The sequence below is a fragment of the Nocardioides terrae genome (assembly GCF_900112345.1).
In the GTDB taxonomy this organism is placed as follows: domain Bacteria; phylum Actinomycetota; class Actinomycetes; order Propionibacteriales; family Nocardioidaceae; genus Nocardioides; species Nocardioides terrae.
In genome coordinates, this window is the sequence record NZ_FOLB01000001.1 from 339,550 (window position 1) to 396,042 (window position 56,493).

The 56,493-nt window shown below is 71.7% G+C and carries 52 protein-coding genes and 2 pseudogenes (2 of these 54 cut by a window edge); 21 read left to right on the forward strand and 33 right to left on the reverse strand.

Translation table 11 applies throughout. The features are described 5' to 3' along the window. The 3 genes in view from cofD to BM236_RS01625 are tightly spaced (at most 50 nt apart) and all read left to right on the forward strand, a layout consistent with a single transcriptional unit that may run on beyond the window. On the forward strand, positions 1–543 hold the 3' portion of the coding sequence (cofD, locus tag BM236_RS01615) for a 2-phospho-L-lactate transferase (protein ID WP_091119407.1). 474 nt of this gene lie to the left of the window's left edge; 543 of the gene's 1,017 nt are visible here — the last part of the coding sequence; its start codon lies beyond the left edge, outside the window; it ends in the stop codon at positions 541–543. Further along, the gene (gene cofE, locus BM236_RS01620) at positions 540–1,493 is read left to right on the forward strand and encodes a coenzyme F420-0:L-glutamate ligase (protein ID WP_091119410.1); all 954 of its coding nucleotides are present in this window, start codon (positions 540–542) and stop codon (positions 1,491–1,493) included. The genes cofD and cofE overlap by 4 nt, the downstream gene beginning before the upstream one ends. Before the next feature lie 50 nt (positions 1,494–1,543). Further along, complete coding sequence (locus tag BM236_RS01625; protein WP_091119412.1) at positions 1,544–2,305, forward strand: DUF3105 domain-containing protein; 762 nt, start codon at positions 1,544–1,546, stop codon at positions 2,303–2,305. A 20-nt stretch (positions 2,306–2,325) separates the two neighbouring features. Here the strand turns inward: BM236_RS01625 and BM236_RS01630 are convergent, their stop codons facing one another. Beyond that, positions 2,326–3,426 (reverse strand): mannose-1-phosphate guanylyltransferase, encoded by a 1,101-nt coding sequence (locus BM236_RS01630; RefSeq protein ID WP_091119414.1) that lies wholly within the window; start codon positions 3,424–3,426, stop codon positions 2,326–2,328. 50 nt (positions 3,427–3,476) lie between these two features. Between BM236_RS01630 and BM236_RS01635 the strand changes: the two genes are divergently transcribed. Next, entirely contained in the window at positions 3,477–4,241 is a 765-nt protein-coding gene (locus BM236_RS01635; protein WP_091119416.1) for a TIGR03089 family protein, read from the forward strand. Here BM236_RS01635 and BM236_RS01640 read toward each other — a convergent pair whose 3' ends face one another. From BM236_RS01640 to BM236_RS01675, 8 genes are all read right to left on the reverse strand, one after another. Next, positions 4,242–7,262: an FG-GAP-like repeat-containing protein gene (locus BM236_RS01640; protein WP_091119419.1), complete on the reverse strand. Its 3,021-nt coding sequence runs from the start codon at positions 7,260–7,262 to the stop codon at positions 4,242–4,244. Between the two features lie 238 nt (positions 7,263–7,500). Further along, on the reverse strand, positions 7,501–8,307 hold the full coding sequence (locus BM236_RS01645; RefSeq protein ID WP_091119421.1) for an ABC transporter ATP-binding protein: 807 nt from the start codon (positions 8,305–8,307) through the stop codon (positions 7,501–7,503). Then, positions 8,307–9,227: an ABC transporter permease gene (locus BM236_RS01650; RefSeq protein ID WP_091119423.1), complete on the reverse strand. Its 921-nt coding sequence runs from the start codon at positions 9,225–9,227 to the stop codon at positions 8,307–8,309. Before BM236_RS01650 ends, BM236_RS01645 begins: the two co-directional genes overlap by 1 nt. Continuing rightward, positions 9,224–11,275, reverse strand: coding sequence for a glycosyltransferase (locus tag BM236_RS01655; RefSeq protein WP_245750074.1), 2,052 nt, complete (start codon positions 11,273–11,275; stop codon positions 9,224–9,226). The genes BM236_RS01650 and BM236_RS01655 overlap by 4 nt, the downstream gene beginning before the upstream one ends. Positions 11,276–11,277: 2 nt before the next feature. Continuing rightward, positions 11,278–12,477, reverse strand: a complete 1,200-nt coding sequence (glf, locus tag BM236_RS01660; protein WP_091119425.1) for a UDP-galactopyranose mutase — start codon at positions 12,475–12,477, stop codon at positions 11,278–11,280. Positions 12,478–12,483: 6 nt separating this feature from the next. Next, a complete protein-coding gene (locus BM236_RS01665; RefSeq protein ID WP_091119427.1) occupies positions 12,484–13,464 on the reverse strand; it encodes a glycosyltransferase family 2 protein in 981 nt (326 codons plus the stop codon). Next, positions 13,461–14,432, reverse strand: a complete 972-nt coding sequence (locus BM236_RS01670; RefSeq protein ID WP_091119429.1) for a glycosyltransferase family 2 protein — start codon at positions 14,430–14,432, stop codon at positions 13,461–13,463. Before BM236_RS01670 ends, BM236_RS01665 begins: the two co-directional genes overlap by 4 nt. Positions 14,433–14,498: 66 nt before the next feature. Then, positions 14,499–15,983, reverse strand: coding sequence for an LCP family protein (locus BM236_RS01675; RefSeq protein WP_091119432.1), 1,485 nt, complete (start codon positions 15,981–15,983; stop codon positions 14,499–14,501). A gap of 188 nt (positions 15,984–16,171) precedes the next feature. On the opposite strand from BM236_RS01675, the gene BM236_RS01680 reads away from it, so the two are divergent. The 3 genes from BM236_RS01680 (at position 16,172) to BM236_RS01690 (ending at position 18,590) form a co-directional block, all read left to right on the forward strand. After that, positions 16,172–17,422 carry an LCP family protein gene (locus BM236_RS01680; RefSeq protein ID WP_091119434.1) on the forward strand — a complete coding sequence of 417 codons (1,251 nt, stop codon included), beginning with the start codon at positions 16,172–16,174 and terminating at the stop codon, positions 17,420–17,422. 91 nt (positions 17,423–17,513) lie between these two features. Next, positions 17,514–18,383, forward strand: a complete 870-nt coding sequence (locus BM236_RS01685) for a crotonase/enoyl-CoA hydratase family protein (protein ID WP_091119437.1) — start codon at positions 17,514–17,516, stop codon at positions 18,381–18,383. An 18-nt stretch (positions 18,384–18,401) separates the two neighbouring features. Then, positions 18,402–18,590, forward strand: coding sequence for a hypothetical protein (locus BM236_RS01690; protein ID WP_091119440.1), 189 nt, complete (start codon positions 18,402–18,404; stop codon positions 18,588–18,590). A gap of 18 nt (positions 18,591–18,608) precedes the next feature. On the opposite strand, the gene BM236_RS01695 is transcribed toward BM236_RS01690, so the two are convergent. The 4 genes and pseudogenes from BM236_RS01695 to BM236_RS01710 all read right to left on the reverse strand — a co-directional run bounded on the left by BM236_RS01695 (position 18,609) and on the right by BM236_RS01710 (position 22,514). Then, positions 18,609–19,340 (reverse strand): dienelactone hydrolase family protein, encoded by a 732-nt coding sequence (locus tag BM236_RS01695; RefSeq protein WP_091119442.1) that lies wholly within the window; start codon positions 19,338–19,340, stop codon positions 18,609–18,611. A 9-nt stretch (positions 19,341–19,349) separates the two neighbouring features. After that, complete coding sequence (locus tag BM236_RS01700; RefSeq protein WP_091119445.1) at positions 19,350–20,570, reverse strand: mechanosensitive ion channel family protein; 1,221 nt, start codon at positions 20,568–20,570, stop codon at positions 19,350–19,352. Positions 20,571–20,638: 68 nt separating this feature from the next. Then, positions 20,639–21,853: pseudogene (locus BM236_RS19290) on the reverse strand (arginine deiminase). 76 nt (positions 21,854–21,929) lie between these two features. Continuing rightward, positions 21,930–22,514, reverse strand: coding sequence for a TetR/AcrR family transcriptional regulator (locus tag BM236_RS01710; protein WP_091119447.1), 585 nt, complete (start codon positions 22,512–22,514; stop codon positions 21,930–21,932). Between the two features lie 96 nt (positions 22,515–22,610). On the opposite strand from BM236_RS01710, the gene mddA reads away from it, so the two are divergent. The 3 genes from mddA to BM236_RS01725 are packed head-to-tail and all read left to right on the forward strand — an operon-like array spanning position 22,611 to position 25,596. Further along, positions 22,611–23,375 (forward strand): methanethiol S-methyltransferase, encoded by a 765-nt coding sequence (gene mddA / locus BM236_RS01715; protein WP_091119449.1) that lies wholly within the window; start codon positions 22,611–22,613, stop codon positions 23,373–23,375. Between the two features lie 14 nt (positions 23,376–23,389). Then, positions 23,390–24,361 carry an alpha/beta fold hydrolase gene (locus BM236_RS01720; RefSeq protein WP_091119451.1) on the forward strand — a complete coding sequence of 324 codons (972 nt, stop codon included), beginning with the start codon at positions 23,390–23,392 and terminating at the stop codon, positions 24,359–24,361. Further along, a complete protein-coding gene (locus BM236_RS01725) occupies positions 24,358–25,596 on the forward strand; it encodes a glycosyltransferase (protein WP_091119454.1) in 1,239 nt (412 codons plus the stop codon). The genes BM236_RS01720 and BM236_RS01725 overlap by 4 nt, the downstream gene beginning before the upstream one ends. A 120-nt stretch (positions 25,597–25,716) precedes the next feature. Here BM236_RS01725 and BM236_RS19295 read toward each other — a convergent pair. Then, positions 25,717–25,851 (reverse strand): annotated as a pseudogene (locus BM236_RS19295) (NADH:flavin oxidoreductase/NADH oxidase); the annotation flags it as partial. Between the two features lie 149 nt (positions 25,852–26,000). Here BM236_RS19295 and BM236_RS01730 point away from each other — a divergent pair. Further along, a complete protein-coding gene (locus BM236_RS01730; RefSeq protein ID WP_139229993.1) occupies positions 26,001–28,166 on the forward strand; it encodes an SCO7613 C-terminal domain-containing membrane protein in 2,166 nt (721 codons plus the stop codon). A gap of 317 nt (positions 28,167–28,483) precedes the next feature. On the opposite strand, the gene BM236_RS01735 is transcribed toward BM236_RS01730, so the two are convergent. Further along, complete coding sequence (locus BM236_RS01735; protein WP_091119458.1) at positions 28,484–29,050, reverse strand: hypothetical protein; 567 nt, start codon at positions 29,048–29,050, stop codon at positions 28,484–28,486. A gap of 210 nt (positions 29,051–29,260) precedes the next feature. Between BM236_RS01735 and BM236_RS01740 the strand changes: the two genes are divergently transcribed. Next, positions 29,261–29,863, forward strand: coding sequence for a TetR/AcrR family transcriptional regulator (locus tag BM236_RS01740; protein WP_091119956.1), 603 nt, complete (start codon positions 29,261–29,263; stop codon positions 29,861–29,863). 18 nt (positions 29,864–29,881) lie between these two features. On the opposite strand, the gene BM236_RS01745 is transcribed toward BM236_RS01740, so the two are convergent. Continuing rightward, a complete protein-coding gene (locus BM236_RS01745; RefSeq protein ID WP_091119461.1) occupies positions 29,882–31,066 on the reverse strand; it encodes an acyl-CoA dehydrogenase family protein in 1,185 nt (394 codons plus the stop codon). A gap of 60 nt (positions 31,067–31,126) precedes the next feature. Here BM236_RS01745 and BM236_RS01750 point away from each other — a divergent pair, with 60 nt between their 5' ends. The 4 genes from BM236_RS01750 to BM236_RS01765 all read left to right on the forward strand — a co-directional run bounded on the left by BM236_RS01750 (position 31,127) and on the right by BM236_RS01765 (position 35,446). Next, positions 31,127–31,663 carry a CoA-binding protein gene (locus BM236_RS01750; protein ID WP_091119463.1) on the forward strand — a complete coding sequence of 179 codons (537 nt, stop codon included), beginning with the start codon at positions 31,127–31,129 and terminating at the stop codon, positions 31,661–31,663. A gap of 173 nt (positions 31,664–31,836) precedes the next feature. Further along, complete coding sequence (locus BM236_RS01755; protein ID WP_091119465.1) at positions 31,837–32,349, forward strand: 2Fe-2S iron-sulfur cluster-binding protein; 513 nt, start codon at positions 31,837–31,839, stop codon at positions 32,347–32,349. Further along, a complete protein-coding gene (locus BM236_RS01760) occupies positions 32,346–33,347 on the forward strand; it encodes an FAD binding domain-containing protein (protein WP_091119467.1) in 1,002 nt (333 codons plus the stop codon). The genes BM236_RS01755 and BM236_RS01760 overlap by 4 nt, the downstream gene beginning before the upstream one ends. Further along, on the forward strand, positions 33,344–35,446 hold the full coding sequence (locus tag BM236_RS01765; RefSeq protein ID WP_091119470.1) for a xanthine dehydrogenase family protein molybdopterin-binding subunit: 2,103 nt from the start codon (positions 33,344–33,346) through the stop codon (positions 35,444–35,446). Before BM236_RS01760 ends, BM236_RS01765 begins: the two co-directional genes overlap by 4 nt. Before the next feature lie 3 nt (positions 35,447–35,449). Here BM236_RS01765 and purE read toward each other — a convergent pair whose 3' ends face one another. From purE to BM236_RS01795, 6 genes are all read right to left on the reverse strand, one after another. After that, positions 35,450–35,983 carry a 5-(carboxyamino)imidazole ribonucleotide mutase gene (gene purE / locus BM236_RS01770; protein WP_091119959.1) on the reverse strand — a complete coding sequence of 178 codons (534 nt, stop codon included), beginning with the start codon at positions 35,981–35,983 and terminating at the stop codon, positions 35,450–35,452. A gap of 5 nt (positions 35,984–35,988) precedes the next feature. Continuing rightward, positions 35,989–37,155, reverse strand: coding sequence for a 5-(carboxyamino)imidazole ribonucleotide synthase (locus BM236_RS01775; protein ID WP_091119472.1), 1,167 nt, complete (start codon positions 37,153–37,155; stop codon positions 35,989–35,991). Positions 37,156–37,178: 23 nt separating this feature from the next. Beyond that, complete coding sequence (locus BM236_RS01780; RefSeq protein WP_091119474.1) at positions 37,179–37,493, reverse strand: winged helix-turn-helix domain-containing protein; 315 nt, start codon at positions 37,491–37,493, stop codon at positions 37,179–37,181. A gap of 108 nt (positions 37,494–37,601) precedes the next feature. Then, on the reverse strand, positions 37,602–38,540 hold the full coding sequence (locus tag BM236_RS01785) for an adenylate/guanylate cyclase domain-containing protein (RefSeq protein ID WP_091119476.1): 939 nt from the start codon (positions 38,538–38,540) through the stop codon (positions 37,602–37,604). A gap of 3 nt (positions 38,541–38,543) precedes the next feature. After that, positions 38,544–39,041, reverse strand: a complete 498-nt coding sequence (locus BM236_RS01790; protein ID WP_091119478.1) for a PH domain-containing protein — start codon at positions 39,039–39,041, stop codon at positions 38,544–38,546. Between the two features lie 15 nt (positions 39,042–39,056). Further along, positions 39,057–39,887, reverse strand: coding sequence for a biotin--[acetyl-CoA-carboxylase] ligase (locus BM236_RS01795; RefSeq protein ID WP_245750075.1), 831 nt, complete (start codon positions 39,885–39,887; stop codon positions 39,057–39,059). Between the two features lie 19 nt (positions 39,888–39,906). Between BM236_RS01795 and BM236_RS01800 the strand changes: the two genes are divergently transcribed. The 3 genes from BM236_RS01800 to BM236_RS01810 all read left to right on the forward strand — a co-directional run bounded on the left by BM236_RS01800 (position 39,907) and on the right by BM236_RS01810 (position 43,233). Beyond that, positions 39,907–41,526: an acyl-CoA carboxylase subunit beta gene (locus BM236_RS01800; protein ID WP_091119962.1), complete on the forward strand. Its 1,620-nt coding sequence runs from the start codon at positions 39,907–39,909 to the stop codon at positions 41,524–41,526. Continuing rightward, positions 41,523–41,765 (forward strand): acyl-CoA carboxylase subunit epsilon, encoded by a 243-nt coding sequence (locus BM236_RS01805; protein ID WP_091119483.1) that lies wholly within the window; start codon positions 41,523–41,525, stop codon positions 41,763–41,765. The genes BM236_RS01800 and BM236_RS01805 overlap by 4 nt, the downstream gene beginning before the upstream one ends. Positions 41,766–41,946: 181 nt before the next feature. Then, positions 41,947–43,233: an HNH endonuclease signature motif containing protein gene (locus tag BM236_RS01810; protein ID WP_091119485.1), complete on the forward strand. Its 1,287-nt coding sequence runs from the start codon at positions 41,947–41,949 to the stop codon at positions 43,231–43,233. A gap of 56 nt (positions 43,234–43,289) precedes the next feature. Here BM236_RS01810 and BM236_RS18615 read toward each other — a convergent pair whose 3' ends face one another. The 6 genes from BM236_RS18615 to BM236_RS01830 form a co-directional block, all read right to left on the reverse strand. After that, positions 43,290–43,517: a hypothetical protein gene (locus BM236_RS18615; RefSeq protein ID WP_139229994.1), complete on the reverse strand. Its 228-nt coding sequence runs from the start codon at positions 43,515–43,517 to the stop codon at positions 43,290–43,292. Between the two features lie 222 nt (positions 43,518–43,739). Continuing rightward, positions 43,740–43,994 carry a hypothetical protein gene (locus BM236_RS19300; RefSeq protein ID WP_245750076.1) on the reverse strand — a complete coding sequence of 85 codons (255 nt, stop codon included), beginning with the start codon at positions 43,992–43,994 and terminating at the stop codon, positions 43,740–43,742. 99 nt (positions 43,995–44,093) lie between these two features. Continuing rightward, positions 44,094–45,359, reverse strand: a complete 1,266-nt coding sequence (locus tag BM236_RS01815) for an FMN-binding glutamate synthase family protein (RefSeq protein WP_245750077.1) — start codon at positions 45,357–45,359, stop codon at positions 44,094–44,096. A gap of 79 nt (positions 45,360–45,438) precedes the next feature. Further along, positions 45,439–45,837 carry a nuclear transport factor 2 family protein gene (locus BM236_RS01820; RefSeq protein ID WP_091119487.1) on the reverse strand — a complete coding sequence of 133 codons (399 nt, stop codon included), beginning with the start codon at positions 45,835–45,837 and terminating at the stop codon, positions 45,439–45,441. Positions 45,838–45,882: 45 nt separating this feature from the next. Then, the gene (locus BM236_RS01825) at positions 45,883–46,224 is read right to left on the reverse strand and encodes a LapA family protein (protein ID WP_217645182.1); all 342 of its coding nucleotides are present in this window, start codon (positions 46,222–46,224) and stop codon (positions 45,883–45,885) included. Positions 46,225–46,253: 29 nt separating this feature from the next. After that, complete coding sequence (locus BM236_RS01830) at positions 46,254–47,822, reverse strand: FAD-dependent monooxygenase (protein ID WP_091119489.1); 1,569 nt, start codon at positions 47,820–47,822, stop codon at positions 46,254–46,256. A gap of 159 nt (positions 47,823–47,981) precedes the next feature. Between BM236_RS01830 and BM236_RS01835 the strand changes: the two genes are divergently transcribed. Both BM236_RS01835 and BM236_RS01840 read left to right on the forward strand, forming a co-directional pair. After that, positions 47,982–49,661 (forward strand): DUF885 domain-containing protein, encoded by a 1,680-nt coding sequence (locus tag BM236_RS01835; RefSeq protein WP_245750078.1) that lies wholly within the window; start codon positions 47,982–47,984, stop codon positions 49,659–49,661. Then, entirely contained in the window at positions 49,658–50,746 is a 1,089-nt protein-coding gene (locus tag BM236_RS01840; RefSeq protein ID WP_091119494.1) for a DNA glycosylase AlkZ-like family protein, read from the forward strand. The genes BM236_RS01835 and BM236_RS01840 overlap by 4 nt, the downstream gene beginning before the upstream one ends. Before the next feature lie 25 nt (positions 50,747–50,771). On the opposite strand, the gene metG is transcribed toward BM236_RS01840, so the two are convergent. From metG to BM236_RS01865, 5 genes are all read right to left on the reverse strand, one after another. Further along, positions 50,772–52,559: a methionine--tRNA ligase gene (gene metG / locus BM236_RS01845; RefSeq protein ID WP_091119496.1), complete on the reverse strand. Its 1,788-nt coding sequence runs from the start codon at positions 52,557–52,559 to the stop codon at positions 50,772–50,774. 38 nt (positions 52,560–52,597) lie between these two features. Further along, positions 52,598–53,758: a peptidoglycan recognition protein family protein gene (locus BM236_RS01850; protein ID WP_175507497.1), complete on the reverse strand. Its 1,161-nt coding sequence runs from the start codon at positions 53,756–53,758 to the stop codon at positions 52,598–52,600. Positions 53,759–53,872: 114 nt separating this feature from the next. Next, a complete protein-coding gene (locus BM236_RS01855; RefSeq protein WP_245750079.1) occupies positions 53,873–54,421 on the reverse strand; it encodes a maleylpyruvate isomerase family mycothiol-dependent enzyme in 549 nt (182 codons plus the stop codon). Positions 54,422–54,433: 12 nt separating this feature from the next. Then, entirely contained in the window at positions 54,434–55,033 is a 600-nt protein-coding gene (locus tag BM236_RS01860) for a mycothiol-dependent nitroreductase Rv2466c family protein (protein ID WP_091119501.1), read from the reverse strand. Positions 55,034–55,092: 59 nt separating this feature from the next. Next, positions 55,093–56,493, reverse strand: partial view of a CHAP domain-containing protein gene (locus BM236_RS01865; RefSeq protein WP_139229995.1) — the 3' portion only. It continues 273 nt past the right edge of the window; the window shows 1,401 of its 1,674 coding nt (coding positions 274–1,674); its start codon lies beyond the right edge, outside the window; the stop codon is at positions 55,093–55,095.

Consider the following 56,493-nt stretch of genomic DNA (forward strand, 5'->3'; position numbering starts at 1 on the left):
GCCGACCCGGACTCGCCGAGCGGCCGCCGGGTCGTGCACTTCCAGGAGTACTGGGTCCGGCTCCGCGCCTCGGTCCCCGCCGAGCTCCTCGTCTTCGTGGGCCTTGAGGAGTCGACGCCCGCACGCGGCGTGCTCGACGCCATCACCGGCGCCGACCTCGTGATCCTGCCCCCGTCCAACCCGGTCGTCTCGGTCGGCACCATCCTCGGCGTCCCGGGGGTGCGGGAGGCGCTGGTCCGGACGTCCGCGCGCGTCGTGGGGATCTCCCCCATCATCGGCGGCCAGCACGTGCGCGGCATGGCCGAGCAGATGCTGACGTCCATCGGCGTCGAGGTCAGTGCCGCCGGGGTCGGCCTGCACTACGGCGCCCGCACGAGCGGCGGCGTCCTGGACGGCTGGCTCGTCGACAGCTCCGACTCCGGCTCGGTCGGGCGTCTGGCCGAGGCGGGGATCCCCACCGCGGCCGTGCCGCTGTGGATGAGCGACCCGCAGACGACCGCCCGGATGGCGGCCGCCGCCATCGACCTGGTCCGAGCGCCGTGATCACCGTCTGGGCCCCCGACGGCGTCGGCGAGGTCCGCGGGGGCGACGACCTCGCCGACCTGGTCCTCACCGCGCTCGAGGCCCCGCTCGTCGACGGCGACGTCGTGGTCGTCACCAGCAAGGCGGTCAGCAAGGCCGAGGGCCGGGCCCGGGCCTCGACCCGCGAGGCCGAGCTGCCCGGCCAGACGCTCCGCGTCGTCGCCCGACGGGGACCGACCACCATCGTCCGCAACCTGCTCGGCCTGACCATGGCCGCCGCGGGCATCGACGCCTCCAACGTCGCGGCGGGCACCGTCCTGCTCCTGCCGGTCGACCCGGACGCGACCGCCCGTCGGATCCGGGCGGCGATCGGTGAGCGCACCGGCACCAACGTCGGGGTGGTCGTCACCGACACCGCCGGACGGGCCTGGCGCGACGGTCAGACCGACCTCGCGATCGGCGCGGCCGGCCTGACCGTGCTGCAGTCCTTCGCGGGCCGCACCGACGCGCACGGGAACCCGCTCGTCGTGACCGCGCCCGCGGTCGCCGACGAGATCGCCTCCGCCGCCGAGCTGGCCCAGGGCAAGCTGGCCGGTCGGCCGTTCGCCGTCGTCCGCGGGCGCGCCGACCTGGTGCTGCCGGCCGGGGAGGACGGACCCGGCGCGGCGACGCTCGTGCGCCCGGAGGGGGCCGACCTCTTCGGGTACGGCGCCCGCGAGGCCGTCGTACGCGCCCTGGCCGGACGGCCCGAGGACCGAACCCCGTTCGGTGCTGCGGGCAGCCGGGACGAGCTCGCGGAGGCGGTGCTGACGGTGACCGGACAGGCGCCGTCTCCCGACGGCGCCGCCCTCGTCGTCACCGGCGCCGAGCCGGCGACACTGGCGGCGCTGGCCTTCGCGTTCGGCTGGACTCTCGAGACGACACCGACCGAGTTGGCCGGTCATGCACGTCTACTGCCACCGACTCCGTAGACTCTGCGCGACCCGCACCACCCGACACCTGATCGAGGAACGCCGAGACCGTGGCCAAGAAGACCGCCGCCCAGAACAACCGACGGGCGGTCATCGACGACATCCGCAAGAAGCAGAAGGGCGCCGACCGCCGGCGTGGCTTCGCGATCGTCGGCGTGTGCGCCGTCGTCGCCATCCTGATCGTGGGCGCCGCCGCGTTCCGTCCGGTCAAGGACTGGTGGGACGAGCGGAAGTTCAACGACGTCAACCTCGCCGAGGTCGGCGCGCCGGCGTCGGCGTGCGACAAGATCACCACCAAGAAGGCCGACGGCAACCAGCAGCACGTGCCGTCGGGGACGCCGGTGGACTACACCACCACTCCCCCCGCCTTCGGCCCGCACTGGAACGAGGCCGGCCTCGCGCCGGTCCCCATGGAGAAGAAGTTCTACGCCTGGGGCGAGCGCCCCGAGCTCGAGGCGCTGGTGCACAACCTCGAGCACGGATACACGATCGTCTGGTACGACAAGACCGCGAACGACGACGGGAGCGAGATCGCCGCCCTGCGCGCCATCGGCTCGAAGTTCCCCGGTGACTCCAACATGCGCTACAAGCTGAAGATCGTGCCGTGGCTCCCCTCGGACGAGGGCGGCAAGAAGTTCCCCGAGGGCAAGCACATCGCGATCACGCACTGGTCGGCCGGCGGTGACGGCCAGACCGACGCCACCAAGCAGGTCGGCGTCTTCCAGTACTGCAGCAGCGTGTCCGGTACGGCGCTCAAGGACTTCATGACGAAGTACCCCTACACCGACTCCCCCGAGCCGCTGGCCATGTGACGCACCCCGTCGGCCTCCCCTCAGGTGAGGTCGACGGCGCCGTCCTTCTGGAGGCCGACGACCAGCTGCTTCACCTGCTGGGCGCGCTCGCGGGTCGTGACCAGGACGGCATCGGGCGTGTCCACGACCACGATGTCCTCGAGGCCGATGACGGCGATGACCCGGCCGCTGTTCGGGACGACGAGGCCGCTGCTCTCCACGGCCTTGACCAGGTGCCGGTCGCCCAGGACGGTCGGTCCCTCGCTGTCGACGGTCAGGGCGGCGTCGAGCAGGGTGGCGAGGGAGTCGAAGTCCCCGACGTCGTCCCAGCCGAACTCGGCGGGCACGACGGCGACCTTGCCGGCCGCGGCGGCCGGCTCGGCCACCGCGTTGTCGAGGGCGATCTTCGGCAGCGTCGGCCACACCTCGGCGATGGTCTCCGGCTCGGCGGCGATCGAGCGCAGCCGGGCGGCGAACCCGGGATCGGCGTCCGCCAGCAGGTCGAGCAGCACCGTCGGCCGTACGACGAACATGCCGGCGTTCCACCGATAGCCGCCGGAGGCCAGGTATCCCTGCGCCACCTCGGCGGACGGCTTCTCGACGAAGCTGTCGACCAAGCCGACGCCCTGGTGGCCCTCCAGCGGTCCGGCCTGGTGGATGTAGCCGTAGGCCGACGAGGCGAAGGTCGGCTGGATGCCGATGGTCACGAGCCAGCCCTCGCGCGCGACGGCGGCCGCGGTGTGCACCGCCTCGGTGAACTTCTTGGCCCGGGTGATGACGTGGTCGGCCGCGAAGGATCCCATCACGGCGTCCGGGTCGCGCCGCTCGAGGACGGCGGCCGCGAGCCCGATGGCGGCCATCGAGTCGCGAGGCGTCGGCTCGGCGAGCACTCCTCCACCGGCCAGGCCGGGCAGCTGCTCCAGGACCGCCTCCTCGTGGGCAGCGCCGGTGACGACGAGGAACCGGTCGTCGACCAGGGGGGTGAGCCGGTCGTAGGTCTCCTGGAGCAGGGAGCGACCGCTGCCGGTGAGATCGCGGAGGAACTTCGGCGCCGTCGAGCGCGACAGTGGCCACAGACGGGTGCCCGACCCCCCGGCAGGGATCACCGCCCAGAAGCTGTCGATGTTGAGTCTGCCGATCACGCCGTCAGGGTAGGCGATCCTCGCCCAGGCGGTGCCCGTATCGTCAGGACGTGACCGTCTTCACCGAGGTGCTGACCCGCCTGCTGCGACAGGACTCGGGACGTCCGCTCGTGACGTTCTACGACGACGCCACCGGCGAGCGGACCGAGCTGTCGGTCGCCACCTACGCCAACTGGGTGGCGAAGGCCGGCTCCCTCCTCGTCGACGAGATCGACCTCGAGCGCGGCATGCGGATCCGGGTGGACCTGCCGCCCCACTGGCTGACCACCGTCTTCCTCGGCGCGGCCTGGAGCACCGGGCTCGTCGTCACCGACGACTCCGGTGACGGCGGTGAGCCGGAGGCCGTCGTCACCGGGCCGGACGGGCTCGACCGATGGTCGGCACAGGCCTCGGAGCGGGCCGTGCTGGCCTGCTCGCTGCGGCCGCTCGGTGTCCGGTTCGCCGAGCCACTGCCGCCCGGCGTGCACGACGTCGGGGTGGAGATCTGGTCGCAGCCCGACTCGTTCGTGCCCTGGGACCCCCCGTCGGGCGCCGACCCCGCCGTTGCGCTGGCCGGCGCGACGATCAGCCAGGACGAGCTGTGGGAGGCGGCCGCTGCCGGGACCTCGATCGGGTCCACTGGCGGCGACCGCCTCCTCTCGGAGGTGAACCCGGCTTCCCCACCGGGGATCCCCTCCTTCACCGGGCCGCTCAGGACGGGCGGCTCGGTGGTCCTGGCCGTCCACGCCGGCCCGGACCGGCTCGAGGCGATCGCTGTCGCCGAGCGGGTCACGGGCCGCTTCCCACGTGTGGCGGCCACGGACGTCCAGAACTGATCAGCCGGCCAGGTCGTAGCCTCCGAACCCGCTCCCCAGCAGTTTCGGCTTGGCGAGGCTGCCGTCGGCGTTGCCCTGCAGCGCGTAGAGCGCGCCGGCTCCCGTGCGCACGATCAGGTCGGGGTGACCGGTGACCTCGAGCGCGCCGACGCCGATCACCCAGTCGTAGCCGGCCAGGCTCACCGGCAGGGTGCGCGGTGCCCCCAGTCCGGCAGGGCCGTTGCCCGGGTAGAGCTGGAGGGCGTTGCCGTTGCGGACCAGCAGGTCGGGCGTGCTGTCGGCGTCCCATGCTCCGGCCGAGATCTGCGTCTGACCGGCCATGCCGCCGTACGCGGTGACGTAGCCGGTGACACCGGTGGAGCCGTTGCCGGGGTAGAACCGGGTGGTGCCGCTGAGCGCCGCCATCAGGTCCATCCGGCCGTCGCCGTCGACGTCGCCGGGCGCGGTGATCATCGTGGCCGAGCGGAAGTTGCCGATCGAATAGCGACCGCTGAAGCTGCCCGCGCCGTTGCCGAGCGTCAAGTAGAGGGTGCCGTCGGTCTCCCGGTAGAAGACGTCCCCGTGGCCGTCCCGGTTCCAGTCCCCCGCATTGAGCACGAGGTTGGCCCGCGACAGGTCCAGGTTGGTGACGATGGGCTGGCCCAGGTCCGTGCCGCTGCCGCGGTTGAGGACGTCGACGCGGCGACCGGTCAGCGCCAGGACGTCGGGTGCGACGTCGCCCATCACGTTCGTGGCGCTCAGGACGCGACCGACCGCGTGCAGCGGCCTGTACGGCCCGATCTGGGCGCCGAAGATGCCGCGACCGAGGTTGGGCCGGACGTAGCCGAGCCGGCGGTGGGCGGTGCGGACGAGGAGGTCGGCCTGGCCGTCCTTGGTGAAGTCGGCCGCCACGATGGAGTCGTAGGCCTGCCAGCCTCCGCCGAGCGATCGACGGTGCGGGAAGCCGCCGTTGCCCTTGCCGTGGTAGAGCCACAGCACGCCGTTGCGGGCCCGGGCGAGCAGGTCCACCCGGTGGTCGCCGTCGACGTCGCCGGCCGTGATCATGTTGTAGGCGCGGAAGCTGGACTTCAGCGTCTGCCTGCGGAACGTGCCGTTGCCTCGGCCCAGCCACACGGTGACCTTGCCGCTGTGCCTGTTCCGCGAGAGCAGGTCGTTGCGCCGGTCGCCGTTGACGTCACCCAGCGCGGTGATGAGGTCGCGGTTGCGCTGCTGCATCGAGGGGGCCCGCCCCTTGCCGAAGCCGCCGGCGCCGTTGCCCGGCCGGACCACCGACTTGCCGGCGCGCGTCACGAGCACGAGGTCGGCGCGGCCGTCGCCGGTCAGGTCCGGCGAGAGGACCGGGGTGTATCCGGACCGGACCGTGAAGCTCGTGTGGCCGGAGAAGCTGCTGAAGCCGGCGGTCGGAAGGATGACGCCGCGCTTGTCGCTCGCCCGCCGGGCGATGATGTCCGGGTAGGCGGATCCGGCCAGGTTGGCGTTGCGGCCGGCGTAGCTCAGCGGGCGCTGCGCCACGGCGGCGATCTTGCGGATGTCCGGGATCCGGGCGTAGAGGTACCGGCCCGGGCAGGCGGTCGACTTCGTGTCGCGGTGACCCATGATCGAGGAGGCGAACACGCGCCGGCCGATCTTCACGTTCGTCGCCGCCGCGGACACGCCGTTGATCGCCAGCTTCCAACCCATCAGGGAGCCGAACGCCCCGACGACCGCCTGCGGCGGCGCGACGATGTCGAAGTTGCCGATCGCGGAGGCCCCGAAGGAGTCGCCGTTGTAGTTCTCGGTGTGGGCGCCGACCACGTTGCGGTCCACGCCGCCGTAGCGCCCCTCCCAGATCCGGCCGAACCGGTCGATGAGGTAGTTGTAGCCGATGTCGCGCCAGCCGCGGCTGCGCACGTGGTAGGCGTAGATGCTCCGGATGATCGCGGGCACCTCGGCGGCGCTGTAGTCGTTGGCGTTGACGGTGTGGTGGACGAAGCCGCCGTGCACCGATCCGTACGACGGGGCCGTCTGCTCACGGATCCGCTCGTCGGCGCCCCACTGCGCGCGGCTGTAGATCAGCGGCTTGGTCGCCACGATCGGTGCGGCGGCCAGGGCGAGCCCGTCCTGCTGCTCGTCGGCGACGTCCGCGGTGTCGGCCGCAGGGGCGGCGGCACGGTCAGTGGCCGGGTCGGCCGGGGCCACCGAGCCGTCGCCGGCGGGGTCGGCCGGGGCCTCGACCAGGCCGCCGTCTCCGTCGGGAGCCGCGTCCGGGATGACGGGAAGCTCGCTGGTGTCGATGTCGGGGGTCTCCGCCTTGGTCGCGGTGACCTTGCCGGGGTCGATCACGGCGAGCTTGAGGTCGGCCGGGACGTCCTCCGACTTCATCTCCGCGCGGACCTGGACCTGGTCGACGTGCCCGACCAGCGCCTCGTCGGTGCCGGGGCGCTCGTGGCGCGCCTCCTCGGTCCCGGCGTCGGGGCCGTGCTCGTCGTGGTAGTCGAGCTCCTGCCACCCGCTCCACGCGCCGTCGGTCTGCGTGCGGAGCGTGAAGCTGATGTCACCCTCGCCGATGTCCTGCCCGTGCTCCCAGGTCACGCCGACCGTTCCGTAGCCGCTGACGTCCTGCGGGTCGCTCGTGATCGTCGTGGTGTCGGTGGCGGTGTCGGCCACCGTGGTCGCGTGCAGCCCGGCCGAGCCGGCCGAGCCGGCCGTGCTGGTCGCCACCGCCGGCACGACGCGGGCGGCGCCGTGGTGGGCGGGGGCGAGAGTGCCGCCGACCGCACCGGCCGGCGCGGTCAGCGCGACCTCGTGCAGGTCGGGGTCGGCCGCCGAGGAGGCGACCGGGGTGGCCTGCTCGGCGACAGCGGCGTACGCCGCCATCGCGGCCTGGCCGTCGTCGACAGCGGACGCCGGGCCGGTGGAGGGGTGGTCGCGGACGACGTCGAGGTTGACGACGTTCGCGGCGGGGACAAGGGCGGCGAAGACGGCGCCGAGGACCAGCGTCTGCTGGCACAGGGCGACGAAACGCGACTTCTGCGGATGCATTAAGGGCTCCAGGTGTGCGGGGAAGAGTCACACGAGGGCTCAACTTTCACATCAGTCACAGCATTCTGGGAAGGGAATGCGAGTAACTACAATCGTGTAATTTCTACTCGACACGCCGATCACTTGGAGATTAACGTAAAATTACAACCGTGTCATTCGCGAAATGACGACGGCCCCGCCCTCCCCGAGGGGTGAGCGGGGCCGTCAGGCCGGGCGGTCGGTGCCGCCGGAGCTGCTCTCAGATCTCGGCCCCGAGCTCGGAGTCGGTGACGGACATGGAGGCGGCTGCCGATGAAGAGCCACGGTCCTCGGGCGACAGCTCGTCGTCGTACTTGACGTAGCGGATTCCGTCGAGGGCGGGGCCGTCGAAGCCCAGCTTGCCCTTCTCCAAGACAATCACCCGCTCGCACATCTTGGCGACCGAGCCGGCCGCGTGGCTGACGTAGACCAGGGTGACGCCGCTGTCGCGGACCTCCTGCATCTTCTGCATGCACTTCTTCTTGAAGGGCTTGTCGCCCACCGCGAGAACCTCGTCGGCCAGGAAGATGTCGGAGTCGACGTGGACGGCGACCGCGAAGCCCAGTCGGGAGTACATCCCGCTGGAGTAAGTCCCGACCGGGGTGTCCAGGAAGTCGCCGATGTCGGCGAAGTCGACGATCTCGTCGAACTTGCGCGCCGTCTCCCGCTCGGTCATGCCGAGGATGGCGGCGTTGAGGTAGACGTTCTCCCGACCGGTCAGCTGCGGGTGGAAGCCCGCGCCCGTGGCGATCAGCCCGGCGATCCGGCCGCGGGTCAGCACGCTGCCCATGTCCGGCCGCATGGTGCCGTTGATGAGCTTGAGCAGCGTCGACTTGCCCGAGCCGTTGAGGCCCATCAGGCCGACCGACTCGCCCTGCTGGATCTCGAAGGTCACGTCGTCGACCGCGTTGAACGTGTCGGAGATCTTGTTGCCGCGCAGCTTGGCGACGGTCATCTGCTTGAACGTCTTGTGGTAGCGCTTCGTGAACACCTTGGTCGCGTTCTCGACCTTGATCGACGTCACCATCAGAGCCGCTCCGGGACCTTGTTCTCGAACTTCTGGAAGACCCGCTGGGCGACCACGAGGATCAGCACCGCTGCGATCAGGTTGCCGAGCGTCCACAGCCCGAGGTGGTCGGGCAGCGTCTCCGCCGCCGACCTCGTCGGGTCGGCCGTCGTACCGACCCAGAACGCACGCTGGAACAGCAGGCACGCGATCGCGACCGGGTCGCACAGGTAGAGGTGGGTCACCCAGGTCGGAAGGTTGTCGCGCACCAGCGAGAACGGGTAGAGCATCGGCACGGCGAACCGCACGTAGTTGTTGATGATGCCGACGAAGCTGCCGAAGTCGCGGAAGAAGACGTTGGCGGTGCTGAACAGCAGGGCGAGCGCCGTGCCGAGGATCATCGCGATCAGGACCGCTACGACGGCGCACATCATGCCGACCATGTCGGGCTGCCAGCCCTCCATGATCCCGACGCCGATCAGGATGAGGATCTGCGGGGCGACGTGCCACAGGGAGACGAGCATCGTCGCCACGGGGAACATCTCGCGCGGCACCGACATCTTCGCGATCAGGCCCTTGTTGCCCACCAGCGAGCGCGTGCCCGCCCCGAAGGTCTCGGTGAAGAAGTGGACGATGATCAGGCCGGCGAACATGTGCACGGGATAGTTCTCGAAGCCATGGCTGGCGCCGAGGATCTTGCCCATGAAGAACCAGTAGATGAAGAACTGGGACAACGGGTTGATGTAGGACCACAGGAAGCCGAGGAACGAGCCCTCGTACCGGCCCTGGACCTCGCGCTTGACCAGCAGGCGCAGGACGTAGCGCCGGCGGAAGACCTCGAGCAGGCCCTGGTGCGCCGACGGAGACGCCAGCGGCACGTCGGCGAGCCTGTGGCGGTCGACCAGCGCCTGGGTGCCGGTCGAGCCGGTCGTCTCGGTCATGAACCCGACTCCTGATCGGTCTCCGTCCAGGGGCGGAAGGTCTGCTCCCACGACTCCGGCGAGGTGATGTCGCCCAGGGCGGCGCGGTAGCGCTGGGCCAGCGCCGGCCACTCGCGCCGGTAGCGCTCGTGGAGGGCGAGGGTGCGCTTCATCAGGTCGCGGAACGCGCCGAGGTCACGCTTGTAGAGCGCCGTCGAGGATCCGTCGTTCATGGACACGACGGCCGAGTCGTACGACGCCAGCTTCCACCACTTGGCGTCCATCGCGCGGATCTCGGCCTCGGGGTAGTCACGGGAGAGGTCGCGCGGCGGCTTGACCGCGTGGCGGATGGGGGCAACGCCGGCGCTGATCAGGCTGGAGAGCCGACCGGGCACCTCGACGACGTCCTTGCCCTTGCGCGGCGGCTTGGTCCGCTTGACCGGCGGCAGGTCGTCGCGGTCGGTGTGCAGCTGCGCGTCGGTGAACTGCTTGCGGAAGGTGTTGATCTCCGTGAGCTTGCCGGCCAGCATGCCGTGCAGCGCCTCCGGGCCGGCGAGGACGTCCTCGAGGGCGCGCAGGCGCAGCTCGGCCGTGGAGTACTGCATGGAGACCAGGTGGGCGATCTGGTGGTTGAGGCTCTCCCGGATCAGCCGGCCGCCCTTGGGGTAGGGCGAGTGCAGCAGCGCCGCGATGAAGCGGTTGCGCAGGTGGAAGTAGGCCTGCCAGTCGACGGCGTCGTTCTTGTCGCCCCACGGGATGTGCCACACCGCGGCACCCGGGAAGGTCACCGTCGGGTAGCCGGCCTCCTTGGCGCGCAGCCCGTACTCGGAGTCGTCCCACTTGATGAAGAGCGGCAGCGAGAGGCCGATCTCCTCGATCACCTGGCGCGGGATCAGGCACATGTACCAGCCGTTGAAGTCCACGTCGACCCGCTTGTGCAGCCAGCGCGAGGAGCGGATGTTGCGGGCGGAGAGGTCCCAGTCGCTGTAGCCGTCGAGCGGCGTCTGCCACCAGAAGCGCCACGGCTGGACGATCTCACCGAAGCTGTGCAGCCGGCTCTTGGCGTAGAGGCTGAACATGTGGCCGCCCACGAGGGTGGGGCGACGGCACAGGTCGCCGAAGGTGACCGCCCGGATGATGCCCTCGGGCTCACACTCGACGTCGTCGTCCATGAGCAGGGTGTACGTCGCCGTGCCCTTGCGCACCGACTCGAGCTGACCGCGCGCGTAGCCGCCGGAGCCACCCAGGTTGCCCTGCTCGATGACACGGAGCCGGCCCTGCAGGCCCTTCTCGGCGTCGGGGAAGAACTCGCTGTCGCGGACGAGCTGGGTCTTGCTGCCCTGCTCCATCACGAAGACGGTGTCGAGGTAGGGCAGCACCTCCTCGGTGCCGAGCTGGCCCAGGAGCTTGGCGCAGAAGTCGGGGCGGTTCATGGTCGTGATGGCCATGTCGATGGTGCCGTGCTCGGCCCGGTCGGCCGGGACCTCCGCGGTCCACTCGGCGGACTCGACGACCGCGTCGGTCGTGCCGGCCGCGACGTCGTACCAGTACCAGCCGCCGTCGACGAAGGGCTTGAGCGAGAGGTCGAACGTGAGGGTCTGCGAGTCGCCCTCGACGGTCGCGGCGTCGACCTTCTGCGAGCGGCCGTCCGACGTCGACTTGTTGACGACGACGGTCGCGCCGGACCCCTTGACGACGAGCGTCAGGGTGACGTCGGAGACGACCGTCCAGCGGCGCCAGTAGCTCGCCGGGAACGCGTTGAAGTAGGACCCGAACGACACCCGCTCCCCCGCCGGAATGCGGAAGGCGGTGCGGGACAGCAGCTGGTCGGGGTGGACGGCGCGGCCGGTCGAGGTGGACTGCCGGATCGCGGCGTTGTTGAGGTCCTTCGCGGACCGGTTGCCGCCGACCTCGTACTTGCTCGCGTCGAGCTTGATCTCCTCGAGGTCGACGTAGAGCGCGATCGCGTCGAGCTCCCGGTCGACCGGCATGATCTGGCGCTGCAGCAGACGGGTCACCGTCGAGGCCTCGGCGCTCGCCTTGGCCTTCTTCGAGCTGGTCTTCGTCACGGTCACTCGTCCACTCCACCACTCTTGAGCTCGGCGCCGTCCACGAAGTGGGGGCGGAGCTTGTTCTCGAACATCGACAGCGCCGAGGCGATCGCCATGTGCATGTCGAGGTACTTGTAGGTCCCGAGGCGGCCGCCGAACAGCACCATCGGCTCGGCCTTCGCGAGGTCGCGGTACTTGAGCAGCTTCTCGCGGTTGTCGGCCGTGTTGATCGGGTAGTAGGGCTCGTCACCCTCCTCCGCAAAGCGACTGTACTCACGCACGACGAACGTCTTGCCGGGCGTGTAGCGGTCGGCCCGCTCGGGGTGGAGGTGCTTGAACTCCAGCTCGCGGGTGAACGGCACCTCGGGGTCGTTGGCGTTCACCACGCCGGTGCCCTGGTAGTCCTCCACGTCGAGGACCTCGGACTTCAGGTCGACCGTGCGCCAGGAGAGCCGGCCCTCGGCGTACTCGAAGTACTCGTCGACCGGGCCGGTGTAGACGATCGGCACCTTGCCCTTGAACTCCTCGGCCACGTCGAAGAAGTCGACGCCGACGCGCACCTCGATGTTGGGGTGCTCGGCCATCCGGGTCAGCCACGCGGTGTAGCCGTCGACCGGGAGGCCCTCGTACTTGTCGTTGAAGTAGCGGTTGTCGAAGGTGTAGCGGACGGGGAGCCGGGTGATGATGTCCGGGCTGAGGTCCTTGGGGTCCTTCTCCCACTGCTTCGCGGTGTAGCCCTTGATGAAGGCCTCGTAGAGCGGGCGTCCGATCAGGGAGATCGCCTTCTCCTCGAGGTTCGTGGCGTCCTCGGTCTTGAACTCCGACGCCAGCTGCGCGATCAGCGCGCGGGCCTCGTCGGGCGTGTGGGACTTGCCGAAGAACTGGTTGATCAGCGCCAGGTTCATCGGCAGGGAGTAGACCTGCCCCTGGTACTTGCCGAAGACCCGGTGCTGGTAGTTCGTGAAGTCGGTGAACCGGTTGACGTACTCCCACACCTTCTCGTTGGAGGTGTGGAACAGGTGCGTGCCGTACTTGTGCACCTCGATGCCCGTCTCGGCGTCGAACTCGGAGTAGGCGTTGCCCCCGAGGTGGGGCCGGCGCTCGATGATGAGCACCTTCTTGTCCAGCTCGGCGGCCATGCGCTCGGCGATGGTAAGGCCGAAGAAGCCGGAGCCGACGACCAGGAGATCGGGAGCGTGGTCTGGGAGTTCGGTTGACACGGTGGGTCAGTCTACGGAGGTCGCGGGGAGGGTCCGCATTCCCCGCGCCGCGCGTAGGGCACGGATCACGTTCGACGCCTCGCCTCGGCGGCCGCGCAGGAGCGCGACGAGCGTCACCGCCAGCGTGATCGCCCAGGGCTTGGCGCGGACGAGCGCGTTCTCGCCGTAGCGCAGGTGGACGACGAAGAGGTTGCGATACATGTAGAACCCCTTCCAGCTGCTGAGGTCGTGCTGCTGGCTGAAGTCGAGCTGGCGGACGAGCCGAGCGTCACGCACGGCCCAGATGCGCCAGCCGGCGCGGCGGGCGCGGAGGGCGTAGTCGACGTCGTCGTAGAAGATGAAGAACGTCGGGTCGGGCAGGCCGATCCGCTCCACGACGCGGCGGTGCACCATGAAGCCCTCGAACGCCACGTTCGCCAGCTCCACCCGTTCGGGCATGCTCGCGCGGTCCGGATAGGAGGTCATCACGCTGGCGGTCTTCGGCTTGATCGCCAGTGGGTTGCGCAGGTCGAAGCGGGTGGCGGCGAGCTCGATGAGGCTGCCGTCGGTGTTCTCGCGCACCGACATCAGGCAGTCGGAGCTGTCGGGGTCCTGCGCCAGTAGGACGGTGAGGCAGTCCGGGGCGGGGACGACGTCGTCGTCCATGAGCCAGATGCGGTCGAACCCCTCGTCGTACGCCGCCTTCACGCCGGCGTGGAAGCCGCCCGCTCCCCCGAGGTTGTCCGGGCTGGTGATCACCTGCCGCCGCGTCCCACCGGCCGGGGCCGTCGAGACCCAGGTCGCGAGGACCTCGGCGGTGTGGTCGGTGCTCGCGTTGTCGACGACGATCACCGCGTCGGCGGGGCGCTCGAGCCTCGCCAGACCGGCGAGGAGGTTGGCGAGCAGGTCGGCGCGGTTGTAGGTGACGACGACGATCGCCACAGTCTCGACACCTCCGCTGGTCGAGTAGCCCGAGCCGCCAGGCGAGGGCGTATCGAGACCACTCATGCCAGGAACCTCTCGTGCCCGGTGAAGTCCCCGCGCAGCCCGGCCCACATCGCCCGTGCGCTGAGCAGGAGCCGCCTGGGCGAGGGGCGCGTGAAGGTGTAGAACCACCCCGTCTTGACGACGAACGCCAGCGCGTGCGGCCAACCGTTGTAGTCGCGCTGGTTGACCAGGTTGTTGCGAGCCATGCAGTAGTGCTTGAGGTCGCTCGGGCTGTGGTTGTAGGTCGTCCGGCCGAACATCATCGGCGTGCCGAGGCTGCCGACCGACGGGTGCAGGAAGCGCGCGCTCGCGACGGTGGCGATGCCGGCGCCCGCCGCCTCGGCCCGCAGCCGGTACTCGTGGTCGTCGCCCCAGATGAAGAAGTCGGCCCGCGGGACGCCGATCCGCTCCACGAGCGCGCGGGTCACCAGGACGCCGTTGAAGGGGATGACGATGCCCTCGAGGATCCCGGGAGGCCTGGCGGCCCGCTCGACCGCGGCGACGTCGTGCACCACCCGGGTGCCGCCCGGCAGTCGGACGGGGAAGACCAGCCGGTCGGGCGCATCCTCGTCGACGACCACGGGGCCCCAGAACTCATAGCCGTACTCCTCCAGCGGGAGCAGGCGCTCCAGGCAGTCGGGAGCAGGTACGCCGTCGTCGTCCATCAGCCAGACGAGGTCGGCGCCGCGCTCCACCGCCCACGCGAGTCCCTCGGCGAAGCCGCCGGCGCCGCCGGTGTTGGTGGCCAGCGTCCGCGCGACGACCCGCCGCTCGGCGTGTCCGTCGGCCCCCTCGGCACCGGGCTCGAGGGACGCCAGCCACTCCGACGTACCGTCCGTCGAGGCGTTGTCGACGACGAGGACCTCGTCCAGGCCGGGCACCGCGTCGAGCCGCTCGAGCAGGCGCTGCAGCAGGGCGAGCCGGTTGAAGGTGACGACGACGGCGGCGATGCGCCGTCGCCCGACGGCACCGTCCCCCTGCTCGCTCACGCCGGCAACCCTATGGTCTCGACGGGCTCGACCGGCGACGCGGGTCGGCTCGATCGGCGAGGCGGGTCAGCAGGCCGAGGCGAGGTCGTCGGACTGGTTCGCGGCGTAGCCGGTCTGGAGCGAGCCGATCGACCCGCCGGTGACCACGGCGTTCCCCTCAGGCTGCTCGGCCGGAGCGGTGGAGCCGCCCGACGGGGCGCCCGACGTCGGGGTCCGGGTCTTCTTCGGCACCTTCTTGCCCTCCGCACGGTCGATGGCGGTGGTGATCATCGAGCGGACCTTGGCGATGTCCGGGTGCGCGGTGACGATCGCGGGCGGGACGAGCGAGACGGTCGCCACCTTCTGGCTCTTGGCCTTCAGCGCGAGGGACACGAAGCGGCCCACCTGGCTGGCCGGGATGCTGGTGGAGACCATGTTGGAGCCGGCCTTGGCGATCTCGTCGAAGTTGGTGAGCACCTTCTGCGGGCTGACCTGCTGGAGCATGGCGGCCATCACGCACTTCTGCCGCGCCATCCGCGAGTAGTCGTCGGAGTCGTGGCGGGCCCGGGCGTACCAGAGCGTCTCCCAGCCGTTCAGCTTGCGCGTGCCCGTCTTGAGGTGGGTGTAGAACTTGTCGCCCGGGATGCCGACCGGGATCGGCGTACGGACGTTGAGGGTGACGCCACCGACGGCGTCGACGAGGCCCTGGAAGCCGGACAGGTTGACCAGCGCCCAGTAGTTGATGTCGAGGCCGGTGATCCCCTCGATGCCCTCGATCGTGGCCGCGATGCCGGGGTTGTCCTCGCCCGCGAACACGTCGCGGTGGTCGGCCGCCCAGGTGCTCAGCGAGTTGAGGTAGCACTCGTCGCAGTCGTAGCCGTGCGGGAACCGCTTCGCCAGGACCGAGCCCTTCTTGAAGGGGAAGTCCGACATGTTGCGCGGCAGGCCGATGAGCACCGTCTTGCCGGTGCTGGCGTCGATGGAGGCGACGGTCATCGAGTCGGTGCGCAGGCCCCAGCGGGTCTTGCCGCCGTCGCTGTCGCCGCCGATCAGGAGCACGTTGAAGCGGCCGTCGTGGGCACCGACGACCTCGTTGCCGGCGAAGGTCGCCATGACGGTGCTGCGCATGACGCCGACCGTGTGCGAGCCGAAGAGGAGCACCCCGCCGACGACGAGGCACATGACGCCGTTGACGCCCAGCAGGACCCGTCGGTGGGTGAGCATGAGGGAGAGCGGCTGGCTGATGCGCCAGGCGTCGACCAGCAGCGCCGCCCAGGCGACCGCGATGGCCATCAGCCCGAGCCGGAGCAGCTGCAGCACGGAGGGGTTGGTGAAGAGCGTGAGCGCGCGCCCGCGGTCGAGCACGGCGAGCACCAGCGTTCCGAGGCCGAGCAGGAGTAGGCCGGCCCAGACCCGCATCGCGATCCGACCGACCCGGGCGTTGCCGGCCACGACCTGGGCCGACCCGGGGACGACGAGCGTCATGACGAGCAGCGAGAACGCTCGTCGGTAGCGGACGCGGGCCGCACGCTCGGCGCACGAGGTGCGGACGGAGGGCCGGGGCTGCGACATGTGACACTCTCTGTTGCGAGCTCGTCGTGGGGCGAGACGCAGGTCAAAGGCGGGGGAAGATCGGGCGTCGCCGACCGCTCGAGCCGGCCCCGCCAGTATCACCAGTCACAACCGTCACAGGTCGGAGCGACACGCGTCACGGTTCGCCGACACCCGGGTGCTGGCTCGGGCCGGGTACCTTCGTCGCCATGGCAGATCGACCCAACAGCTCAGGAGAGGGCCCGGAGTTCGACTGGCTCTACGGCGCGCGCGGTCGCAACGGCGACCGGTCGGCCGAGAAGCCGGAGGCGACCCGCGCCATCCCCGTGCAGCCGCGCACGCAGCGCGTCCAGGGTCGTGACCAGCAGGCGCCCTCGGCACAGCCGCAGCCAGCACAGCCGCAGCGCACCCAGGACCGGCGGGCCGCCCGTCCGCCGGCCGCTCCCCCGCTCGCCCCGACGCCTCGCGAGGCGGGCTCCGGCGGCGGACGCGGCCGCTTCGTCAGCTTCAAGACCGTGCGCCGCATCGTCTACGTCCTGGTCCTGGCCTGGATCGTCAGCCTGGTGTGGGTCGGCCTCTCCTTCCCCGGCGCCATGTCCCGCATCGCCTGGGAACCGTCCGGCGCCCGCCCGGCCGACCAGCCGGGGACCAACTACCTGGTCGTCGCGAGCGACTCGCGCAAGGGCCTCTCGGCCGCGCAGCGCAAGCGGCTGCACACCGGCAACGACGTGGGACAGCGCACCGACACGATCAAGGTGCTGCACACCGGCAGCGGCCCCAACCTGCTGATGACGATCCCGCGCGACTCCTACGTTCCCATCCCCGGCCACGGCAGCACCAAGATCAACGCGGCCTTCGCCTACGGCGGCGCGAAGCTGCTGGTGAAGACCGTCGAGCAGAACACCGGCCTCCACATCGACGGCTACGTCGAGATCGGCATGGGTGGCCTCGTCAACCTGGTCAACGGCGTCGGCGGCATCACCATCTGCCCGAAGACCGACATGAAGGACCCGCTGGCCGGCCTCGACGTCAAGAAGGGCTGCCAGCACGTGAAGGGCGTCAAGGCGCTCGCCTACTCGCGCTCGCGGCACGCCCAGCAGCTGGGCGACCTGGGCCGCGGCGAGGCGCAGTCGGAGGTCATCGGCCAGATCGGCAAGCGTGCAGCGACCCCCGGCACCCTGCTCAACCCCTTCAAGCTCAACGGCCTCAAGGACGCCGCCTCCGGCATCGGCGTCGGCAAGGGCATGAGCACCCTGGACATCGCGCGGTTCGCCTGGGCGTTCAGGTCGGTCTCGAACGGCTCGGCCCTCACCTGCGGCGTCCCGATCTCCGACATGTACATCCACTGGGACGACGCCCGCTCCAAGAAGATGTTCGACTACCTCAAGGCCGACCGGACCGAGGACATCCCGCAGAACCTGTGCACGCCGTCGGGCCTGCCCAAGTCGGTCACCGGCTGACGCTCCGCCTCACATCGTGTGGCCGGATGCGCAGCCGGTGCGCCTCCGGCCACACGATCAGCGGAGCGGGGCCCGCCGATAGGTTCGGTCCATGACCTACCAGACCCTCAGCGTCGAGGTCGACGGCGACGGCATCGCGACGCTCACCCTCGACCGGCCCGACGCGCTCAACGCGTTCGACGTGACGATGGCGCGCGAGCTCGAGCGGTTCTTCCTCACCGACGCCCGCTCCGACGACGTGCGCGCGGTCGTCGTGACGGGGTCGGGCCGGGCGTTCTGTGCCGGGATGGACCTGTCGGCCGAGGGCAACGTCTTCGGGCTCGACGAGTCGCAGCAGCCGACGCCGGAGACGCTGCGCGAGCGGTTCGACGACCCGGCGTACGCCGACGGCATCCGTGACACGGGCGGGCGAGTGACGCTCGCGATCCACGCGCTCCCGAAGCCGGTCATTGCCGCCCTCAACGGCCCCGCTGTCGGGATCGGCGCCACGATGACGCTGGCGATGGACATCCGGCTGGCCTCGACGCGCGCCCGGATCGGCTTCGTCTTCGGCCGCCTCGGCATCGTGCCCGAGGCCTGCTCGAGCTGGTTCCTCCCGCGCATCGTCGGCATCCAGCAGGCCCTGGAGTGGGTCTACGCCGCCGAGGTCCTCACCGCTCAGGAGGCGTACGACGGCCGGCTGGTCCGCTCGCTGCACGAGCCCGACGACCTGCTGCCGGCCGCCCTCGAGCTGGCCCGGTCCTTCGTCGTCGGCCGCTCCCCCGTGGCCCTCGGCCTGGCCAAGCAGCTGCTCTACCGCAACAGCGCCGCCGCGGACCCGCTCGAGGCGCACCTCTCGGACTCGCTCGCGATGTTCTACACCTCGATCGGGGACGGCAAGGAGGGCGTCGCGGCGTTCCTCGAGAAGCGGCCGCCGAGCTTCACCGGGACCGCCTCGGAGCTGCCTCGGGTGTTTCCGTAGCGGGTAGTTTCTTCAGGTATGACCAGCCAGACCGAAGAGCCTGACGAGTTCGAGCCCGAGACCAAGGTCGACCCGGCGGACGGGATCTGGGAGGGCGACGCCATCGACGTGGTGGAGTCCGAGGAGACCGACGACCGGGAGATCTACGTCGACGCCGAACGCCTCGAGGAGCCCGTCGACCCCGACGAGGAGGACGAGGAGCTCTGAGGCTCCCGCCGTGATCGGTCAGCCGAGCGCGCGGTCCAGGAGCGCCCGGAGCTCCGCGGACGCGCGCCGCGCACCCTCCTCGTGCCACGAGGACGTGTCGCTCATCGTGTAGCCGTGCGGGGCGCCCGGCACGATCTCGTTGACGTGCGGTCGGCCCGCCTCGGTGAGGGTGTCCTCGAGCACCGTGACGTGTTCGGGGGTCAGGCTCTTGTCGTCGTCCGCGTGCAGCAGCGCGTACGACGCCGTCGTGCCTGCGATCGCGAGGTGCGGGCTGTCCGGCCGGTCGGTGACCAGTCCGCCACCGTGGAACCCGCCCACGGCCTTGACCCGGTCGGCGTGCCAGCCGGCCGTGCGCAGCGCCAGGCGTGCACCCATGCAGTAGCCGACGGTGCCCATCGGGCCGGCGGCCGCGTGCTCGGCGAGCGTCGCGATCCAGGCCGCGGCGTCGCGCTCGGCCTTGTCCGGGGTCAGCGCGTTGACGCGGGCCATCACGCCGGACCGGAAGAACGCCGCCCGGTTCTCGGCGACCCGGAGGTCGGCGGTGGGCGAGAGGTCGGCCGCTGAGCCGTGGCGGTAGAACACGTGGGGCGCGAGGACCGTGTAGCCCCACGACGCGATCTCGTCGACCATCTCGGCGATCCTCGGGCGCAGTCCGATCGCGTCCATGTAGAACAGCACGCCCGGGCCGGACCCGGCGAGGTAGGCCTCGGCGGTACCGTCCGGCGTGGGGATCTGGATCGTCTCGACCATGCCCGGACGCTAGCCGTCGTCCCCGGCGCGTCCGTCCTCGGGGTGCTCGGAGCGCTCGGGGTCCGCATCCTGCTCGCCGCGCTCGCGTTGTTCAGGGTGCTCACCGCCTCCGCCGGCGCGCGCGGCCCGGTCCTCGGCCTCCGGGTCGCCCGTGAACAGGCCGACCCCGCTGGCGCGGCGCAGCAGGTAGGGGTGCGCGTTTGACTCGACCAGCTCGGTGCGCTGGCGCGGTAGGCCGTCCTCGTCGTGGCGCTGCATCCAGGCGATCAGCTGCTCGCGCACGTGGCAGCGCAGGTCGAACAGGGTGGGCGCGTCGCGGGCGGTGACCAGCACCCGGACCCGCACGTAGCCGGCCAGCGCGTCGGTCACCTGCAGCACCTTGACCCGGCCGTCCCACAGGTCGGTGTCGGCGAGGATGCGGTCGAGCGCTTGCCGCATCGCCTGGGTGTCGACCCGCCAGTCGACATCGAGCTCGACGGCGCCGAGCAGCTCCGAGGCGTGCCGCGTCCAGTTCTGATAAGGGTTCTGGGTGAAGTACGTCGACGGAAGGATCAGCCGCCGGTCGTCCCACAGCCGGACGACGACGTACGTCAGGGTGATCTCCTCGACCCAGCCCCACTCCTCCTCGACGATGACGGCGTCGTCGATGCGGAGCATGTCGCTGAACGCGATGGTCATCCCCGCGAAGACGTTGGCGAGCGAGGATTGCGCTGCGATGCCGACGATGACCGAGATGACCCCGGCGGACGCGAGCAGGCTGGCGCCGACGGCCCGGACGTCTGGGAAGGTGAACAGCGCGACACCGACGGCGACCACCGCGACCGCGACCACGGTCAGCCGGCGCAGCAGCAGCACCTGCGTCCGCACCCGGCGGGCCATCAGGTTGTCCGGCACGTCGGTGCGGTGCCGCCGGAGGCTGACGTCCTCGGCATAGATGATGAGCGCGCCCACCAGCCACGCGCAGGCACCGACCAGCCCGATCCGCAGGGTGTGCTGCACGGTCGGCCACCAGTCCCACGTGCCGTACGGCGTCCGGGTGACGGCGACGTAGAGCGCCAGCACCACCGCGAAGGTGCGGAACGGGGCCCGCAGGCTGCGGCGGAGCGTGCGGCCGCGCGACCAGTACCGGCCCACCAGGTGGAAGGCGAGCGCGCCCAGGACGATGACGGCGAGCGCGGTGACGCACGCCGTCGCCAGGAACGCGAAGAAGTCGGGCCAGGAAACGGTCACCGCCTCCCAGTGCGCCGCGAGACGGCCACCGAAACACCCGCCCGCGGCTGCGTGCGATCAGGTGAGCGTCACGCCGAGGCGCGCTGCACGGGGCAGCTCATGCACCGCGGGCCGCCCCTGCCCCGGCCGAGCTCGCTGCCCGGGATCGTGAGGACCTCGACGCCGTGGCCCTCGAGCATCGCGTTGGTGGCCACGTTCCGCTCGTAGGCGACGACGACACCGGGTCGGAGGGCCAGCACGTTGCAGCCGTCGTCCCACTGCTCCCGCTGGGCCACGTGGTCGTGGGCGGCGGTGAGGACGCGGATCTCGTCGACGCCGATCGCGTCGGCCAGCACCCGGTGCATGTCCTCAGCCGGATGCGCGGTGACCTTGAGCTCCTTCGCACTGTCGCCCGGCTCGATCGTGTACGACGGCAGCAGCCCGAGGCCGGCGTACGCCACGAACGTGTGGGGGTCGACCATGGTCATCACGGTGTCGACGTGCATGAACGCCCGCTGCCGGGGCAGCACCAGCGCGACGATCCGCTCGGCACCGCCCTCGTCGAAGAGCCGCAGCGCCATCCGCTCGATCCCCTGGGGCGTGGTCCGCTCGCTCATGCCGACGAGCAGCGCGCCGCCGCCGAGGACGAGCACGTCGCCGCCCTCGATGCTCGCGGGCGCCTCCTCGCGGCCCTCGCTCCAGCGCGGGACCGGCGTCCCGGCGAAGCGGGGGTGCCATCGGTAGATCGCCTCGTAGTGCAGCGTCTCCCGCATCCGGGCCTGCTTCTGCATCGCGTGGACGCTCAGCCCGTCCTAGATCCACGCCGAGGGGTCGCGGGTGAAGAGGTGGTTCGGCAGTGGCGGCAGGAGCAGGTCGTCCGGCAGCGCCGAGTGGACGACCACGGACGACGGCGCCTCGACGTGCTCGAGCAGCTCCCGCTTGGTCATCCCGCCGATCAGGTGACGGGCCAGCAGGCCCGGCTCGAGCCGAGCGAAGAGGTTGTAGAGCGCGTCGACCGCCAGCGGCCCCTGCACCCGCTCGTCGAACGTGCCGTCCAGCACGTGTTTGCGCGCCTCGGGCAGCGCCATCGTCTCGGCGAGCAGGTCCCCGAGCAGGTGCACGCGGACGCCTTGGTCACGCAGCAGCACCGCGAAGGCGTCGTGCTCGTGCTGGGCCCGCTCCACCCACACCACCTCGTCGAAGAGGTAGTCGTCCTTGCTGGCCGGCGTCAGCCGCTCCAGCTCGAGGCCCGGCCGATGCAGGATCACCTCATCGAGCCGCTCGGTCTCCGAGTCCACCGTCATGCCGGTCAGTACCCAGCCGCACACGTCGTCGTCGCGTGTCGTCGGGTACCGGCCGGGCCCGCGGGCGGGAACCGCGTCAGCGGCGCTGCTCACCGAGCCGGATCAGGTCGCCGACGCGGCGCAGGGCGCGACGCACGGAGGTCGACCAGCATGGGTCGCCGAGGAGGAGCACCGCCTCCCCGCCGAGGAAGGCGGCGCCGACGAGGAGGGCGACGTCCTCGGCCGTGAACGGGCCCAGGCCGCCGAGCTCCTGCTCGGCCTCGGTCAGCGTGCTGTGCAGCACGTCGAACCATGCCCGCAGCAGCTCCCCGATCTGGTCGGCGACGGCGCGGTCGGACCACCCGGCGGCGATCATCTCCTGCAGGACGCGCACGTACCCCGACGCGAGATCGTCGTCGAGGAAGTCGCACGCCTGGTCGTAGCGGGCCGACAGCGGCTGGTCGCCGGCGTACATCGACTCCTGGCGCCCCACCAGGCGGCTGTTCTCGGCCGCCAGTAGCGCGAGCACCAGCCCCTGCTTGCCGCCGAAGTGGTAGTGGATCTGGCTGAGCGGCACCCCGGCCCGGTCGGCCACCCGGCGGGTCGACAGGTTGGCGTACCCCTCCGCCAGCAGGCACTCGCGTGCCGCCGCTGTGAGCCGGTCGACGGTCTCGGTCGACATCGCTTCCTCCTGGAAAAGAGCCTTGTCGGTCGATCGCCCGAATGCTAGCGTGCCGGAATTCGGTCGATCGACCGAATCTGTCGACAGGAGTCGCTCATGACCGCTCGCATCGCGGCGCTCGCCTACGGGGTGATCGCCTACCTGGCCTTCCTGGCCTCGCTCGACTTCACCGTGCTGTTCCTCGCCGGCGTCGTGGTCCCGAAGACCGTCGACGACGGCCCGGCCGGTCCCGCCTGGCTCGCCGTCGTGGTGAACCTGGCCCTCCTCTCGCTCTTCGCCGTCCAGCACAGCGTGATGGCACGGCCCTGGTTCAAGCGGGCCTGGACCCGCGTCGTCCCGCCCGCGATCGAGCGCAGCACCTACGTGCTGGCCGCGAGCGCGGTCGTCGGCCTGCTGCTGTGGCAGTGGCGCCCGCTGCCCGACGAGGTGTGGTCCGTCGACGCGAGCTGGGCTCGCGCCCTCCTGTGGGCGGGCCAGGCCGCCGGCTGGGGCATCGCGGTGGTCAGCACGTTCCTGCTCGGTCACTTCGACCTCTTCGGCCTCCAGCAGGTGATCGCGCGCTGGCGCTCGACGCCCTACCGCGAGGACGGGTTCCGCACACCGAGCCTCTACCGCTACGTCCGCCACCCGCTGATGACCGGCTTCCTCATCGCGTTCTGGTGCACGCCCGACATGAGCGCGGGGCGGCTCCTCTTCGCCGCCACGGCATCGGCCTACATCCTCGTGGCGGTGCGGTTCGAGGAGCGCGACCTGCGCGCCCAGCTCGGCGAGCCCTACATCGACTACGCCGACCAGGTGCCGCGCTTCGTCCCGCGGGTGACCTCCGGTCTGGCGGTCCCGGAGCGGTCGCGGACAGACTGAGGCCGGGAGGAGCCATGACCGCTGACCAGCAGACCCGCCCACCGGGCACGGCCGACCACGAGGGGGAAGCGGTCGCCGCTGGGACGAGGGTGCTCTTCCGGGTGCACGGCGTCGGCCGACCGACCCTGCTGCTGCTCCCGACGTGGACGATCGTGCACCAGCGATTCTGGAAGCTGCAGGTGCCCTACCTGGCGCGCCACCACCGGGTGGTCACCTTCGACGGCCCGGGCAACGGGCTCTCGGACCGGCCGGTCGATCCGGCGGCGTACGACCACGACCGCCAGGTCGAACGGGCGCTCGCCGTGCTGGACGCGACGGGGACGGAGCAGGCCGTGGTCGTCGCGGTGTCCCGGGCGGCGTACTGGGCCCTGGACCTGGCCGCCAACCACGCCGAGCGGGTGCTGGGCACCGCACTCATCGCACCGTTCGTGCGGCTCGGCCAGGCATCCGGCCAGGTGTCCGGCCAGGCACCCGGCCAGGTGTCCGGCCAGGCGCCCGGTCGCGAGCGGGCGAAGCGGCCCGACCCGGCGGACCTGCCCGCCTCCGCGGTGCCGCACCTGGGGATCGATCCGCCCGAGCACTGGGTCAAGCACGACCCGCGCTATTGGCAGCGGTCCTACGACGACTTCCTGTGGTTCTTCTTCGGCCAGTGCTTCCCGGAGCCGCACTCGACCAGGCCCATCGAGGAGGCCGTCGGCTGGGGCCGGGAGACGACCGCCGAGGTGCTCGCCGCCGAGGCCGCCGGGGCGCTCCCGTCCGGGGAGACGGTGCGGGAGTGGTGCGGCCGGATCAGCTCCCCGCTGCTCGCCGTCCACGGTGACGACGACCGCGTGAGCCCGGTCGAGCGCAGCCGCCTCCTCGTCGAGCTGACCGGCGGCCACCTCGTCGAGGTCGCGGGGGGCGGCCACCTGTCGCTGGCCCGCGAGCCGGTCAAGGTCAACCACCTGCTGCGCGACTTCGCCCGGACCGCAGGAGCGGCGCGATGACCAGCGAGCTCTGGGAGCGCGCGCGGGCCCGCCCGCGGCGCGCGCTCTACCTCTCCTCCCCCATCGGCTTGGGCCACGCCCGGCGCGACCTGGCGATCGCCCGGCACCTGCGCGAGCTGCATCCCGACCTGCAGATCGACTGGCTCACCCAGGACCCGGTCACCCGGATGCTCGAGCGCGCCGGGGAGCGGGTGCACCCCGCGTCCGGCTGGCTGCGCAGCGAGTCGGCCCACCTCGAGGACGTCGCGGGCGAGCACGACCTGCACGTCTTCGGGGCGATCCGGGAGATGGACGAGATCCTCGTGAACAACTTCATGGTCTTCGACGAGGTCGTCGAGGAGACGCCGTACGACCTCGTCATCGGCGACGAGAGCTGGGAGGTCGACCACCACCTGCACGAGAACCCGGAGCTGAAGCGGTTCTCGTTCGCCTGGATGACCGACTTCGTCGGCTGGCTGCCGATGCCCGGCTCCGGCGAGCGGGAGGCGCTGCTCACCGCCGACTACAACGCCGAGATGCTCGAGCAACGGGCCCGCTACAAGCGCATCCGCGACCGGCAGATCTTCATCGGCGACCCCGACGACGTCGTCGACGCCTCGTTCGGCCCCGGCCTGCCCGACATCCGTCCGTGGACCCTGGAGCACTACGAGTTTCCCGGCTACGTCACCGGCTTCGACCCGCCGTCGGCGCAGGACGTCGCACGGGCCCGCCGCGAGCTCGGGTACGCCGCCGACGAGGTGCTGTGCCTCGCCGCGGTCGGCGGCTCGGGCGTCGGCGAGCCGCTGCTGCGCCGGGTGCTCGACGCGGTCCCGATCGCCCGGCGCCTCCTGCCGGAGCTGCGGTTCCTCGTCGTCACCGGCCCACGGATCGACCCCACCGTCCTGCCCCAGGTCGACGGCGTCGACGTCCGCGGGTTCGTGCCGGACCTGCACCTGCGCCTGGCAGCCGCCGACGTCGCGATCGTCCAGGGCGGCCTGAGCACCACGATGGAGCTGGCCGCGGCCCGGGTGCCCTTCCTCTACGTGCCGCTGCGGCACCACTTCGAGCAGAGCATCCACGTCCGGCACCGGCTCGAGCGGTACGGCGCCGGCCGCTGCGTCACCTATGACGAGGTGAGCGACCCGGCCTGGCTGGCCGAGGCGCTGGTCAAGGAGGCCGGCACCGAGGTGGTCAGCCTCCCGGTCGAGAGCGGCGGCGCCGAGCGCGCAGCGGCCATGCTCGCCGAGCTGTTGTGACGATCAGGCCGACCGCACCGGTCGGTGCGACGACCTCGTGCACGAGCCACGTGCGGTTCTCGAAGGTGCCGCCGTAGGCATCGGTGCGCCGGTTGCTCAGCGGCGAGAGGAGCTGGTGGACTGCTCGTCGTTCCAGAGCCCGGTGTCCTGCAGGGAGATGCGCCCCTCGGGCAGGACGGCCGTCGCCTCGGTCAGCACGACGCCGACCCCGGCCCGCGCGAAGCCGCCCAGGTGGGCGAGGTGCCTGTCGTTCGGTCGGGACAACCGACGGAGGCGGCCGGCTGTTCCTTGGTCGCCCTATGGAGGTGAGCGCCAGGGCCGTCACCTCCAGCGACGAAGCGCATCGGGCAGTTGAGTACGCGTACGCATGTGGCGGCTCTCCTGCCGGCCGAAGACTGAGGCCCATGACGCATCAGCCTGTGCCCGTCGTCGGCTGCCCGGACTGCTCCACCCCGATCACCCCCGGAGCCGACCGCTGCCGCTCGTGCGGCCTCCTCCTGCTCGGCCCGACCGCCGCCCGGCTCTGGCAGGTCGACCAGCAGCTCACCGCGCTGCACGCCGAGCGCGGGCGGCTCCTCACGGACCTGCGCGCCCGATCGGGCCTCGGAGCGGCCGCACCGGCATCCTCGGCGGAGCTGCCCACGGCCGGCGGCCTCCCGAAGTATCCGATTCCCGCGCTCCGGCCCTGCCGTCCGGCGGGCCGCGGCCTCGACATCGGCGCGCAGAGGCTCATCCTCGGCACCGGCGCGGCGCTCGTCCTCGTGGCAGCGATCGTCTTCGCCGCGGTGGCGTGGACGTCGCTGCCCGTCGTCGGCCAGGCCGCGCTCATGGTCGCCGCCACCGCCGTCACGGCGGCCGCGGCCGCCAGGGTCGCCTCGCGCGGCCTGCGGGGCAGCGCCGAGACGCTCGCCGCGGTGACGGTCGGGCTCCTGCTCGTCGACATCGCCGCGGCGCGGACCCTCGGCGTCGCCGGGCTCGGCAGCGTCGATGCGGCCTGGTACGCCACCGCGGGCGCGGCCGTGGCGGCGGCGGTCATCGCCGGGCTGGTCCGGGCCGGCAGCACTGACGCTCCACGCCTCTACGCGTGGGCAGCGGTGGCGTGCGCCGCCGCCGTCCCGTCCCTCGCGGCGGCGGCCGCCGACGTCTCGACCGTGGTGTTCGCCGTCGTCGCGCTCGGAGCCGCGGCAGCGTTCGGCGCAGCCTCCGACCGGATGCCGGGCCGCTGGGCGACGGCCGCTCCGGGTGCCGTGATCGTCGCGACGGCCTACCTGGCGACCGGGACGGCCGTCGGGATCCTCGGGTCCTTCCTCCGGCCGCTCCTGGGCGAGCCCGGCGAGCGGGAGAGCTCGGCGGTGGCGTTCGCCGTGGTGGCCCTGGCCGCCGCGGGCCTGCTCCGGGTCCGGACGGCGAGCGTCCGCTCCGCCCTGGTGCGCGCGACGCCCGTGCTGGTCGCCGGCGCGGCGGGTCTGGGCCTGTGCTCGCACAGCCGGTACGGCGTGCTGGCCCTGAGTCTGCTCGGCTCAGCGGTGGCTGCGGGCGCCGCGGCGGCGTCCGGCCGGTCGGCGCACGACCCGCGACCGGCCACGGGGCGGACGCTGGTCGCCGGGCACGGGGTCGCGGCGGCGGCGCTCGGCGTGTTCGCGGCCCAGACCGCCGACGGTCTCTTCGGGAACGTCTCGTCCGGGCAGCTCGACGTCCGCCTGCTGGCCGCCGGCCTGGTGGCGATCGCCGGCGCGGCGGCGCTGACGGCGGTGCTGGTGCCCGTCGCCGCCGGGGCGCGCGCCGGCCTGACGGCGTACGCCGGGACAGCGGTGCTGCTCGCCGCCGGCCTGGCCGTCTCACCGGCGCACGACCGGCTGTTGAGCACCGTCGCGGTCCTCGTCGTGAGCCTCGCGATCGCCGCGACGGCGGCCTGGCGCTACGGGACCTCGGACGAGCCGCTGCTCGGCCTGGTCGCCGCCGGTGGCTTCCTAGCCGCCGCCGCGATCGGGTCGGACGACGCGACGACCCTGGCGCTCGTGACCGCCTCGGCCGGCCTGCTCTGCCTGGCCTACGCGGCGCTCCCCGCCCGTGGCTTCCTGGCCGCCGGCGGTGTCGCCGGGTGCTCCCTGGCGGTCTGGCTCCTGCTGGCCGATGCGGGTGTGGCGGTCGTCGAGGCCTACAGCCTTCCGCTGGCCGTCCTCGCCGGCGCCGTCGGCGCGGTCCGGCTGGTCCGGGAGCCCCGGGCGCCGTCCTGGGCGACGGTCGGTCCGGCGGTGATGGCCGGACTGCTCCCGTCGGCCATCGCCGCCGTCGGCGACGACGGTCTGGTCCGTCCGCTCGCCGTCCTCGTCGCCGGCGCGGCCGTCGTCGCGGCCGGCCTTCGACTGCGCTGGCAGGCGCCGGTGGTGCTCGCCACCCTGGCGCTGCTCGTCGTCGCGGTCTCCCAGCTCGCGCCGTACGCCGTCGGCGTCCCCCGCTGGCTCAGCCTGGGCGGCGTCGGCGTCGTCCTGCTCGTGCTCGGGATCCGCTACGAGCAGACCCGTGAGGCCGCGGTCGGCATGGCGCGTTGGGCCCACCGGCTGCGCTGACGACGGCCTCAGGCCCGCCGGCCGTGGCTCTCGAGCAGCCGGAGCCAGACCTCACTGCCGCACTCCGACACGCACGTCGACCCCCTCGTCGGCGAGGGCAGCAGCGAGGTGGTCGCCGACGAACGGCTCCTCGCGGTCGAGCAGCGGGGACGACCGGGACGGAGCCCGTCGCCAGCGCGACGGTCCTGGCGGAGTAGACACGGTCCGGGCCGACCTCCACCCGGCCGGGGCCGGCGAGACGGCCGGTGCCGCGGATCAGGTCGATGCCGGTCGCCTCGAGCCAGGCGACCTGGCCGTCGTCCGGTTCTCGACGCTCGTCATGCCTCGGTCCGCCGCAGGACGATGCTCAGACGGATCGCGGAGATCAGGAAGAACACCCCGCCGAGGATGGCGTAGCCGCCCACCCCGGAGATGTTGTCGGCGTCTCCGAGTCCCTGGGCCAGGAACGAGGCGCCGGCCAGGACCGAGATGCCACCGGACAGCATCTGGGGCACCTGTCCCCCGGAGCGTCGGTTGCGGATGGCGGTGATGAGCTGGGGGATGCCGGCACCGATGGCCCAGATGCCCCACACGGCGAGGGCCGCACCGATCGACGAGGTCGAGGCCGCGCCGAGTGCGATGGCGACGACGATGCTGACGATCACGTTGACCCACTCGGTGACCTTCGCCCCCTGCGTGTCGGGATCGGTGCGGAGCTGCCAGAGCACGGCGGCCGCGTCGAAGAGGGGGTAGATGAACAGGAGCGCGGTCAGGAGGGGTCCGGTCGCGACCGAGGTCGGGAAGAGGAGCGCCGCCCAGATGACGGCGAAGCCGGAGCGGACGAAGTAGAGGCGACGCAGCGCCTGGCTGAACGTCGACGTGGTGATCGTCTCGGTGATGGTCATGATGTCTCTCTTTTCGTGAGGAGCGCAGCCGTCAGGCGGCGGCGGTCGGGAGGGTGGCCGCGAGGGTGCCGGGCACGTTGCCGCGGGTCGCGACCGATGAGGGGCACCCATCCCTCGACGCCCAGGTAGAGTGACTAGTACGTCTACATATCGTAGATAGACTGTCTGGAGCGCCGGCGCAAGCCGGCCCGAGCAATGAGGAAGGCGACGATGCCCGCAGAGACCACCGCCGTGGCGGCACCCGGTCGGTCAGGTGCCGCGACCCGCGCGCGCATCCTGGCCGTCGCGAACGATCTCTTCTACGCCCACGGCATCCGCGCGACGAGCGCGGACCGCATCATCGACGAGGTCGGGATCACGAAGGTGACCTTCTACCGGCACTTCCGCACCAAGAGCGACCTCGTCGTCGCCTACCTCGAGCAGCAGGCCGCCGCCGAGCGCGCCTGGATCGAGAGCGTCCGGCGCGAGGGCGATCCGGTGGGCTCACTGCGCAGCCTGGCCACCGACATCGGCGCCGCGAGCTGTCAGCCGGGCTTCCGGGGCTGCGCCTTCATCAACGCCGCGGCGGAGTTCTCCGATCCCGACGACCCTGTCCGCAGCGCCGTCGATGCCCACCGCCGCTGGATGCTCGACGTCTTCGCCGAGCTCGCGTCGCAGGCGGGTGCCGACGACGTCGACGCCATCGCCAAGCAACTGATGATGCTCCGGGACGGGGCGATGGTGAACGGCTACCTCAACGACCCCGCATCCGTCGCCGGCTCCCTCGGGGCGGCGTTCGCGTCGATCCTCGTCAAGGCGACGTCGACGGACTGACCTGCGAAGGCGGTTCTCTCAGATCTCGCTCTGGACGCCGGCCAGGAGCTGGCGCGCCATCACGATCCGCTGCACCTGGTTGGTGCCTTCGTAGATCTGCGTGATCTTGGCGTCGCGCATCATCCGCTCGACCGGGTAGTCGCGGGTGAAGCCATAGCCACCGAGCAGCTGGACGGCGTCGGTGGTCACCTGCATCGCGACGTCGGAGGCGAACGCCTTCGCTGCGGCGCCGAAGAACGTCAGGTCGGCGTCGCCGCGCTCGGACCGGCCGGCGGCGGCGTAGGTCATCTGCCGGGCCGCCTCGATCTTCATCCCCATGTCGGCGATCATGAACTCGATGCCCTGGAAGGACGCGATCGGCTTGCCGAACTGCTGGCGCTCCTTGATGTAGCCCAGCGTGTAGTCCAACGCCCCCTGAGCCACGCCGACAGCCTGCGCCGCGATCGTGATCCGGGTGTGGTCGAGGGTCTTCATGGCGTACTCGAAGCCGCGACCCTCCTCACCGATGAGCCGGTCAGCCGGAATGCGCACGTTGTCGAAGTAGACCTCCCGGGTCGGGGAGCCCTTGATGCCGAGCTTCTTCTCCGGGGCGCCGAAGGACACACCCGGGTCGGACCTCTCCACCACGAACGCGCTGATGCCCTTGGACCGCTTCTCGGGATCGGTCACCGCCAAGACGGTGTAGTACTCCGAGACGCCGGCGTTGGTGATCCACCGCTTGACGCCGTTGAGCACCCAGCCAGCATCGGGGCCGTCGCCATCGCGGACCGCGCGGGTCTTCTGCGCGGCGGCGTCCGAGCCGGCGTCGGGCTCGGACAGGCAGTAGGAGAAGCCACCCTCGCCCGCCGCCAGCGCCCCGAGGTACTTCTTCTTGAGCTCCTCCGACCCGCCGATCTGCACGGGCAGCGAGCCGAGCTTGTTCACCGCCGGGATGAGCGAGGCCGAGACGTCGGCGCGCGCGATCTCCTCGATGACGAGCACCGTCGCCAGCGCGTCGGCGCCGACGCCGCCGTACTCCTCCGGGACGTGCGGTGCGTAGAAGTCCGAGGCGACGAGCGCGTCGTGCGCCTCCTGCGGGTAGCGCGCGTCTTCGTCCACCGCCGCGGCGTACGGCGCCACCTTCGCGTCACAGAGCTCACGGATCGCCTTGCGGATCTCCTGGTGCTCCTCCGACAGGGCGAACAGCGGGTACTCAGCGCTCATGGCACCGAAGTCTACTGTCGAGTAGCCGGCCCTCTCCCACCGAGTGGCTACCGTGACGACATGGTCGACTGGCAACCACGCGACGCGATCGACTTCATGCTCGACGACTGTGACACCTGGGCCGTCGTCGGCCTGTCGGGCGACCCGACCCGGACGGCGTACTCCATCGCCGCGCTCCTCCAGCGACGCGGGAAGCGGATCGTCCCGATCCATCCGGACGGCGCGTCGGGGCAGCTCGAGGTGCTGGGCGAGAAGGCCTACCCGACCCTCGCCGACGTCCCGTTCCCGATCGATGTCGTCGATGTCTTCCGCCGCTCCGAGGCGGCCGGGCAGTTCGCCGACGAGGCGGTGCAGATCGGCGCGAAGGGCGTGTGGCTTCAGCTCGGGGTCGTCGACGCCGGGGCGTTCGAGCGCACGACGGCCGCCGGGCTGCACATGGTGATGGACACCTGCCCCGCCATCGAGTGGGCAGGCGTCCCTGACGATCAGTCCGGAGGCTCCGGCGGCGGCGCGTCCGGTTGCGGCTCGGGGGTCGGCGTCGAGCCCGGGAACGGGTCGGGGATGTCGGGCCCCGGCTCGGGAATGCCACCGGGGTAGGGCTCCGTGCCCGGCTCCGCCGGGGGTACTGGTGTGGTGGTCATGCCGTCCGGTATCCCGCCCGACCCAGCACATGTGACCCCATGTGCGCCCAGGTGGGCCCAGGTGAGCCCAGGTGGACCCCTGTAGGCCACGCACGGTTTGGGCCACGCCGCGGCGGGGACCGAGCAGGTGTGGAGACGACCATCGAGCTGACGGTCGACGGCGAGCGCAGATCGCTCACGGTCGACACCCGGACCACCCTCCTCGACGCCCTGCGCGAGCGACTCGGCAACACCTCGCCCAAGAAGGGCTGCGACCACGGCCAGTGCGGCTCGTGCACGGTGCTGCTCGACGGGCGACGACACCTCACCTGCCTCGCCCTCGCGCTGTCGTACGACGGCGCGGAGATCACCACCGCAGCCGGGCTCGCCCGCGACGGGCTGCACCCGGTGCAGCAGGCCTTCCTCGACCACGACGGCTACCAGTGCGGCTACTGCACGCCGGGGCAGGTGTGCTCGGCGGTCGGCATGCTCGACGAGGCGGCCGGCGGCGTGCCGAGCCACGTCACCGACGACCTCGCCGTGCCGACCACGCTCGAGGACCTCGACGACGGCGAGATCCGGGAGCGGATGAGCGGCAACCTGTGCCGCTGCGGCGCCTATCCCGGCATCCTCGCAGCGGTCCGGGAGGTGGCCGGCGCATGAGAGAGCTCGCCTACCTGCGTCCGAGTGATCCGGCCGATGCCGTCTCCCTCGTCGCCAACGACCCGGACGCGCGCTTCCTGGGCGGTGGCACGAACCTGGTCGACCACCTCAAGCTCGGGGTCGCCACGCCCGGGACGCTCGTCGACGTGAGCCACCTCCCGCTCGACGCGCTCGAGGAGCACGACGGCGGCCTCCTCGTCGGCGCCAACGTCCGCAACAGCGACCTGGCCGCGGATCGCCGGGTGCGGACGGGCTGGCCCGTGCTCTCCCGCGCGCTGCTGTCCGGCGCGTCCGGCCAGATCCGCAACCAGGCGACGACCGCCGGCAACCTGCTGCAGCGCACCCGCTGCGTCTACTTCCTGGACGTCACCACACCCTGCAACAAGCGCGAGCCGGGCTCGGGCTGCTCGGCCGCCGAGGGCTACGGCCGCTACAACGCCATCCTCGGCGCCGGCCCGGCCTGCGTGACCGTGCATCCCTCCGACCTCGCCGTCGGCCTGGTGGCCGTCGACGCCACCGTCGTCGTGCTCGGGCCCGACGGTGAACGGCGGGTGCCCGCGGCCGACCTGCACCGGCTCCCCGGCGACGACGCCGCGCGCGACACGGTCCTGGGGCACGGCGAGCTGATCACCGCCGTCGAGCTGCCCCGCTCCGCCCACGCCCGCACCTCGACCTACGTCAAGGTCCGCGACCGGGCGTCCTTCGCGTTCGCGTTGGTCTCCGTGGCGGTCGCGATCGACCGGGCCGAGGACGGGACCGTCCGCGACCTGCGGATCGTCTGGGGCGGCGTCGCGCACAAGCCGTGGCGGGCCACCCGCGCGGAGGACGCGTTGCGCGGTCGGCCCCTGACCGAGGCCGGCGTCCGGGACGCCGCCGAGGCCGAGCTCGACCAGGCCCGGCCGACGGCCGGGACCGAGTACAAGCCCGCCATGGTCCGCAACGCGACGGCGCTCGCGTTCCGCCGGCTCGTCCCCGACCTGGCCGAGGAGGCCCGATGACCGAGCTCGTCCCCTCCCCCGTCGAGCCGAAGGCCATCGGCACCGCACTGCCGCGGGTCGACGGTGTCGAGAAGGTGACCGGCCGGGCGGCGTACGCGGTGGAGCACCCGGTCGACCGGCCGCTGTTCGCCTGGCTGGTCACATCGACCGTCGCCCGCGGCCGGGTCGTCGCCGTCGACCGCAGCGAGGCGCTGGCCCATCCGGGCGTCGTCTCCGTCGTCGACCACACCGACGCGCCCCGGCTCGCGCAGACAGACAACGGCGAGCTCGCCATCCTGCAGGACGACGCCGTCGGGTTCCGCGGCCAGATCGTCGCCGTCGTCCTGGCGGAGTCGTCCGAGGCCGCTCGCGAGGGCGCCCGGCTGGTCCGGGTCGAGCAGGAGGCCGAGCCGTTCGAGGCCGAGCTGCGCGAGGACAACGCCAGCTACCGGCCGGAGAAGGTCAATCCGGCCATGGAGACCGACACCGACCAGGGTGACGTCGACACGGCACTCGGCACGGCGACGACCGTGCTCGAGCAGACCTACCGGACGCCGTACGAGCACAACAACCCGCTCGAGCCGCACGCCACGACCGCGTGGTGGAGCGAGGAGGACGGCCGCGAGCGGCTCACGCTCTTCGACTCCAGCCAGGGGGTGCACGGCGTGGCCACCGCGCTCGCACCGATGCTCGGCATCGACAGGGAGCAGATCCGTGTCATGGCGCCGTTCGTCGGCGGAGGGTTCGGCAGCAAGGGCGAGGCCCACGCCCACGTGATGGCGGCCGCGCTCGCCGCGCGCACCACCGGGGGCCGGCCGGTGCGGCTGGCCGTGACCCGCCAGCAGATGTTCTCGCTGACCGGCTACCGGACGGCCACCATCTCGAAGTTCCGGCTGGGGACCGACGACGACGGCCGGCTCACCGCCATCGAGCACCGGGTGCAGGAGCAGACGTCGCGGCTGCGGGAGTTCGCCGAGCAGACCGCGTCGCCGACCCGGATGATGTACGCCGCCCCGAACCGCCGCACCAGCCACCGGCTGGCCGTCCTCGACGTCGCGGTGCCGTCGTGGATGCGCGCTCCGGGCGAGATGCCCGGCATGTTCGCCCACGAGGTGGCGATGGACGAGCTGGCTGAGGCGTGCGGCCTGGACCCCGTCGAGCTGCGCCGCCGCAACGACCCGGACGTCGACCCGGAGGAGGGCCTGCCCTTCGACCGACGGGGGCTGGTCGAGTGCCTCGACCGCGGGGCGGAGCGGTTCGGCTGGGCGTCCCGGCCGCGCGCGCCGCGCAGCACCGCTGACGGGGAGTGGTGGGTCGGGACCGGCGTCGCGTCGGCGACGTACCCCGCCATGCGACAGCCGGGCAACGTCGCCCGCGTCGAGTCCACCGACACCGGCTTCGCCGTCTCCATCGGCGCCGTTGACATCGGGACCGGCGCACGCACCGCCCTCACCCAGATCGCCGCCGACGCGCTCGGCGTCGGAACTGACGACATCGACCTGCGACTGGGCGACACCGCGCTGCCGATGGCCAGCGTGGCCGGCGGGTCGTCCGGCACCAGCTCGTGGGGCTCGGCGATCGTGGCCGCCGCACAGCAGTTCCTGGCCGACCACGGCGACCGGCCGGACCCCGGGCTCTGGACCGAGGCGTCCGCGCTGCGCGGCGACGAGGCGGACCGGTTCTCCTTCCACTCCTTCGGCGCCGTCTTCGCGGAGGTGCACGTCCACCGCTACACCGGCGAGCTGCGGGTGCCACGGATGCTCGGCGTCTACTCGGTCGGACGGGTCGTCAACCCGACCACCGCCCGGTCACAGCTCGTCGGCGGCCTGGTCATGGGCATGTCGGCGGCGCTCTTCGAGGAGTCGGTGCGCGATCCGCGCTTCGGGCACGTCGTGACTCAGGACCTGGCGACCTACCACGTCGCGGCACACGCCGATGTGGCCGGCATCGAGGCCGAGTGGCTCGACGAGTCCACCACGACCTTCACGCCGATGGGGTCGCGTGGCATCGGCGAGATCGGCATCGTGGGGACCGCGGCCGCGGTCGCCAACGCGGCGTACCACGCCACCGGTGTCCGCGTGCGGGACCTCCCGCTGACCGCCGACGCGTTCCTGGAGTGACGGTCAGTCGCGCGAGGCATCGCCTGCTGCGTGTTCGCGGACGACGGCACCCTTGGCGTGCGCGGCGGCCTTGAGCCCGGCCTGGAACTCGACGATCCGCGCCTGCAGCGCGGGGTCGGTCGCCCCGAGGATGCGGGCCGCGAGCAGGCCGGCGTTGCGAGCGTTGCCGATCGAGACCGTGGCCACGGGCACGCCGGCCGGCATCTGCACGATCGAGAGCAGCGAGTCCATGCCGTCGAGGTACTTCAGCGGCACCGGCACGCCGATGACCGGCAGCGGCGTCACGGCGGCCAGCATCCCGGGCAGGTGGGCCGCTCCCCCGGCGCCGGCGATGATGACCGACAGGCCGCGCTCGTGCGCGCGCTTGCCGTAGTCGATCATCTCCTCCGGCATCCGGTGCGCCGAGACGACGTCGGCCTCGTAGCCGATGCCGAACTCCTCGAGCGCCTCGGCGGCCACCTTCATGGTCGGCCAGTCGGAGTCCGAGCCCATCACGATGCCGACCGCCACCGGCCGGTCCAGCCTGTCGGGACCCATCGCGCTCACTCGCTTTCGTTGCCAAGGTCGCCGGCGAACCAGGCGGCGGCGTGCCGCGCCCGCTCGAGGCAGTCGTCGAGGTCGTCGCCGTAGGTGTTGACGTGCCCCACCTTCCGGCCGGGCCGCAGCTCCTTGCCGTAGAGGTGCACCCGCAGCCGCGGGTCGCGCGCCAGGGCGTGCGGGAAGCCGTCGTAGAGGTGACCGACCTCGGGGTCGGAGCCACCGAGGATGTTGACCATCACGGTCCAGCGCTGCCGCGGCGCCGGCGAGCCGAGCGGCAGGTCCATCACCGCACGGAGATGGTTCTCGAACTGCGAGGTCACCGCACCGTCCTGCGTCCAGTGGCCGGTGTTGTGCGGGCGCATCGCGAGCTCGTTGACGAGCACCTGCGGCCGTCCGTTCTCGTCGAGAGCCTCGAAGAGCTCGACGGCGAGGATGCCGGTGACGCCGAGCTCGCCGGCGACCCTCAGCGCGATCGACTGCGCCGCACCGCTGAGCTCGTCGGAGAGGCCGGGCGCGGGGGCGACCACCTCGTGGCAGATGCCGTCGCGCTGGGTGGTCTCCACGACGGGGTACGCCGCCGCCTGACCGCTCGGCGAGCGCGCGACGATCGCGGAGAGCTCGCGACGGAAGTCGACGAGCTCCTCGGCGAGGATGCGTACGCCGGCGTGGGCGGCCACCTCGAACGGTTCGCGGGCATCGGCGGCCGAGCGGACGACCCAGACACCCTTGCCGTCGTACCCGCCCCGGGTGGTCTTGAGGACGCAGGGGAAACCGAAGGCCTCGACGTCCTCGACGGTCCCCACGATGGCGTTGCGCGGGCACGGCACGCCGAGCTCGCCGAGCCGCTCGCGCATCAGGCCCTTGTCCTGGGCGAAGACGAGGGCGTCCGGTCCGGGCCGCACCGCGACGCCGGTGCGCTCCAGCGCGTGCAGGTGCTCGGTCGGCACGTGCTCGTGGTCGAAGGTGACCGCAGCGCACCCGTCGGTGACCTTCAGCAGGGTGTCGAGGTCGCGGTAGTCACCGACGACGTGGTCGGGGATCACCTGGGCGGCCGAGACGCCGCCGGCCTCGGCGAGCAGCCGCAGCGGCAGACCGAGCGCGATCGCCGGCTGCGCCATCATCCGGGCGAGCTGGCCACCGCCGATGACGGCGAGGGTGGGTGCTGACACGCGAACAGGCTATCGGCGCCCCGTCAGATGGCCGGGACCGCGCCCAGCTCGAAGCGCAGGCCCTTGCCGCGCACGGTGGTGATGAGGTGAGGGTGACGGCTGTCGTCGCCGATCTTGCGGCGCACCCAGCCCAGGTGGACGTCGATCGTCTTCGAGGAGGTCCAGAACCGGGTCGCCCACACGTCCTGCATCAGCTCGTCGCGACTCACGATGGTGCCCGCGTTGCTGATCAGCTTGAAGAGGAGGTCGAACTCCTTGCGGGAGAGCCTGACCTCGGTGTCGCCCTGCCACACCTGGCGGGTCTCGGGGTCGACGCGGACGTCCTGCACCTGGATCACAAGCAAAATGTAGGCAGCCGCTCGACGCGGCGGCGGGCGTTTGCCGGATCCTGCCACTGACAACTTCCTGCCAGTGTTCAGTCTCAGGTCGCGCGCCTGAACCGCCGCTCAGTGACGGCGTACGGCGACCGGCTCGACGATCCCGAAGCCGCGGACCGGCCGGGCCGGCAGCCGGCGCGTCTCGAACTGCTCCGGCGGCAGCACCGCGGCCGTCGTCTCGTCGATGATGACCCGGTTGCGCCTGGCCACCGCCGTGAGCCGCGCCGCCATGTTCACCGGCGGGCCGAACACGTCCCCGAGCCGGGTGACGACCGAGCCGGTCGCCAGGCCCAGCCGCACGTCAGGCATGCGGGGGTCGCGCCCGATCACGTTGATGATCCCCTCGGCAGTGTCGTAGGCGCGGATCGGGTCGTCGTTCACGAACAGCACCGAGTCGCCCAGGCTCTTGATGACCCGGCCCTGCTGGACCGCGATCACGTCGGCGCAGCGGGACTCGAAGAGCTCGACCAGGTCGCCGATCTTCTCCTGGGTGAGTGTGTTGGACAGCGCGGTGAAGGAGACGATGTCGGCGAAACCGACCGTGACCTGCGTGGTCCCCAGGTCCTCCGCCTCGGAGGCCTCGAGCCGCGCCAGCGCCGCGCTCATGTGCCGCCGCCACGCGTAGGTGATGAGGCCCTCGAAACGCTCGTTGAACTCGTCGGTGAGCGCGGCGGCCACCTCCTTGACCGCCGGCCGCTCCTCGAGCCGGCCGAGCGCCTCGAGGTGGTGCACCATCGCCGAGACCTCCCAGTCAGAGAGCCGGGCCATGGTGAGGCCGACGCCGCGGGTCAGGTTCACGGCGAGGTCGAAGTCGATGATCCCCGTGGCGAGGATGTCGGTGAGCGTGGTCAGCGCGACCAGGTCGTCCTCGGTGTAGAACGCCTCGTCGCCGGCCTCGGGGAAGCCGAGCGCGCGCCACAGCCGCTTGGCCTGCTCCAGGCTGACGCCGGTGCGCTCGGCGACCTCGGACGCGGTGTAGCGCGCGCCCTCCGGGATGGAGTCGACCACCTTCTACACGCCTTCGGCGCGGCCGTCGCCCGGGAGGGAGTGCAGCAGGTCGTTGATCCGTCGCTGCGACTCCTCGGCGTGCGGGATGTCGTGGAGCACGACCCGCCCGTGGGTGCTGGCGTCGCTGACGATGAGGGTGCCGCACCCGAGCAGCCGGTCGATCAGGTCGAACTCGTAGGCGACGTCGCTGATCCTGCTCAGCGGGATGTCGTGCCCGCGACGGGTCAGCACGCCCCGGCGGGTGATCAGCCGACGGGTGGTGACCGTGTAGGTCGCCGTCGCCCACTCGAGCACGGGCCGCAGCACCAGCCACACGACGCCGATCGCGACGATGACCCAGAGCACCAGCGACGCGACGCGGGGCAGCCAGAAGTGGCCGACCTCCCCCACCGCGATCAGCACGATCAGCGCCAGCAGCGGCAGGAGCAGCGCCTTGGCGTGCGTCCGTGTGTGGAGGACGACCGTCTCACCCTCGTTCAGCAGCTTGCTCGAGATCCCCACGTGCGAATCATGTCACTACCGGGCCGGTCGGAGGTGGACCACGTCACCCGCGCCGACGACCCGATCGCCCTGCGGCGTCGTGACGACCAGCCGGCCGGTCGCGTCGACCGCCGTCGCGGTGCCGACGAGAGTGCCCCCGCCCGGCAGCTCCGCACGCACCTCACGGCCCAGCGTCGCGCTCGCGCGGACGTACGCCGGCCGGAGCGACTCCGAGTCGGCGACCCAGTCCGCGTAGTGCTCGAAGAGGACCCTCAGCACGTGCCGCAGCACCGCGGTGCGGTCGACGAGGCCGCCCGACTCGATGGCGAGCGACGTCGCGGTCGGGACGGGCAGCTCCTCCGCGGTCAGGGAGGTGTTGATGCCGATCCCGACGACCGCCGCAGGCCCCGGGCCGCTGGTCGAGCCGGTCGCGGCCTCGATCCGTTCGACGAGGATCCCGCAGACCTTCCTGTCGCCATCCGCCCCGGCGACCAGCACGTCGTTGGGCCACTTCACGCCGGCGGCGTACCCCTCCTCGCGCAGGGCCGTGGTGACGGCCAGCCCCGCGAGCAGCGGCAGCCACGGCCAGCGCTCGGCGGGGACCTGCTCGGCCGGCGGCCGCAGCAGCACCGAGAAGGTCAGCGCCGAGTGCAGTGGCGTCTCCCAGGTCCGGTCCAGCCTCCCCCGACCGGCGGTCTGGTGCTCGGTCACGACGACGAGTCCCTCGGGAGCACCCTGGCGGGCGCGCTGGGCGAGCACGGCGTTGGTCGACGGCGTCTCGGGCAGGATCTCCACCACGAACGGGTCGTCGCCCGTGGCGATCCTCACAGGATCGAGAGGGGCTCGGCCGTTCGTGTGCTGGGTCACGGGCACTAGTGTGCCGAAGGTGAGTGCGCAGCCTGACGAGACGCAGACCAACCCGACCTCGGCCGACCTCCACACGACGGCCGGCAAGCTGGCCGACCTGGACCGGCGTATCGACGAGGCGGTGCACGCCGGTTCGGCCAAGGCCGTGGAGAAGCAGCACGCGAAGGGCCGCAAGACGGCCCGCGAGCGGATCGAGATGCTCTTCGACGAGGGCTCCTTCCAGGAGCTCGACGAGCTCGCGCGGCACCGCTCGACGGCGTTCGGCCTGGAGAAGACCCGTCCCTACGGCGACGGTGTCATCACCGGCTACGGCACGATCGACGGCCGTCAGGTGTGCGTGTTCTCCCAGGACTTCACCGTCTTCGGCGGGTCGCTGGGCGAGGTCTACGGCGAGAAGATCACCAAGGTCATGGACCTGGCGATCAAGACCGGCTCCCCGATCATCGGCATCAACGAGGGCGCCGGCGCCCGGATCCAGGAGGGCGTGGTCTCGCTCGGCCTCTACGGCGAGATCTTCCGCCGCAACGTGCACGCCTCGGGCGTGATCCCCCAGATCAGCCTGATCATGGGCAACTGCGCCGGCGGGCACGTCTACTCCCCCGCGGTCACCGACTTCACCGTGATGGTCGACAAGACCTCGGCGATGTTCATCACCGGCCCGGACGTCATCAAGACGGTCACCGGCGAGGACGTCTCGATGGAGGACCTCGGCGGCGCCCGCGCGCACAACACCAAGTCGGGCAACGCCCACTACATGGGCGCCGACGAGGAGGACGCGATCGAGTACGTCAAGTCGCTGCTCTCGTTCCTGCCGCAGAACAACCTCGACGAGGCCCCGGCCTACGAGGCTCCTGCCTCCCTCGAGATCAGCGACGAGGACCGTGCGCTCGACACGATCATCCCGGACAGCCCGAACCAGCCCTACGACATGCACGACGTCATCGCGGGGGTCCTCGACGACGGGGAGTTCCTCGAGTCCCAGGCGCTCTTCGCGCCCAACATCATCGTCGGCTTCGGCCGGGTCGAGGGCCGCTCGGTCGGCGTCGTCGCCAACCAGCCGATGCAGTTCGCCGGCACCCTCGACATCGACGCCAGCGAGAAGGCGGCCCGATTCGTCCGGTTCTGCGACGCCTTCAACATCCCCGTGCTGACCTTCGTCGACGTGCCCGGCTTCCTGCCCGGCACCGACCAGGAGTGGAACGGCATCATCCGCCGCGGCGCCAAGCTGATCTACGCCTATGCCGAGGCCACCGTCCCGCTCGTCACGGTCATCACCCGCAAGGCCTACGGCGGCGCCTACGACGTGATGGGGTCCAAGCACCTCGGCGCCGACATCAACCTGGCCTGGCCCACCGCCCAGATCGCAGTCATGGGCGCCCAGGGCGCGGCCAACATCGTCCACCGGCGCACGCTGAAGAAGATCGCCGACGAGGGGGGGGACGTCGAGGCCAAGCGCGCCGAGCTGATCGACGAGTACGAGACCACGCTCGCCAACCCCTACATCGCCGCGGAGCGCGGCTACGTCGACGCCGTGATCCCACCGCACGAGACCCGCGCCGAGATCACCCGCGCGCTGCGGCTGCTGCGCACCAAGCGGGAGACGCTGCCGGCCAAGAAGCACGGGAACATCCCGCTGTGACGACCGCGGCGGGCGGAGAGTCGAGCGCGGCGGGCGAAACCCGGCCCGCGCTCACCATCGTGAACCCCGACGTCACTGCCGAGGAGGTCGCGGCGATCGTGGCCGTGCTCGCCTCCCTCGGCGGTGGCGAGCCAGCGCCCCGGCCGCCGCGCAGCGAGTGGGCGAACCCAGCGCGGCGTGTGCGAGGCGACCTCGCGCGCGGAGCGGGTGCCTGGCGGGCCAGCGGTCTGCCGCGCTGAGGCTCGCCTCCCTTCGCCGCCTCGGGGCATATCAGCAGTCACACGCGGGGCCGGTTGTGGTCCACAGGGCTGCTTCCGGGTTGCGTTGTCCACAGACCTACGAGCTGTGTGCTCCGGCGTCGGGGACTGTCGGTGGTGGGCGGGATGATCCTGGGTATCGGATCTTCTCTCGGGAGTGCGCATGACCGCAGCGAACACGGAGCCACCGGGCCGGCCGGCACTGTCGCGGGTGCACGAGGTGCACCGGTTCCTCGGGCGTCTGCACGAGGTCATGGACGGGGTCGACTCCGACCGAGTCTGGGCCCTCTCGCCGGTCGAGATGGCCGAGTGTGTCCGGGAGGCGTACGCCGCCCAAGCCCGCCTCGCCGAGCTCACCCTCGCACTCCTGGCCCAGGCCGAGGTCTCGGGTGTGGCTGCGTGCGAGGGGGCGATGTCGATGCCGGCCTGGCTGCGCGAGCACATCCACTTGGCGCCGGCGGCGGCGAAGCGAGAGATGCGGCTCGCCCACGGGCTGGCCCGGCACCGGCTGGTCCGCGAGGCCCTGGCGGCGGGTGCGTTCCCGCCCGCCTCGGCCACCGTGGTCGTGGACGCGTTGGATGCCCTCCCCTCCGACCTGGACCCCGATCTGGTGGTGCGGGCCGAGCAGCACCTGGTCGGGGAGGCCCATGCCCACGACACCGGTGTGCTGCGTCGGATCGCTGACCATCTCGACGAGGTCCTCGACCCCGACGGCGCCGACCGGCGCCTGGCCGTCCAGCTGGCCCGTGCTGAAGCCCTGGCGGCGCGGCGGGCGTTCTGCCGGCTCCGGCACGACGAGACCACGCAGACCACCGACGGGGTCTTCCGGATCCCGCTGGTCCAAGGGGTGCGGTTGCAGCGGATGCTGGAGGCACTGCTCAACCCCGGCCGCCCCGACCCCATCGACCCGATCGACCCCGAGACCGGGGTTCGACTCTCGGCCGAGGAGCTGCGGGGGCGGGCGTTGGCCGAGCTGGTCGACCGCATCCCGAAGGGCACCCTGCCCCGGACAGGTGGGTGTGACCCGGTCGTGGTCGTCACCTTGGACCTGGCGACCCTCCTCGGCGGCCTCAAGGCCGCCCCTCTCGACACCGGGGACGCGGTCAGTCCCGGCACCGCCCGCCGCCTCGCCGCCCGCTACGGGATCATCCCGGCCGTGCTCGGCTCCAGCAGCGAGGTCCTCGACCTGGGCCGCAAGGCCAGGTTCTACACCGTCAAGCAGCGTCTGGCCATGACCGTGCAGCAAGGCGGCGTGTGCGCGGTCGAGGACTGCGCACGACCCGCCGCCTGGGCGGACGCCCACCACCTCCACCAGTGGCAGCACGGCGGACGGACCGACCTCAAGGACGGCGTGCTGGTCTGCCGGCCCCACCACACCTACGCCGACCACCCCGACTACCGGGTCGAACGCCTACGCCCCGGCCACATCCGCCTCCACCGACGCCACTAGGCCCGCCTCGACTTCGCCCTCTTCCGCCTCGGTTGCGCAATGAGGCTGGGCGTCTCTCAGCTCGGCACGCGCCGGTGGTTGATCAGCCTCTTGAGCAGCCGCATCGACCCGATCATGCCGAGCACGACCAGCACCCACGTCCAGGCTGCCCACACGACTCCCTCGATTCCAGAGAGCAGATCACTCCCGAGGTTCTCCCCGGGATCGACGGCTGCGTGGTGCCAGCTCGCACGAGCGGCAAGCGCAGCGAGCATCAGGGCGCCCGTGAGCACGGCTGCCGTCACGCTCAGCCATCGCGGAGCTAGATTCGACCCATGCCCGCCGGATGGGACCGCGTCTGCGTTCCGATCGAGTTCGAGTCGATCACGCTCTACCGGGAACCGGCCTGGTCCGCACGGCTGCGACGCGAGCAGAAGCGCAACAAGAGACGCCGGAGCCAGCCAGCCGAGCCGTCAACCGACTCGGCTGACGAAAACGCTCAAAAGCCTGCCCTGATCCGCACCGGCTCAGATGTCCATCGACCGGACGTCTCCGGCCGCCTTCGTTCCGGGTCGCCCCGCCTCGGCCGTCTCAGGGGGCCCTTCGGTGCGAGTCTCGGCCTCGTTCGTCGCCGCCATGATCGCGATGATCCGGTCGCGGTCCTGGGCGGAGGGGTACCCCCAGCCCGGCTCGTAGCCGTAGATCTCCTCGAGCAGCCGTCCGTCGGCGAGGTTGTCGAGGATCTCGACGGCGCGTGGGCCGATCAGGGCGGGGTGCTCCACGCCGGTCGCCTCGGCGACCTTCAGGAGGTCGCGGCGCAGCGTCTTGACGTAGTTGGCGACACGGACCGCCTTGAGGGCGGGGTCGAGGCCGTGTGCCAGTCACGGGTTCTGGGTGGCCACGCCGGTCGGACACTCGCCCGTGTGGCACTTCTGGGCCTGGACGCAGCCGATAGCCAGCATCGCCTCACGCCCGACGTTGACCATGTCGGCGCCGAGGGCGAACGCGACGATCGCGTTGTCGGGTAGCCCGAGCTTGCCGGAGCCGATGAACGTGACGTCCTCGTGCAGCCCGCGGCGGGCGAAGGTCGCGTAGACCCGGGCAAAGCCGAGCCGGAACGGAAGCGCGACGGCGTCGGTGAAGATCAGCGGCGAGGCACCGGTCCCGCCTTCACCGCCGTCGATCGTCACGAAGTCCACGCCGCGCTCGCCGCTCGCCATCGCGTCGGTCAACTCCTCCCAGAAGCCGAGGTCGCCGACCGCCGACTTGATGCCGACAGGCAGGCCGGTCTCCTCGGCGAGCATCTCGACGAAGTCCAGCAGGGAGTCCACGTCGTCGAACTCCGCGTGCCGCGAGGGACTGAGGCAGTCGACACCCTCAGGAACCCCTCGGGTAGCAGCGATCTCCGGTGACACCTTCGGCGCCGGCAGCACACCGCCGAGCCCGGGCTTCGCACCCTGGCTGAGCTTGATCTCCAACGCCCTGATCGGCGCGGAGTCGATCAGCTCCTTGAGCCGCGGCAGGCTGAACCTCCCCTGCTCGTCCCGACAGCCGAAGTAGGCGGTGCCGATCTGGAAGATCAGGTCGCCGCCCTTGCGGTGATACGGCGACACGGCACCCTCGCCGGTGTTCTGCAGGCAACCGACCGCGGCCGCGCCGCGGTTGAGCGCCTCGACCGCGTTGCCCGACAGGGAGCCGAAGCTCATCCCGGAGATGTTGACCACCGACTTGGGCCGGAAGGCATGCCGACGTCCCCGCGGACCGCCGAGGACCTTGGCCGACGGCAGCCGGGCCTCCTGCCCGACCGCGCCGTGCGTCGGGTACGCCCGCCCGAAGGTCTGGTGGCGGACGATCACGTTGCCGTCGGAGTGCTCGAGGTCGTTGTCGGTCCCGAACCCGAAGTAGTTGTTCTCCAGCTTCGCCGAGGCGTACACCCAGCGCCTCTGGTCACGGCTGAACGGCCGCTCCTCGTCGTTGCCCGCGACGATGTACTGACGCAGCTCCGGACCGATCGACTCCAGCAGGAAGCGCGCGTGGCCGATCACCGGGAAGTTCCGCAGGATCGCATGCCGGCGCTGCACCAGGTCGTGCGCGGCGATCGCGCCCAGCGCCGCCGACGGGACGAGAGCGGCCCACCTCTTCTTCACCCCTCCGCCGTACCCGATCGGCCCTCCGCCAACCGAGCACCGACCGAGCACCGACGGAGCGCCGACCGACCCGCCCGCGTCACTCGTCGACCGTGTCGGCGTGCCGGTGGGCGACCCGCCACTCGCCGTCCTCGCGCCGGTAGACCTGGGTGGCGCGGAGCGTGTAGGTCCGGGGACGCCCGTCGAGGGAGGCGGTCGTGTGCTCGAGGCCCTCGGTGTAGGCCATGTCGCCCACCACGTCGTAGCTCACCGGCTCGAAGGCGTAGGAGGCGCAGTTTGAGAAGCTCGCGCCGAGAGCGGCGAACAGGGCGTCGATCTCGTCCTGCCCGTGCGCGTTCCACCAGGCGCCGAGCACGCTGACCGGCTCCCGGCGGGACCAGAGCGCCCGCCGGGGCGCCGGGTCGCCGTTGTGCAGCGCCAGCTCAGCGTCGTGCAAGGCGCTCTGGACCCACGCCAGGAAGTCCTCCCGCTCCGTCATCCACCCATCATGTGCCCGGGCCGACGTACGCCGCCAGGCCCGCCCTCAGCCCTCGGTCGGCCGACGCTTCTGGTCGCGGCGTACGCGGGTCCGCAGCTGCCAGATCCGCAGGCTGCCGGCGACCGCCGCGACGAACAGCCCCGCCACCGCGGCGATCAGCAGGGCGACCGCGAGAGGCGTGCTCCCCTCCCAGCCCAGGAAGGACACCGTCACCGACCGGGTGTTCTGGGCGATGAAGATGACGAGCAGCACGAGCACGATCGCCAGCGCCACGACGCTGGCCCACGTGCGGCCGGCCCGCGAGGACCGCAGCGGGTCCTTGCCGGTCGGTGGGGCGGACATGTCCGGGTCGACGCCCTGCGTCCCCGAGACGTCAGACTCACTCATGCGGAGGTGGTACCCCGATCGGGGACCGGTCACCGGCCGTCAGGAGGTACGCCGACCCAGGCCTGCAGCGCTTCCCGCAGCGAGGCTGCGGCGCTCTCGGCGGGCTCGCCGGCCGCGGCCGCCCATCCGATCATCGTGTCCGGCCCGACCAGCAGCGCGTCGGCCGGACGCTCGTCCAGCGGCACCGTGACGACGTCGACGCGGCCGCTCCAGGCCTCCGCGACCTCACCGAGCTCCGGACGGTCGCCCATGTCGAGGAGCAGCGGCCGACCGCCGTGCAGGACACCCGAGAACCTCGGGTCCCGGTGGCCGACGCGCAGCGCGTGGTCGGTCAGCACGGTCCCCACGAGCGGGTGCCCCGGCGAGGCCGAACCACCGACGTCGGTGCCGGCCATGAGCGCCCCGAGACGCAGCAGCGGCTGCTCGTCGACTGCCAGCTCGGCCACGAGCGCCCGCAGGGCGTCTCCGGTCGGACCGTGGGCCCGGCGCAGGGCGACCTGGGCGCGGGTGTGCAGCAGGGTGCGCTCGGCGGCGGCTCGGCGCGCCTCGGCGTACCCGTCCAGCAGACCCGGGGGCGCCCATCCCTGGACTGCACCGGCCAGCCGCCACCCGAGGCCGGCGGCGTCCATCATGCCCGCGTTGATCGCGACGCCGCCCGCGGGGAAGAGGTGCGCGGCGTCACCGGCCAGCAGGACGCGACCGTCGCGGTATGTCCCCGCCTGCTTCGCCGAGTAGCCGAACCGGGTCATGCGCAGCGGCTCCCCGAGCGGCAGGTCGATGCCGAGCACCCGGTTCACGCTCGCGCGCAGCTCCGCCACGGTCATGGGTACATCGTCGTCGTACTCGCGCTGCTCCACCTCGGCGGTGTAGACGCCCATCGTCCCGCCCGACCCCGAGCACGCGAAGACGCCGCGCTCCGTCGCGGTGTAGCCGAACGGGACCCGGCCGACCCCGTCCACCTCGAGGCTGCCATCGTCGAGCACCGTCACCGAGTCGGGCACCGTGCACGACGCGAGCCGCTCGATCTCGGGGAAGGCCGTGCCCTCGAAGGCGATCCCGGCCAGCTCGCGGACGCGGCTGCGGCCCCCGTCGCAGCCCACCACGAACCGCGCGGACACCTCGTAGCGTCCGTCCGGGCCCCGCACCTCGACGACCGCCGTGTCCTCGTCCTGGCTCAGGCCGACCACCCCGTGGCCGCGACGGACCTCCACGCCCCGCTCCCCCGCGCGCTCGGCGAGGACCCGCTCGAGCTTCGGCTGGGGGAGCAGCACCGCACGCATCGGCGAGTCGTCGAGCACCGTGAAGTCGAGGTGCAGGCCACCGAAGGGGAAGCGCGGAGCCGGCTCCGGCCCGGTCTGTGGCCCTCGGAACCGGTCCAGCTCGCCGCGGTAGTGCAGCAGGTGGAGGATCTGCCCGGCCAGCCCGCCCGCCTTCGCGGCCTCCGAGGGGTGCGGCCGGCGCTCCACCAGGAGCACCCGCACCCCGGCGCCGCCCAGCTCCCCGGCCAGCATCAGGCCGGTCGGCCCCGCCCCGACGACGACCACGTCGACGTCAACGCCGACGTCAACGCCGACGTCAACGCTCGTCTTCACGTTCATGTCCACATCCATCTGACTTCCCCCTCGCTCCGAGCCGATGCGGCCGCCGATTCTCCCGGGCGACGGGGGTCTTGCGGCAAGCCCACCTCTGCCGTATACGTTGAAGCTGAAGGGGAAACTCGAGCGCCGTCGAACGCGCCGGTGTCCTAAGGTCCGAGAGTGACCACCGGAGTGACCCGCCCGATCGACGCCCGCACCGACCGGTTCGTCGAGGACTACGCCGCCCTCGATCCGCTCACCGCCACGTACGCCGGCATCCCCGGCCACGACCACGAGCTGCCGGACCTCTCCCCCGACGGCTTCGCCGCGACCGAGGAGCTGAACCGTCGCGCGCTCGCGGAGGTGAGCGCCCTCTCGCCCAGCGACGAGCGCGAGCTGGTCGCCCAGGACGCCTTCCGCGAGCGCGTCGGGCTGGCCGTCGACCGCGCCGAGGCGGGGATCGAGCGCAGCGAGGTCTCCGTGATCAGCAGCGCCGCGCACGCCATCCGTGAGGTCTTCGACGTGATGGCGACCGAGACCGACGACGACTGGCTCGCCATCGGCGAGCGGATGTCTGCTGTGCCGGACGCCCTGGCCGGCTACCGGCGCACGCTGACGGAGGAGGCCGCTGCCGGCCGGGTCTCGGCCCAGCGGCAGTACGCCGAGGTGGCGACCCAGATCCGGGGCTGGACCGGGCAGGAGGGCAAGGCGGGCGACTACTTCGCGAAGACCGTCGCCTCCGCGCCCGACCACCTGCGCGACCGCCTGACAGCGGCGGCCGCGGCCGCGTCGGCGGCGTACGCCGAGTTCGGCCGCTTCGTGGAGGCCGACCTGCTCCCCCGCGGACGCGAGCGCGACGGCGTCGGGCGCGAGCACTACCAGCTGGCGAGCCAGTCCTTCCTCGGCGCCCGGATCGACCTCGAGGGGACCTACGCCTGGGGGTGGCAGGAGCTCAAGCGCATCGAGGACGACATGGTCGCCACCGCCGGCCGGATCGTGCCCGGCGGCAGCATCGGAGACGCCGTGGCCGCGCTCGACCGCGACCCGGCCCGGATCCTGCCCGACCGCGAGGCGTTCCGGGAGTGGATGCAGGGCAAGGCCGACGACATCGTCGCCGGCTTCGACGGCGTGCACTTCGACATCGCGGACCCGATCAAGCGGATCGACTGCCGGGTGGCGCCGGTCAACGACGGCGGCGCGTGGTACCACCCGCCGAGCGAGGACTTCTCACGGCCGGGCACCATGTGGTTCTCGTTCACCGACGACCAGGTGATCTCGACGTGGCGCGAGCTCTCCACCGTCTATCACGAGGGCGTGCCGGGTCATCACCTCCAGTGCGCGCAGGCGGTCCACCGTGCCGACCTGCTCAACCGCTGGCAGAGGCTGCTGTGCTGGGTCAGCGGACACGGCGAGGGGTGGGCGCTGTACGCCGAGCGCCTGATGGACGAGCTCGGCTACTTCTCCGACGCCGGTGACCGGATGGGGTTCCTCGACAACCAGGCGATGCGCGCCGCCCGGGTCGTCGTCGACATCGGCGTCCACCTCGGCCTGACCATCCCGGTCGACAACCCGTTCGGCTGGCGGCCCGGCGAGGTCTGGGACGCCGACCGGGTGCTCGAGTTCATGCGTGCCCACACCCGGATGGACGACGGGCAGGTCCGCTTCGAGGTCAACCGCTACCTCGGCTGGCCCGGCCAGGCGCCGTCCTACAAGGTCGGCGAGCGGATCTGGCTCGAGGCCCGTGGCGAGGCACAGGCGCGCCGGGGTGCCGATTTCGACCTCAAGCGGTTCCACACCGACGCGCTCGACCTCGGCTCGCTCGGACTCGACCCGCTGAAGGTCGCGCTGGGGAGGCTGTGACCGTCCGGCTCAGCCCCGAGGAGGCGCGCCGGATCGCGGTCCGGGCGCAGCTGCTCGACGCCGAGCGGCCGCTGTCGCTCGTCTCGACGGTCGACCAGCTCACGCTCGTCCAGATCGACCCGACCACGGCCATCGTCCGCAGTGCCGACCTCGTCGCCTGGTCGCGGTTGGGGTCGACGTACGACCCGTCGGACCTGGTCTTCGCCCTCGAGACCGAGCGCTCGCTGGTCGAGCACGTGACGTTCATCCGGACGATGGACGACATCGGGATCCACCTGTCCGTGGCCGACGAGTGGATGCACCAGATGACCAAGGACTGGGTGGCCGCCAACCCGCGGTTCCGCGAGCGCCTGCTGGCCCAGCTCCGTGACCAGGGGCCGACCGCGGTCGGGGACCTGCCCAACGACCCCGAGGTGCCCTACACGTCGACCGGCTGGAACGACGACAAGAACACCGGCCGGATGCTCGAGGTCCTCTGCCTGCGCGGCGAGGTGGCGGTGTCCGGCCGGCGGGGCCGGACCCGGGTGTGGGACCTGGCCGAGCGGGTCTACCCCGACGACCTGTTCCGGCCGCCGCCTGACGAGGCCCGTCGGCTGCGCGACGAGCGCCGGCTCGCCTCGCTCGGCGTCGCACGCGCCAAGCCCATGCGCTCCCCGGGCGAGCCGTCCCCCATCGGGCCGATCGGCCTCGAGGCGGTGGTCGAGGGCGTCGACGGCGCCTGGCGGGTCGATCCGCAGGCGCACGCCGCCCTGAGCGAGCCCTTCGAGGGGCGCACGGCGTTCCTGTCACCCTTCGACCGGCTGGTCTACGACCGCGACCGCGCGGTCGACCTGTTCGGGTTCGACTACACGCTGGAGATGTACAAGCCGGCCGCGCAGCGCCGCTGGGGCTACTTCGCCCTCCCGATCCTGTACGCCGACCGGCTGGTCGGGAAGCTCGACGCGAAGGCCGACCGGAAGGTCGGCGTGCTGCGCGTCAACGCGGTGCACGAGGACGGCGTGTGGGAGCCGGAGGTCGCGGATGCCGTCGAGGCCGAGATCGACGCGCTCGCGGCCTGGCTGGGCCTCGAGGTCGCGCGTCACTGACGCTCGTCAGGGACGCTCACGCCCTTCAGCTCCCGAGCCGGGCCAGCTCCTCCTCGACCACCGACGGGTCGAGCTTGGTGAAGACCGGGGTCGGCTTCTCGACGGCGGTCCCGACCTGGACCGGGTGACGCCCCCACGTCGGGAACCCGGTGTAGTCGCCGGTGATGATCGGGTAGCCGGGGCCGCCGTCGAGGTCGTCGACCTCCTCGATGCGCGGGAGCGGCGCCACCCGGCCGCGGCCACCGAGCGCCTGGTCCACGGCATTGGCCGAGAACGGCAGGAACGGCGAGAGCACCGTGTTGAGGTCGGCCACGCACTGGGCCATCACGTGCAGGACCGTGCCCAGTCGCTCGGGGTCGTCCTTGATCTTCCACGGCTCGGTGTCGGAGACGTACTTGTTGACCTCGCCCACGACCCGCATCGCCTCGCCGATCGCGCGCTTCTGCTGGTGCCGGCCGATCAGGTCCCCGACGGTGGCGAAGGCGCCCTCGACCAGGTCGAGCACCGCCTGGTCGTCGTCGCTCAGCTCGCCCAGCGCCGGGATCTCTCCGAAGTTCTTGGCGATCAGGTTGACGGTCCGGTTGACCAGGTTGCCCCAGCCGGCGACGAGCTCGTCGTTGGTGCGCCGCACGAACTCCGCCCAGGTGAAGTCGCTGTCCTGGCTCTCCGGGCCGGCGACCGCCACGAAGTAGCGGAACGCGTCGGGCTGGTAGCGCTCGAGCAGGTCGCGGACGTAGATCACGATCTTGCGCGAGGAGGAGAACTTCCTGCCCTCCATGGTGAGGAACTCGCTGGACACCACCTCGGTGGGCAGGTTGAGCTCGCCGAGGTCGCCCGGCTTGCCGCCGCGGGTGCCCTTGCCGTTGTAGGCGAGCATCTCCGCGGGCCAGATCTGGCTGTGGAAGGTGATGTTGTCCTTCCCCATGAAGTAGTAGGACACGGCGTCGGGGTCGTTCCACCACTTGCGCCACGCCTCGGGGTCGCCCGAGCGTCGCGCCCACTCCACCGTCGCCGAGAGGTAGCCGATGACGGCGTCGAACCAGACGTAGAGCTTCTTGGTCGGGTTCTCGCGCCACCCGTCCAGCGGCACCGCGATCCCCCAGTCGATGTCGCGGGTCATCGCCCGCGGGCGGATCTCCTTGAGGATGTTCTTGCTGAAGCCGATGACGTTGGGGCGCCACAGCCCGGTCGCCTCGCGCTCGTCGAGCCACTCACCCAGGGCCTCGGCCAGCGCGGGCAGGTCGAGGAAGAAGTGGCTGGTCTCGATGAACTCGGGCGTCTCGCCGTTGATCTTCGAGCGCGGGTCGATCAGGTCCTGCGGGTCGAGCTGGTTGCCGCAGTTGTCGCACTGGTCGCCGCGGGCGCTGTCGTAGCCGCAGATCGGGCAGGTGCCCTCGATGTAACGGTCGGGCAGGGTCCGCCCGGTGGACGGGCTGATGGCGCCGTACGTCGTCTGCTCGACGAAGTAGCCGTTCTCGTGGACGCCGGTGAACATCTCCTGGACCACTGCGTGGTGGTTGCGCGTCGTGGTCCGCGTGTAGAGGTCGTAGGTGACGCCGAGACCGGCGAGGTCCTCCGCGATGACGCGGTGGTTGCGGTCGACCATCTCCTGCGGCGTGAGCCCGGCCTCGTCGGCGGCGATCAGGATCGGCGTGCCGTGCTCGTCCGACCCCGACACCAGCACCACGTCGTGACCCGCCATCCGCATGTAGCGGCTGAAGACGTCCGCGGGGACGTAGACACCGGCGACGTGACCGATGTGTCGCGGGCCGTTGGCATAGGGCCAGGCGGTGCAGGACAGGACGTGGCTCATGCCCGAATCCTAGTGAGCGGCCGCCACCCGGTTCCGCCTCAGGGGTCGAAGCGATGGACCCGGCGACCCGCCCGGCCACGGACCCACGGCAGCATCTCGTAGAGCTTGGTCCCCGGGCAGGCCGTCTCGTTGGTGTCCCGGTGGCCGTCGATGACCTGGAGGGTGACCGGGGTGCCGGCGGGGAAGCGGTCGCTGCCGCGCGAGAAGACGCGCACGTGGCGACGCGGGTGGCCGCCGTACTCGTCGAGCTTCCAGGCTGCCAGCCGGACGACCGCCCGCAGCGCCGCGGTCGACGGCGCCTGCCTGCCGAACCGCCCGATGAGCGCGATGCCGACCGACTCGTGGTTGAAGCCGAGCGTGTGCGCCCCGCGCACAGCACGGCTCGCACCGCCGCTGCGGCCGACCCAGGTCCGGCCGAACCGGTCGACGAGGAAGTTGTAGCCGATGTCGAACCAACCCAGCGAGTGCGTGTGGTAGTAGTACATGCCGCGCAGCAGCCCCGGCACGTCCCCGGGCGCGTAGTCGTTGGCGCTCACCGTGTGGTGGATGTGCACCTGCTTGATCCTGCGGATGTACGACGGCCGGCCGTTGCGCCACGAGGGGTCGGCGCCCCATTGCCGGCGGCTCAGCATGGCGGGCTCGGGGGCGTGGGTCGGCTTGCGGGCCGCGACACCAGCGACACCGGTGGCGGCAGGGGTCGCACCCGCGAGCGACCGAGCCGCGGGGCGGGCGGCCGGTGTCACGGCGCTCGCCTCGGCCGGGCCGGTGTCGATCAGCGAGAGCCGCAACCCGCGCGGGGTGTGGCCCAGCAGTCTGACCTGCACGTCGCGGTGCCGGCCGGTCCACACCGGCTGGGTACCGCGGGTCCGACCCTGCTCGTCGGCGCCGGGCAGGTCGGTCTGCAGCGGGAGCCTGCGCCACCGGCCCCAGCCACCGTGCTGCCCGGTCCACCGCACCGAGACCCGCCGAGGGGCACGGGCGCCGGTCCAGGTGACGCCGGCCATCGAGTAGCCGGTCGTGTGCAACGTCGCGGTCCGCCGCCCTCCGTCGACCCGCTGCCGGAGCCGACCGGCCAGCGCCAGGTCCAGGTGGGCCATCCCTCCGCCGGTCGGCACCAGCCGCAGCGAGGTGGCGGCCGCGACGGGTGCGGGGACGGAGGGTGCGAGGGTCAGGGCTGACGGGGCGAGTGCCAATGTCATGGCAACCGCGAGCGGTCGCCGAGACCCGAGTTTCGTTCGGCGCATGACTCAACATCATGCGTCACTTCAGTCACAGAAGCGACCGGGCCCCGGATTCGGCGTGTTGGGCGAGGCCTACGGCTCTGGCACCCACGGGACCACTCGGCCGGCGTACGCGGCGAGGTGCTCGTAGTCGTTCGAGCCCGGTGGCGCCTGCCGGGCGTCGGCGAAGGCGCGGCCCTTCCGGATCGGCCCGAGCACGCGGTCCATGGTGACCACGGCCCGCTGCGCGACCGCCTCGTCGAGGTCACCGGTCGACCGTCCGAGCGCGGCCGCGAGGTCCCAGGTGTGCACGGCGATCTCGGCGGCCTGCCAGTCCGGGTCGAGCATGACGCCCTCGCCGACCTCGCGCCACAGGTTGATCAGCGCGTTGCCGCGGGTGCGCAGCTCCTCACCGAGGCGCTCGGCGTAGTCCTCGCGACCGTTCCAGCCCGGCGGCGAGCCCTGCAGCATCGTCACGAAGACGCGCGGCTGGCCGATCAGGTGGTTGGCGAGGTCGCGGACATCCCAGTCCGCGCACGGGGTCGGGCGGGTGAGGTCGTCGGCGACGACCTCGTCGAGCAGGTCGGCCGCCTGGGTGAGCGCGCGCTGCAGGGCGAGCACGCCCATCTGGTCCACTGCCATCTCAGCGGGCGATCAGCTGAAGTCGAGCTCGTGGGTGCGCGCGCGCTTGAGCTCGTAGACGTACGGGTAGGCGGTGATGAGCTCGAAGCCGTCCCACAGCCGGCCCGCCTCCTCGCCCTTGGGTGCCTTGGAGATGACCGGGCCGAAGAAGGCCGAGCCGTTCATCGCGATGGTCGGGGTGCCGACGTCGTTGCCGACCTGGTCCATCCCGAGGTGGTGCGACTTCTTGATGTGGTCGTCGTAGGACGAGTCGTCCATCGCGTCGACGAGCTCCGGCTCCAGGCCGGCCTCCGCCAGCGCCTCTGCGATGACCTCACGGGTGAAGGGCTTCTTGTCGATGTGCCGGGCGGTGCCGAGCGCGGTGTAGAGCGGCAGCAGGACGTCCTTGCCGTGCTCCTGCTCGGCCGCCGCGAGGACGCGGACCGGGCCCCACGCGTCCTGGAGGAAGTCCCGGTACTCCTGCGAGATGTCCTTGTCCGCGTTGAGGTAGGCCAGGCTCATGATGTGCCACGTGACGTCGACGTCGCGCACCTTCTCGACCTCGAGGATCCACCGCGAGGTGATCCAGGCGAACGGGCAGGCGGGGTCGAACCAGAACTCAGCGTTGGTCATGTCGGCCCCAACACCGCGACGTCGGCGTCTATGCCGACCGCCGCCTGCGACCGTTCGGGTCAGCGGTGCCGGTGGCTCGACACGGCCCTGACCTGGACCTTGAGCGCCTTCCTGACCCGCATGGTCCGGGCGTCGCCGACGTAGAGCGCGACGAGCCCGCGGAAGCCGGGCCTCAGCCCGGTGAGGTGGACCTTCCCGACGCCGCGCACGAGGCGGACGCGGTGCTTGCGGCCCTGCATCTTCACCCAGACCGAACCGGCGGGCTGGCGGCTGTCGGGCGTCTTGACGATCACCTTGACCCAGGCCTGGCGCGCGGCGCGGGCCGCCACCTTCAGCCGCATGTCCACAGGCGCCTTCACCTCGCGGCCCGGGCCGAGGACGAGCGCCTTGCTGCGGTAGCCGCTGCGGGACAGCTGGACGCGCACCGAGATCTGCCTGCCGATGTCGCGCGGCTTGACGGCGTAGGTCTTCGCCGTGGCGCCGGGGATCGGCGTCCCGTCGCGCATCCAGACGTACGTCGCCTGCGCGTCGGCGGGCTGCAGGACGCCGGGGTCGGCGGTCAGCGTCTCGCCGACCAGCAGCCTGCCGCGGATCCCGCCCGGCGTCGCGACCCGGATGTCGGGTGCCTGCACCGGCCCCGTGGGGGCCGTCGCGGTGACCAGCGTGGTGTAGCCCGGGCTCGCCGTCGTCACCCGCGCAGCGATCCGCTTGTTGCCCAGGTCCTGGGTCAGCCGCAGCGTGACTGCCGTGGCACCGGGGATCGGCACGCCGTCGGCCAGCCACTGGACGGCGGTGCTCGTGGGCCTCGGGTTGTAGGAACCGACGGAGAGGCTGAGGGTCTGGTCGACCTGCGCGGTTCCCTGGATGGCCGGCGCCGTGGTGACGGTCTGGGTGCCGGGCGCCGTCGCGGCGGTCGGCGCGGTTCCGGCGATGCCGGTGACGTACGACGCCCGGCCGGCGATGACCGCCACCGAGATCCCCTGGCCGACGTGTGCAGGGCCTGGCGTGAAGGTTGATCCGGTCGCGCCTGGCACGGCCACGCCGGCGGCGTACCACTGGTATCTATACGCGGTCGCGGCAGGCGACCAGGCGCCCGGGGTCGCGCCGAGCGTGGCGCCGACCCTGGGCGCGCCGACGATGGTCGGGGCCGCGGTCGCGGTCAGCGTCACGTCCTTGTAGTGGATGAAACCGGTCGGCCACGGACCGCCCTTGCGGATCCGCCGCCAGTCGAACTCGCTGCCGTAGTTGGACTCCGAGATGACGATCTCGGTCGCGCTCACGACCTGCTCGACGTAGGCGACGTGTCCGGCCGAGCCGCCGCCGTTCGTGCCGGCCTTCCACCAGGCGATGGACCCGACCATCGGGGTGGAATTGTAGCCGAACGACGTACCCCAGTAGGTAGCGTCGCCACGGCCGGGCCTGAGCTGCGCCGGCCGGGTGGCCGAGCCGCCTGCGCGGAT

What these genes read in the sequence shown, in the direction of transcription:
- BM236_RS01640 (WP_091119419.1), bottom strand. Translation starts at nt 7,262, where the DNA reads ATGCATCCGCAGAAGTCGCGTTTCGTCGCCCTGTGCCAGCAGACGCTG.
- BM236_RS01645 (WP_091119421.1), bottom strand. Translation starts at nt 8,307, where the DNA reads ATGGTGACGTCGATCAAGGTCGAGAACGCGACCAAGGTGTTCACGAAG.
- BM236_RS01650 (WP_091119423.1), bottom strand. Translation starts at nt 9,227, where the DNA reads ATGACCGAGACGACCGGCTCGACCGGCACCCAGGCGCTGGTCGACCGC.
- BM236_RS01665 (WP_091119427.1), bottom strand. Translation starts at nt 13,464, where the DNA reads ATGAGTGGTCTCGATACGCCCTCGCCTGGCGGCTCGGGCTACTCGACC.
- BM236_RS01675 (WP_091119432.1), bottom strand. Translation starts at nt 15,983, where the DNA reads ATGTCGCAGCCCCGGCCCTCCGTCCGCACCTCGTGCGCCGAGCGTGCG.
- BM236_RS01680 (WP_091119434.1), top strand. Translation starts at nt 16,172, where the DNA reads ATGGCAGATCGACCCAACAGCTCAGGAGAGGGCCCGGAGTTCGACTGG.
- BM236_RS01685 (WP_091119437.1), top strand. Translation starts at nt 17,514, where the DNA reads ATGACCTACCAGACCCTCAGCGTCGAGGTCGACGGCGACGGCATCGCG.
- BM236_RS01690 (WP_091119440.1), top strand. Translation starts at nt 18,402, where the DNA reads ATGACCAGCCAGACCGAAGAGCCTGACGAGTTCGAGCCCGAGACCAAG.
- BM236_RS01695 (WP_091119442.1), bottom strand. Translation starts at nt 19,340, where the DNA reads ATGGTCGAGACGATCCAGATCCCCACGCCGGACGGTACCGCCGAGGCC.
- BM236_RS01710 (WP_091119447.1), bottom strand. Translation starts at nt 22,514, where the DNA reads ATGTCGACCGAGACCGTCGACCGGCTCACAGCGGCGGCACGCGAGTGC.
- mddA (WP_091119449.1), top strand. Translation starts at nt 22,611, where the DNA reads ATGACCGCTCGCATCGCGGCGCTCGCCTACGGGGTGATCGCCTACCTG.
- BM236_RS01720 (WP_091119451.1), top strand. Translation starts at nt 23,390, where the DNA reads ATGACCGCTGACCAGCAGACCCGCCCACCGGGCACGGCCGACCACGAG.
- BM236_RS01725 (WP_091119454.1), top strand. Translation starts at nt 24,358, where the DNA reads ATGACCAGCGAGCTCTGGGAGCGCGCGCGGGCCCGCCCGCGGCGCGCG.
- BM236_RS01730 (WP_139229993.1), top strand. Translation starts at nt 26,001, where the DNA reads ATGACGCATCAGCCTGTGCCCGTCGTCGGCTGCCCGGACTGCTCCACC.
- BM236_RS01735 (WP_091119458.1), bottom strand. Translation starts at nt 29,050, where the DNA reads ATGACCATCACCGAGACGATCACCACGTCGACGTTCAGCCAGGCGCTG.
- BM236_RS01740 (WP_091119956.1), top strand. Translation starts at nt 29,261, where the DNA reads ATGCCCGCAGAGACCACCGCCGTGGCGGCACCCGGTCGGTCAGGTGCC.
- BM236_RS01745 (WP_091119461.1), bottom strand. Translation starts at nt 31,066, where the DNA reads ATGAGCGCTGAGTACCCGCTGTTCGCCCTGTCGGAGGAGCACCAGGAG.
- BM236_RS01750 (WP_091119463.1), top strand. Translation starts at nt 31,127, where the DNA reads ATGGTCGACTGGCAACCACGCGACGCGATCGACTTCATGCTCGACGAC.
- BM236_RS01760 (WP_091119467.1), top strand. Translation starts at nt 32,346, where the DNA reads ATGAGAGAGCTCGCCTACCTGCGTCCGAGTGATCCGGCCGATGCCGTC.
- BM236_RS01765 (WP_091119470.1), top strand. Translation starts at nt 33,344, where the DNA reads ATGACCGAGCTCGTCCCCTCCCCCGTCGAGCCGAAGGCCATCGGCACC.
- purE (WP_091119959.1), bottom strand. Translation starts at nt 35,983, where the DNA reads ATGGGTCCCGACAGGCTGGACCGGCCGGTGGCGGTCGGCATCGTGATG.
- BM236_RS01810 (WP_091119485.1), top strand. Translation starts at nt 41,947, where the DNA reads ATGACCGCAGCGAACACGGAGCCACCGGGCCGGCCGGCACTGTCGCGG.
- BM236_RS01820 (WP_091119487.1), bottom strand. Translation starts at nt 45,837, where the DNA reads ATGACGGAGCGGGAGGACTTCCTGGCGTGGGTCCAGAGCGCCTTGCAC.
- BM236_RS01825 (WP_217645182.1), bottom strand. Translation starts at nt 46,224, where the DNA reads ATGAGTGAGTCTGACGTCTCGGGGACGCAGGGCGTCGACCCGGACATG.
- BM236_RS01830 (WP_091119489.1), bottom strand. Translation starts at nt 47,822, where the DNA reads ATGAACGTGAAGACGAGCGTTGACGTCGGCGTTGACGTCGGCGTTGAC.
- metG (WP_091119496.1), bottom strand. Translation starts at nt 52,559, where the DNA reads ATGAGCCACGTCCTGTCCTGCACCGCCTGGCCCTATGCCAACGGCCCG.
- BM236_RS01850 (WP_175507497.1), bottom strand. Translation starts at nt 53,758, where the DNA reads ATGACATTGGCACTCGCCCCGTCAGCCCTGACCCTCGCACCCTCCGTC.
- BM236_RS01855 (WP_245750079.1), bottom strand. Translation starts at nt 54,421, where the DNA reads ATGGCAGTGGACCAGATGGGCGTGCTCGCCCTGCAGCGCGCGCTCACC.
- BM236_RS01860 (WP_091119501.1), bottom strand. Translation starts at nt 55,033, where the DNA reads ATGACCAACGCTGAGTTCTGGTTCGACCCCGCCTGCCCGTTCGCCTGG.